Source organism: Pseudomonas sp. Colony2 (assembly GCF_019382755.1).
GTDB lineage: Bacteria > Pseudomonadota > Gammaproteobacteria > Pseudomonadales > Pseudomonadaceae > Aquipseudomonas.
On record NZ_CP080030.1, the window covers coordinates 526,590 to 576,783 of the forward strand.

Genomic DNA, 50,194 nt, shown 5'->3' on the forward strand with positions numbered 1-50,194 from the left:
CAGATCGGGCAGGTCACGCCGGTGCCGCCGATTCCGCAGTAACCCTGCGGATTCTTCGCCAGGTACTGCTGGTGGTACGCCTCGGCGAAATACACCGTCGGCGCTTCTTCGATTTCGGTGGTGATGGTGCCCAGGCCCGCCTTGGTCAATTCCGCCTGATAAGCCTCTGCGCTGGCCTTCGCCGCCTCCAGGTGCTCCGGCTTGACCGCGTAGATCACCGAACGATACTGGCTGCCGATGTCATTGCCCTGGCGCATGCCCTGGGTCGGGTTGTGCAGTTCCCAGAACATTTTCAGCAGCTCTTCGTAGCTGATCTTGTCCTGGTCAAACACCACCAACACCACTTCGCTGTGGCCGGTCAGGCCTGAGCAGACTTCTTCATACGTCGGGTTCGGCGTGTAGCCGCCGGCATAGCCCACCACCGTGCTGACCACACCGTCGCGCTGCCAGAAACGACGCTCTGCACCCCAGAAGCAACCCAGGCCGAAGATCGCAAACTCTACGTTGTCGACAAAGGGGCCCAGCAGCGGGTTGCCGTTGACGAAGTGCGTCTCGGGCAGCGACATCGGGGTTTCACGGCCAGGCAAAGCTTGTTCTTGAGTGGGAAGCACGTTTTTATTCACCAGGATTTCCGAGCGCAAGACCATGATCAGTCCTCTCAGTCAGATTGAGTTACAAGTAAGAGTTCAGACTGCCAGTGTGCCCGAGTGTTACCGCGCTGTCAGGCGATTGGCCCGCGAGGATAGCGTTTAAGCATCGTCATCAGCTCGGCCCCCGGGATTGGCCGGTCGAACAGGTAGCCCTGGCCGACGTCGCAACGGTGGCGGCGCAGGAACGCCAGCTGCTCGGCGGTCTCGATGCCCTCGGCCACCACCTTGAGCTTGAGGTTGTGGGCCATGGCGATCACCGCCGAGGTGATTTCCATGTCGTCCTGGTTGTCCGGGATTTCATGGATGAAGCTGCGATCAATCTTGATGATGTCGATCGGGAATTTTTTCAGGTAGCTCAGCGACGAGTAACCGGTACCGAAGTCATCCATCGCCAGGGTCAAGCCGAAACTCTTCAGTTGGTCCAGTTGCAGGCGCGTGTCTTCGGTGGCCTCCAGCAGCAGGCCTTCGGTCAACTCCAGTTCCAGCAGGTTGGCCGGCAACTGTTCTTCCTTGAGGATCGTGGCAATCGAGGCCACCAGGTCCGGGTCGGAAAACTGCTTGGGCGACAGGTTGATCGCCACTTGCAGGTTGCCCATGCCGGCGGCTGTCAGCTGTCGGCTCATGCGGCAGGCCTGGCGGGCGATCCATTTGCCGATGGGGATGATCAGCCCGGTCTCTTCAGCCACGCTGATGAATTGATCGGGGCGGATCATGCCCTTTTCCGGATGGTTCCAGCGTAACAACGCTTCCATCCCCAGCAGACGACCGCTGCGCAGGCACAGCTTGGGCTGGTAGAACACGTCCAGTTCGTTCTGGGTCAGGGCGCGGCGCAGGTTGTTTTCCACGAACAGTTTGTAGCTGGCTTCGGCATTCAGCGCTTCGGTAAATACTTGCACCTGGTGTTTGCCGTTGGCCTTGGCCTTGTGCAGCGCCAGGCCGGCGTTGCGCATCAGGGTCTGCGGGTCGCGGCCATGCAGCGGCGCGCAGGCGAGGCCCACGGAGCCGGTGACGCTGATCAGCTGGTTGTCGACGAACATCGGCTTGTCGAGGGTCGCCAGCAACTGGCTGGCGACCTGCTGGCCGGTTTCAAGGTCGGTATCGTCCAGCAGCACGGCAAATTCGTTACTGGCAAACCGCGCCAGGCTGCCACTGGCGGTCAGGCTGTTGCGCAGGCGCCGGGCCAGGCTGATCAGCAGCTTGTCGCCGGTCTGGTGGCCGAGGCTGTCGTTGATCCGCTTGAAGTTGTCGATGTCCACCAGCAGCAGGCTGATGGGGCTGTCGCTGTCCCGGGCAAAGCGTTCGTCCAGGTTGCGGATGAACGCCGGGCGGTTGCCCAGGTTGGTCAGGTTGTCGGTGTAGGCCAGCCGCTCGATGCGCTGCTGGGCCAGCTTGGTCTGGGTGATGTCTTCGTAGATGCCGATGTAATGGGTCAGCTCACGGTTGTCGCCATAAACCTTGGAGATCGACAACTGGCCCCAGTAGGGTTCGAGGTTCTTGCGCCGGCTCTTGAACTCGCCTTGCCAACTGTTGCTCTTGGCCAGGCTTGAAGGCGCGTCGAACAGCAGCTCGCTGAGGTTCTCCAGTGCCGGCAGTTCCGACAGCTGGTGGCCGTGGACTTCTTCGGTGCTGTACTGGGTGATCGCGGTAAAGCTGGGGTTGACGTATTCCACCACGCCGTCGCAATTGACCAGCAGGAACGCATTGGCGCTTTGCTCCACGGCTCGCTGGAACAAGTGCAGGGCACTGGTGGCGGTGCGGCGGTTGTGGTTGTTGATCACCTGGGCGAACTGGTCGGCCAGCTCGCCGGCAAAGGCGATCTCGTCGGACTGCCAGACGCGGGTGCTGCCACTTTGCTCCAGGCACAACACGCCGACCACGTTGCCATCGACGCGGATGCTGGCGTCGAGCATGGCGTGGATATCCCGCGGGCGCAGGCTCTCGGCCATCTCACGCGTGCGTGGGTCGCGCATGGCGTTGGTGGCGTCGATCGCACGGCTGGTTTGCAGGGCTTCCAGGTAATCCGGGAAGCCACTGGCATCGATAGACTCTGGCAGGTGGTGCTGCTGATCGGCGCGGTGATAAGCGGAAATCGGCACCAGATGCTGGTTTTCGAGGTTCCAGATGCTCGCGCAGTCGATCTGGTAGATATCGCAGGCACTGCGGGTGATCAGCTCGGCGGCTTCCTGCAGCGAGTTGTTGGTGCTGTAGCGCTGGCGGGCCAGCAGCAGGATCAATTCCTGCTGGGCGCGTACCCGCTCAAGGTGTTGCAGTTGTTCCTGCTGGGCGCGCTGGTTGAGTTCCAGGGCAATCTGCAAGCGGCTGTTCTGGCTCTCCAGGTCTGCCGCAGGGGCCGGTGGGAGATCACTGAACAGGCCGTCGACCACCATCAGGTAGCCGCGCAGCAGGTGACGATTGTGTTGTTTGTAGGCTTCACCCAGTTCCAGCAGGCTCAACGGGCCGTCGTTGGTGTGCAGGGTGTAGCGCACCAGGTAATGCGGGCTGATGGTCAGCTGTTCCTGGATCGCATCATGCAGCTGATAGCGCGCCTGGGGCTCCATCAGGCTGGCGTAGGGCGAGCCGATCAGGGCGCACAGTTCCATCGCGGGCAGGCCGAACTGGCGTTCGCAATTGGGGTCGAGGTACAGCAGGGCCCAGCTAGCCTCATTAAGCCGCTCGAAACGCAGCATACCGAGGCGCGAAGGCACCGGTAATTGCGTCACTACCTCGGCCGCCGTACGGGCGACATCGGGTTGGCTTTTCATGGGGAAACTCGCTTGGAAAAATGCGCATCGCGCCGGGCTCACGCCCTCTTTACTGTTGCCTGCGGCAAGGTTGCATCATGCAGCACAGGCTGACAAGAGAGGATGAAGGCTAAGTGCTATAAGTGGGTTATCGGCCAGCGAGCGGTTTTCTGCAACCGGGGTGATGGGCGGTGTACAACCTCGATTTCCGTGTCCAGGTTTTCCCTGGAAAGCAGGCAAAAAAAGCCCCGCCAATTGGCGGGGTTGAGGTACGAGCGTGGCGCTCGGAAATCGTTGAAGCCAGGTCTTCTGCATGGGCAGAAGACCTGTTGTTGCTTAAAGCAGGATGGTGCGGATGTCGTTCAGCAACTGGCTCAGGCGCTGGGTGAAGCGTGCGGCAGCCGCGCCGTTGATCACACGGTGATCGTAGGACAGCGACAGTGGCAGCATCAGCTTCGGCTGGAACGCTTTACCGTCCCACACAGGCTGGATAGTGGCCTTGGAAACACCCAGGATCGCCACTTCCGGCGCGTTGACGATTGGCGTGAAGCCAGTGCCGCCAATGTGCCCGAGGCTGGAGATGGTGAAGCACGCGCCCTGCATGTCGTCCGGGGTGAGCTTCTTGTCGCGGGCCTTGGCAGCCAGTGCAGCAGCCTCAGCGGCAAGCTGCAGCAGGCTCTTCTGGTCGACGTTCTTGATGACCGGTACCAGCAGGCCATCCGGAGTGTCGACGGCAAAGCCGATGTGCACGTACTTCTTGCGAATTATCGCCTTGCCGCTTGGCGCCAGCGAACTGTTGAAGTCCGGCAGCTCCTTGAGCAAATGTGCGCAAGCCTTGAGCAGCAGGGGCAGCACGGTCAGCTTCACGCCGGCCTTCTCGGCCACGGCTTTCTGCGCAACGCGGAATGCTTCCAGGTCGGTGATGTCGGCCTGGTCGAACTGGGTCACGTGCGGGATGTTCAGCCAGCTGGCGTGCAGGCCGGCCGCGCCGATTTGCATCAGGCGGGTCATCGGCACTTCTTCGATTTCGCCGAAGCGGCTGAAGTCGACGGTGCGGATAGGCGGAATGCCCGAGCCACCGGTGGCAGCGCCGGCAGCCGGAGCTTCCTTGGCCTTCTGCATCATGGATTTGACGTAAACCTGCACGTCTTCCTTGAGCACGCGACCGTGAGGACCGCTGGCGGTTACCGCGCTCAACTCGACGCCGAATTCACGGGCCAGTTGGCGCACGGCAGGGCCGGCATGAACCTTGGCACCGTTTGGCGCAGGTGCAGCCGCCGGAGCCGGTGCGGCCTCGGCTTTTGCAGCAGGCGCAGGTGCAGGCGCGGCGGCAGCCGGTGCGGCTTCAGCCTTGGCGGCCGGAGCAGCGGCGGCTGGAGCGGCAGCAGCAGGAGCCGAAGCGCCCGCTACTTTCAGCTTGAGGATGAAGTCACCAGTGCCGACTTCGTCTTCCAGCTTCACGGCAATGCTTTCCACCACGCCGGCTGCCGGCGAAGGGATTTCCATGGAGGCCTTGTCGGACTCCAGGGTGATCAGCGATTGATCAGCTTCGACGGTGTCGCCGACTTTAACCAGCAGCTCGATGATCTTGGCCTTGCCCGACGAACCGATGTCCGGAACATGAATGTCCTGAACTGTTTCGGCGGCAGGTGCAGCCGCCGGAGCCGCAGGGGCCTCGGCAGCAGCGGCAGGCTTCTCGGCGGCAGGAGCCGGGGCAGCAGCAGGAGCGGCCGCCGCAGGGGCCGCATCAGCGGCACCTTCGATTTCCAGCTCAAGCAGTTCGTCGCCTTCTTTCAGGCGGTCGCCCAGCTTCACTTTCAGGCTTTTGACCACGCCGGCCTTGGGAGCAGGGATTTCCATGCTCGCCTTGTCCGATTCCAGGGTCAGGATGCTCTGGTCGGCTTCGACGGTGTCGCCGACCTTCACAAACAGTTCAATTACTTCACCTTCACCGCTGCCGATGTCAGGTACGCGAATGAGTTCGCTCACAGAAAGTCTCCTCAGCAGTCCAGTGGGTTGCGTTTTTCCGGGTTGATCCCGAACTTGACGATAGCGTCTGCTACCACCTTGGGTTCGATTTCACCACGGTCAGCCAAGGCTTCCAGGGCTGCCAACACCACGAAGTGACGGTCGACTTCGAAGAAGTGACGCAGCTTCTTGCGGCTGTCACTACGGCCGAAACCGTCGGTGCCCAGGACTTTGAATTCCTTGGACGGTACCCACTGACGAATTTGTTCAGCAAACAGCTTCATGTAGTCGGTAGAGGCGATAACCGGACCCTTACGGCCAGCCAGGCACTCTTCGACGTAGGTGCGCGCAGGCTTCTGGCCTGGGTGCAGGCGGTTGCTGCGCTCTACGGCCAGGCCGTCGCGACGCAGTTCGTTGAAGCTGGTAACGCTCCATACGTCAGCACCGACGTTGAACTCTTCACGCAGGATTTTTGCAGCTTCACGCACTTCGCGCAGGATGGTGCCGGAGCCCATCAGTTGCACGTGGTGAGCGGCTTCCTTGGTGTCTTCTTCGAGCAGGTACATGCCCTTGATGATGCCTTCCTCGACACCGGCCGGCATGGCTGGCTGCTGGTAGGACTCGTTCATCACGGTGATGTAGTAGAAAACGTCCTGCTGCTCTTCGGTCATCTTCTTCATGCCGTCCTGGATGATCACCGCCAGCTCATAGCCGTAGGTTGGATCAAAGGTGCGGCAGTTCGGGATGGTGCCCGCCAGGATGTGGCTGTGACCGTCTTCGTGTTGCAGGCCTTCGCCGTTCAGCGTGGTCCGCCCGGCAGTACCGCCGATCAGGAAGCCACGGGTACGGCTGTCGCCTGCTGCCCAAGCCAGGTCGCCAATACGCTGGAAACCGAACATCGAGTAGAAGATGTAGAACGGCAGCATCGGCTGGTTGTGGCTGGAGTACGAAGTACCGGCAGCGATGAAGGAGCTCATGGCGCCCGCTTCGTTGATGCCTTCTTCGAGGATCTGGCCCTTCTTGTCTTCCTTGTAGAACATCACCTGGTCTTTATCGACTGGCTCGTAGAGCTGGCCGACGGAGGAGTAGATGCCCAACTGACGGAACATGCCTTCCATACCGAAGGTACGGGCTTCGTCCGGGATGATCGGCACGATACGCGAGCCGATTTCCTTGTCCTTGACCAGCTGCGCGAGGATCCGCACGAAGGCCATGGTGGTGGAGATTTCACGGTCGCCCGAGCCGTCCAGGATCGCCTTGAGGGTATCCAGTGGCGGAGTCGGGATGTTGAAGCTCTTGGCGCGGCGCTGTGGCACGAAACCGCCCAGTGCAGTGCGACGCTCGCTGAGGTAGCGGGCTTCGGCGCTGTTTGGCTCCGGCTTGAAGAACGGCAGGTTCTCCAGCTCTTCGTCCTTGACCGGGATGTCGAAGCGGTCGCGGAACAACTTCAGGCTGTCGACATCGACTTTCTTGGTGTTGTGCGCAGTGTTCTTCGCTTCGCCGGCACCGGTGCCATAACCCTTGATGGTCTTGGCCAGGATGACGGTCGGTTGTTCTTTGTGGTTGACCGCTTCGTGGTACGCCGCGTAGACCTTGTACGGGTCGTGGCCGCCACGGTTGAGTTTCCAGATCTCGTCGTCGGACAGGTCTGCAACCATTGCCTTGAGTTCAGGCGTGTTGAAGAAGTGTTCACGTACGAACGCGCCGTCTTTGGCTTTGTAGTTCTGGTACTCGCCGTCGATGACTTCGTCCATGCGGCGTTGCAGGATGCCGTCGACGTCCTTGGCCAGCAGTGGGTCCCAGAAACGGCCCCAGATGACTTTGGTCACGTTCCACTGAGCACCACGGAACACGCCTTCGAGTTCCTGGATGATCTTGCCGTTGCCGCGAACCGGGCCGTCGAGGCGCTGCAGGTTGCAGTTGATGACGAAGATCAGGTTGTCCAGCTTCTCGCGGCCAGCCAGGGAAATGGCGCCCAAGGATTCCGGCTCGTCACACTCGCCGTCGCCCAGGAAGCACCAGACTTTCTGCTTGCCTTCAGGGATGAAGCCACGGGCTTCCAGGTACTTCATGAAGCGTGCCTGGTAGATCGCCTGGATCGGGCCCAGGCCCATGGATACCGTCGGGAACTGCCAGAAATCAGGCATCAGCCAAGGGTGCGGATAGGACGAGAGGCCCTGGCCGTCGACTTCCTGGCGGAAGTTGTTCATTTGTTCTTCGGTGATGCGGCCTTCCATGAACGCACGGGCGTAGACGCCTGGCGAGGTGTGGCCCTGGAAGTAGATCAGGTCGCCGCCATGTTCTTCGGTCGGGGCCTGGAAGAAGTAGTTGAAGCCGATGTCATACAGGGTTGCGCTGGAAGCGAAGCTGGAGATGTGACCGCCCAGGTCAGAATCTTTCAAGTTCGTGCGCATTACCATCGCCATGGCGTTCCAGCGTACCAGCGAGCGAATGCGGCGTTCCATGAACAGGTCGCCAGGCATGCGTGCTTCGTGGGTTACCGGGATGGTGTTGCGATACGGCGTGGTGATGGCGTAGGGCAGTTGCGAGCCGCTGCGGGTCGCGAGTTCGCCCATACGGGTCATCAGGTAGTGAGCACGGTCTTCGCCTTCTTTGTCGAGAACCGATTCCAGGGCGTCCAGCCATTCCTGGGTTTCGACGGGATCGAGGTCTTGCATGGCTTGCTCCAGGGCGGAAAGGCTACCAGAATCGGTTGCCTGAAGTTTGCGACTGGCCTTGTGGGCAGACGACATAAATTCTTGGATGGCCGAAGGTTGCTTCGGCGTCCTGTAGTTTTACTACAAATCGTCGGCCATTTCAGCCTTTCGAATGTATATACGAGTAGTAAAACTACACAAGACTGAGCGGATTGCTCGGTCTAGCTGGCGAGCATAATCGTTATTGTTGATCTTTTGCGAACAAGAAAGGGTAGAGATTTGATGTTGACTGCCAAAAAAGAAAAATTTTCAGCTATTTCTAACCTTTGTTCGACAGTCCTTCACCGAGCGTGGTTCTTGCGTTCACAGCTACAAGCCCTTTACGCGCCGATCAAGGATAGACCATGAGCCTTCCAATGCAGGCCGAACTCCCGGCCATCCTGCTTCCATTTGCCAAGCGGGCCGAGCAGTCATTTCGTGACGCCGTGGCCGGATTGGACGGCGATAATGGCCTTTCTGAGTGGACGCCGCAACGTTGGGCTGACTTCGCCCGTGTGTGCGCCGCCAGTGATTTCGTCATTGAACAGAGTGTTCGTGACCCTTTGATGTTGCTCGAGCTGGTGGCCTGGGGCGAACTGGACCGCAGCTTTGCCCCCGGCGAGCTGTGCGGACAGATTGCGGCGGCCGTGCAACAAGCCGAGACAGAAGACGAACTGGGCCGGGTTCTGCGCCGCCAGCGCACCCGCCAGCAGGTGCGGATCATCTGGCGCGACCTGACCCGACAGGCGGACCTGGTGCAAACCTGCCGCGACCTGTCGGACATGGCCGACGCCAGCATCGACCAGGCCTATCAGTGGTTGTACCAGCGCCACTGCGTATTGTTCGGCACCCCCACGGGCCGTCGCAGCGGCGAACCACAGCACATGGTCATCCTCGGCATGGGCAAGCTCGGCGCAGTGGAGCTGAACCTGTCGTCCGACATCGACCTGATCTTCGCCTACCCCGAAGGCGGCGACACGGTTGGCGTGAAGCGCTCGCTGGACAACCAGGAGTTCTTCATCCGCCTTGGTCAAAAACTGATCAAGGCCCTGGACCCGATGACCGTCGACGGCTTTGTGTTCCGGGTCGACATGCGCCTGCGACCTTACGGCTCAGCCGGGGCGCTGGTGCTCAGTTTCAACGCGCTGGAGCAGTACTACCAGGACCAGGGCCGCGACTGGGAACGCTACGCCATGATCAAGGCGCGGGTGGTGGCCGGTGACCAGGTTGCCGGTGCGCAACTGCTCGACATGCTGCGACCGTTTGTCTACCGGCGTTACCTGGACTTTTCCGCCATCGAAGCGCTGCGCACCATGAAGCAGTTGATCCAGCAGGAAGTGCGGCGCAAGGGCATGGCCGAGAACATCAAGCTGGGCTCGGGCGGCATCCGTGAAGTCGAATTTATCGCCCAGGCGTTCCAGCTGATCCACGGTGGCCGTGACCTGAGCCTGCAGCAGCGCCCACTGTTAAAAGTGCTGGGTACCCTGGAAGGCCAGGGTTACCTGCCGCCGGCGGTGGTCGCCGAGCTGCGCGATGGCTATGAATTCCTGCGCTACACCGAGCACGCGATTCAGGCGATCGCCGATCGCCAGACGCAGATGCTCCCGGATGGCACCGAAGACCAGGCGCGGATTGCCTTCATGCTGGGCTTTCCGGACTGGACCGCGTTTCATGAGCGCCTGATGTACTGGCGTGGCCGGGTGGACTGGCATTTCCGCCAGGTGATTGCCGATCCGGATGAAGAAGAGGGCGAAGAGAGCGAGTTGGTGGTGGGCGGTGAGTGGTTGCCGTTGTGGGAAGAGTCCCAGGACGAGGAAGCCGCCTGCCGTCAGTTGCAGGAAGGCGGTTTTACCGACGCGCCCAAAGCCTTGAAAACCCTGGCCGGCCTGCGCAGCAGTCCGCAATTGCGTGCCATGCAGCGCCTGGGTCGCGAGCGTCTGGATGCATTTATCCCGCGCTTGCTGGCCCAGGCCGTCGAACATGCCAACCCGGACCTGGTGCTGGAGCGCGTCCTGCCCTTGGTCGAAGCCGTCGCCCGGCGTTCCGCTTATCTGGTGTTGCTGACGGAAAACCCCGACGCCCTGCGTCGCCTTCTGACCCTGTGCGCCGCCAGCCCGTGGATTGCCGAGCAGATCACTCGCTTCCCGCTGCTGCTGGACGAACTGCTCAACGAAGGCCGCCTGTTCAAGCCGCCGCTGGCGCCGGAACTGGCCGCCGAATTGCGCGAGCGCCTGACGCGCATCCCCGAAGATGACCTTGAGCAGCAGATGGAGGCCCTGCGCCACTTCAAGCTGGCCCACCGCCTGCGCGTGGCCGCCTCGGAAATCGCCGGCAGCCTGCCGTTGATGAAAGTCAGCGACTACCTGACCTGGCTCGCCGAAGCCATCCTCGAACAAGTGCTGGCCCTGGCCTGGCGCCAGACGGTTGCCCGCTACGGCTCGCCGCAACGGGTGGACGGCACCTTGTGCGATCCTGGCTTCATCATTGTCGGTTATGGGAAAGTCGGCGGCATCGAATTGGGGCATGGTTCGGACCTGGACCTGGTGTTTATCCATGACGGAGACCCCCAGGCCGAAACCGACGGTGCCAAGCCGATCGATGGCGCGCAGTTCTTTACCCGGCTGGGGCAGCGAATCATTCATCTGCTGACCACCCAGACCAACTCGGGCCAGTTGTATGAAGTGGACATGCGCCTGCGGCCTTCGGGCGCATCCGGTTTGCTGGTGAGTTCCCTGGGCGCATTTGCGCGTTATCAGGAAAACGAAGCCTGGACCTGGGAGCACCAGGCGCTGGTGCGTGCGCGAGTGCTGGTAGGCAGTCAGGATGTGGGCCGTGCTTTCGAGCAGGTACGGGCGCAAGTGCTGGGCCGCGCGCAGGACCTGGACAAGCTGCGCCAGGAGGTCAGCGAGATGCGCGCCAAGATGCGCGACAACCTCGGCACCAAGTCCACGGCGGCGGGAACGGCGGCGAATGCCTTCGAACCCACGGCGTCGTTCGACCTCAAGCAGGACGCCGGAGGTATCGTCGATATTGAATTTATGGTGCAATACGCGGCTCTGGCGTGGTCTGCGCAACATCCATCGTTGCTGCGCTACACCGACAATATCCGCATTCTGGAAGGCCTGGAGCAGGTCGGGCTGATGCCCGCCGCCGATGCCCATTTGCTGCGCGAGGTGTATAAAGCCTACCGTTCCGCCGCTCACCGCCAGGCCCTGCAGAACGAGGCCGGTACGGTGGCCGGGGACCAGTTCGCTGACGAACGGCGCCAGGTGCAGCGAATCTGGCATGAACTGGGGTTAAGCTGAAACACTATATAAGGCGGGGAGGCATGAGCCTCCCCGTATCGTTTGTGGAAACTACATGAATATTCTGATCGTTGGGCCCAGTTGGGTCGGTGACATGGTGATGGCGCAGACACTGTTCCAGTGCCTCAAGCAACGTCATCCCGACTGCCAAATCGACGTGCTCGCCCCCGAGTGGAGCCGGCCGATCCTTGAGCGCATGCCCGAGGTGCGTCAGGCCTTGAGCTTCCCGCTCGGCCACGGCGCGCTGGAGCTGGCGACCCGTCGACGTATCGGCAAGTCCCTGGCCGGCCAGTACGATCAGGCGATCCTGTTGCCCAACTCGATGAAGTCGGCACTGGTGCCGTTCTTCGCCGGTATTCCCAAGCGCACCGGCTGGCGTGGCGAGTTTCGCTATGGCCTGCTCAACGATTTGCGCAAGCTCGACAAGGCCCGTTACCCGCTGATGATTGAGCGCTTCATGGCCCTGGCCTACGCGCCGGGAGCCGAGTTGCCGACGCCTTATCCGCGCCCGAGCCTGCAAATCGACCCGGTCACCCGCGACGCCGCCCTAGCCAAGTTCGGCCTGGAGCTGGACCGTCCGGTGCTGGCGCTGTGCCCTGGCGCCGAGTTTGGCGAGTCCAAGCGCTGGCCTTCGGAGCATTACGCCAAGGTTGCGGAGATGAAGATTCGCGAGGGCTGGCAAGTCTGGTTGTTCGGCTCGAAAAACGATCATTCGGTGGGCGAGGATATTCGCCAGCGCTTGATCCCGGGGCTGCGCGAAGAGGCGGTCAACCTGAGCGGCGACACGTCCCTGGCCGAGGCCATCGACCTGCTGTCCTGTGCCGACTCGGTGGTGTCCAACGACTCCGGCCTGATGCACGTGGCCGCGGCGCTGAACCGCCCGCTGGTGGCAGTGTATGGCTCGACGTCTCCCGGGTTTACCCCACCGCTGGCCGACAAGGTCGAAGTGGTGCGCCTGGGCCTGGATTGCAGCCCGTGTTTTGATCGCACCTGCCGCTTCGGCCACTACAACTGCCTGCGCCAGTTGCTGCCGCAACCTGTCAGCGACGCGTTGCGGCGGTTGCAGGGCACTGTGGTCGAGGTTCGTTAAGTTGCGGGTTCTGGTAATCAAGACCTCATCCCTGGGCGATGTGATTCATGCCTTGCCGGCGTTGACCGACGCGGCGCGGGCGATCCCGGGCATCCGGTTTGACTGGGTGGTGGAAGAAGGCTTCGCCGAGATTCCCACCTGGCACCCGGCGGTGGACAAGGTGATCCCGGTGGCGATCCGCCGCTGGCGCAAGAACCTCTGGCAGACCTTCAAGAGTGGCGAATGGCGGCGCTTCAAGAAGAGCGTGCAGTCGACCAAATATGACCTGGTGATCGACGCCCAGGGCCTGCTGAAAAGTGCCTGGCTGACCCGCTACGTACGTGCCCCGGTGGCCGGTTTCGACAAACAGTCGGCTCGCGAGCCATTGGCGGCGCACTTCTATTCCCGACGCCTGGCCGTGGCCCGTGGGCAGCACGCGGTGGAGCGCTTGCGCCAGCTGTTTGCCGTCGCCCTCGGTTATGACCTGCCAAAAGGCCTGGGCGACTACGGCCTCAGTGTCGACAAGCTGCTGGGCCTGCCGCCGAAAAAACCGTTTGTACTGCTGCTGCACGGCACCACCTGGGACACCAAGCACTGGCCGGAAGCCTACTGGCGCGACCTGGCCGAACGCATGGACCGCTTTGGCGTGGACGTGAAGTTGCCGTGGGGCAATGCCGCCGAAAAAGCCCGGGCTGAACGCCTGGCCCAGGGCCTGAAAAACGCCGAAGTGCTGCCCAGGCTGAACCTCGCGGGCGTGGCCCGGGTGCTGGCGGGTGCGAAGGCGTGTGTCGCGGTCGACACCGGCCTTGGCCACTTGGCCGCAGCGCTGGATGTGCCAACGATTTCCCTGTTCGGCCCTACCAATCCTGGCCTGACCGGGGCTTATGGCAAGGCGCAGATTCACCTGGCCAGCGACTTCCCGTGTGCGCCATGCCTGCAAAAGAAATGCACTTATCAACCGACTGCCGAAGACCAGCGTCGGTTCGATCTCAAGCGCGAGTGGCCCCTGTGCTTCACTCGCCTGAACCCTGAGCGTGTCGCAACGCGATTAAGCACGTTGTTATTGGCTGAGGAACACTGATGCAACTGGCTTTTGTCCTCTACAAATACTTCCCCTTTGGCGGCCTGCAGCGCGACTTCATGCGTATTGCCCTGGAGTGCCAGCAGCGCGGGCATCAGATTCGCGTCTATACGCTGATCTGGGAGGGTGACGTGCCGCCGGGCTTTGAAGTACTGGTGGCGCCGGTCAAGGCGCTGGTCAACCATCGGCGCAATGAAAAGCTCTACGCCTGGATCCAGGCCGACCTAGCCAAGCGCCCGGTCGACCGCGTGGTGGGCTTCAACAAGATGCCGGGGCTGGACCTGTACTTCGCCGCCGACGGCGTGTTCGAAGACAAGGCGCAGAACCTGCGCAACCCGATGTATCGCTGGTTCGGGCGGTACAAGCACTTTGCCGAATACGAGCGTGCAGTGTTCGACAAAGACGCCAAGACGCAGATCATGGTGCTGTCCGAACACCAGCAGCAGCTGTTCACCCAGTATTACGGGACCCAGGCCGAGCGTTTTCATTTGTTGCCGCCGGGCATCGCCCGCGACCGCCGCGCGCCGCCCAATGCTGCCGAGATCCGCGCCGAGTTTCGTCGCGAATTCGGCCTGGCCGACGATGATTTGCTGCTGGTGCAGATTGGCTCGGGCTTCAAGACCAAGGGCGTCGATCGCAGCCTCAAGGCCGTGGCCGCGCTGCCGTCGAGCCTGAAGAAACGCACCCGGCTATTTGTAATCGGCCAGGACGACCCCAAAGTATTCCAATTGCAGAGTGCTGCGCTGGGCCTGGGCGACCAGGTGCAGTTCTTCAAGGGCCGCAGCGACATCCCGCGCTTTCTGCTGGGCGCCGACCTGTTGATCCACCCCGCGTACAACGAGGCGGCCGGCATGGTGCTGATCGAAGCGGTGGTCGCCGGCCTCCCGGTGCTGGTGAGCAAGGTCTGCGGCTACGCGTTTTATATCGACAAGGCCCAGAGTGGCCGGGTGTTGGACGAACCGTTCGAGCAGGCCCAGCTCAACCAGTACCTGGTGGATATGCTCGACGATCCACAAGCGCGCGCGGCCTGGAGCCGCAATGGTCTGGCCTTCGCTGAGACGGCCGACCTCTATAGCATGCCGCAGTACGCTGCGGACCTGATTCTGGCGGAGCCAAACCGATGAAGTTGATTCTTGCCGAACCGTTCAAGACCCTGTGGGCCGGACGCGATGCGTTCGCCGAAGTCGAGAAGCTGGACGGCCAGGTGTTTCGTGAGCTGGCCGCGCGCCGTACCCTGCGTACGGAAGTGGAAGGCCGCCATTATTTTGTAAAGATCCACCGGGGAATTGGCTGGGGTGAAATCCTCAAGAACCTGATCACGGCCAAGTTGCCTGTCTTGGGCGCGGGCCAGGAGTGGGACGCGATCCAGCGTCTGCGGGAGCTCGGCGTGCCCACCATGACGGGCGTGGCCTTTGGTGAAAAGGGCAGCAACCCGGCCGACCAGCACTCGTTCATCGTCACTGAAGAGCTGGCGCCTATCGTCAGCCTTGAAGACCTGACCATGGACTGGGTCAAACAGCCGCCCGTGCCGGCGATTCGGCATGCCTTGACCGTTGAGCTGGCGCGCACCCTGGGCACGATGCACCGGGGTGGCGTGAACCACCGTGATTGCTACCTGTGCCACTTCCTGTTGCACACCGACCAACCGGTTACCGTGCACAACATCAAGCTCTCGGTGATCGACCTGCACCGTGCCCAGGTGCGTTCGAAGATTCCCCGGCGCTGGCGTGACAAGGATCTGGCGGGGCTTTACTACTCCGCCCTGGAGATCGGTTTGACCCGGCGCGACAAACTGCGGTTTCTCAAGGCGTACTTCCAGCAACCTTTGCGCCAGATCCTGGGCGAGCAAAGCGCGCTGCTGTCGGCGTTGGAACGCATGGCCGCCAAGCTTTACGCACGCAAGCAACGATACGGGGATGCGCTCTGATGGCGGGTTGGAACCTGGAACCCGCTTACGCCGCCCTGGCGGATGACTTTGGTAGCCTGGAAGCCGTGTTCGCCCTGCAAGGCGAGCGGCTGACCCGCGATCCGTTGTCCGAAGTGATTCGCGTGGAGCGCGGCGGGGTCAACTATTACGTCAAGCGCTACGTCGGTGCAGGCAAGGGGTTGCGCCGCTATCTGGGCAAGCCACGAGTCAAGTCCGAATGGCAGAACCTCAAGCGCTTCGCCAAGTGGGGCATACCCACCGCCGATGTGATCGCCTGGGGTCTGGAGCGTAAAGGCCTGGCGTATCACCGCGGGGCGATGATCACGCGCGAGCTGCCGAAGACTGAAGACTTGTCGGCATTGGCCGAGCGCAATGACCCGCAACTGTCAGACCCGGTGTGGGTCAACAAGATCAGTCGCCAGCTCGCTGAATACACGCGGACCATGCACGACCACCGGTTTACCCACAACGATTTGAAGTGGCGCAACTTGTTGGTGGACGACCAGCAAACCCTGTACCTGATTGATTGCCCCAACGGCGATTTCTGGCGCGGGTTCTGGCTCAAATACCGCATCACCAAGGACCTGGCCTGCCTGGACAAGGTTGCCAAGTATCACTTGTCGGCCACCCAGCGCCTGCGCTTCTACATGCAATACCGTCAGCGCAAACACTTGAGCGCGGCGGACAAACAGCGAATTCGCCACGTGGTGAAGTTTTTCGAGGGGCGAGAATGAGTGATTTCCTGGCGGCCGAAGATCGAGCATTGCTTGAGCGCAACGGCCTCGGCACTTTCGACGCGCTGTGGGCCAAGCAACTGGATGCGGTGGACGAGCCCAATACCAGCCGCGGCGGCTGGAGCAGCGTGTTTCGCCTCGAACTCGAAGGCCAGGGCTACTACCTCAAGCGCCAGAGCAACTACCTGACGCGCACCTTGCACCGCCCGTTTGGCGAGCCGAGTTTTGCCCGCGAGTTTCGTAACATCAGCCGCTATCGGCAGTTGGGTATTCCGGCATTGCAGGCGGCGTTTTTCGGTGAGCGCAAAGTGGCTGGAGAGCATCGGGCGATGTTGCTGACCCGGGCGCTGGATGGTTGGAATGACCTGGATTCATTGCTGGAGCAATGGTCTGAGTTGAGCGACGTGCAGCAGCGGGCAATCCTGCTGGCCTGCGGTCAGCTTGCTCGTCAGTTGCACAGCGTGGGCCAGGTGCATGGCTGTTTTTATCCCAAGCATATTTTCCTGCAAGCCACCGGCGACGGGTATGCGGCACAGTTGATCGACCTGGAGAAAACCCGCCCGCTGCTGTTCGGCTGGCGTGACCGGGTCAAGGACCTGGAGCCGCTGCTGCGCCGTGCGCCGCAATGGTCTGACGATCAGGTTCGCCAGCTGTTGGCGGCCTACCTGGACCAGCCGCAGGACAGCGCATTGGTTGCCACCTGGCACCAGCGCCTGGCGGCCCGGCGCAGTCACAAGGAGAACCGCTGATGCGTTTGTCCGAACTGAAAAATGCCGGCCGCACGCCAAGCCTGCCCCTGAGCATCGAACTGGCAGACGCTGCCGGGCCTGGGCAGTTGCAACTGCTGAGCCTGCTGCGGGTATTGCCGGGCCAGCGTTATGTCGGCGCAGCTGTGTGGCGCGGGCGCCCGGTGCTGGCCAAATTGTTGGTGGGCAGCAAGGCGGCGCGGCATTTTCAGCGTGAACTCAAGGGCGTGCGGTTGTTGGCCGAACAAGGCCTGACCACACCGCTGTTGCTGGCCGATGGTCTGCAAGAGGGTGAGGGTGGTTGGCTGCTGTTCGAGTTTCTTGAAGGCGCCGACAGCCTGGCTGATGCTTGGCAGGCTGTTGAACACCTGCCGCCGCTGGCTGACCATCAGCAAGCGGTGCTCGCCGAAGCGCTGGGTGCGATTGCGCAGATGCACGCCAAGGGCCTGTGGCAGGAAGACCTGCACCTGGACAACCTGCTGCGTCAGGACGGCAAACTGTATTTGATCGACGGCGCCGGGATCTGTGTCGAAGAAGCGGGCAAACCGCTGTCGCGCAACCGGGTGCTGGAAAACCTTGGGGTGTTTTTCGCGCAGTTGCCGAAAAACCTCGAGCCGTTTACCGAAGAGTTGCTGGTGTATTACCTGCTGAGCAATGGCGAACACGCGTTGCCGCTCGAAGCGTTGCAGAAGCAGGTACGCAAGGTCAGCGTCTGGCGCTTGAAGGACTTCCTGAGCAAGGTTGGCCGGGAGTGCACGCTGTTCAGCGTCGTGCGCGGGCCGTTCGCCCTGCGCGCGACTCGTCGTGAGGAAGAAGCGGCGATGCTGCCGGTGCTGGCGCAGGCCGATGCGCTGCTCGACCAGGGCCACCTGTATAAAACCGGCGGGGCGGCCAGTGTCGCCAAGGTCGAGGTGGCTGGTCGACCACTCGTGATCAAGCGCTACAACATCAAGGGTTTTGCCCATTGGCTCAAGCGCTTCTGGCGCCCGAGCCGGGCCTGGCATTCGTGGCGCGAAGGCAATCGCCTGGCGTTCCTCGGCATCGCCACGCCCAAGCCGCTGGCGTTGCTGGAAAAGCGCTTCCTGTGGCTGCGCAGCCGCGCGTATCTGGTGACCGAGTACCTGCCGGGGCCGGACATTATCGAGCGGTTCGCGCCGTATGTTGAGAGTGGCGAGGCACCCGAGGCCGAATTGCAGGCCCTGGATAATTTGTTCGCAGAGTTGATCCGCGAGCGCATCAGCCATGGGGATTTCAAGGGGCATAACCTGTTCTGGCACACGGATCGCTGGGCGCTGATCGACCTGGATTCGATGTGTCAGCACACGTCCTTGAGCAGCTTCGCTCCGGCATATGCCAGGGATCGGGCAAGGTTTATGCGTAACTGGCCTGAGAGCAGTGCGTTGTATCGGGTGATTGATCAGCGGTTGCCAAAGGCAGTGGGCTAGGGGTTTAGGGCCGCTGCGCGGCCCAACGGGAGCAAGCTCCCTCGCCACAAGTTCGATGGTCAGTTTCTAAAATGTGTACTCGGCGCCTGCGCCTGCATACCACGAGCGTCCCGGCGCTGCTTCGTAATAGCGGCCGTTGCCGTCTCCGACGATGACCGACCCTACGTACTGGCGATCCAGCAAGTTATCCAGGCGCAGGGTCTGGTGGAACGTCCAGTGCTCCACCTTCTGCTCAAAGCGTGCACGCCAGTTGAACACGCTGTAGCCCGGTGCCGCGTGTTGCTGGTTGGTGTCTTCGACGTAGACCTTGCTGCGGTACATGCCTTCCACGGCGGTGCTGACCCAGTCCCGGGGTTTCCAGTTGAGCTCGGCGAATAGTGTGGTTTGCGGCACACCGGGGAGGTAGTTGCCTTTGTCCACCGGTTTGCCGCCACCGATGAAGTCGCTGTCGTAGGTGGCTTGCAGGCGGGTGTAGGCGATGTTGGTGCTCCACTGCTCGCTGAGCTGGCTTTCGATGCCCAATTCGAAGCCGCGGCGCAGGGTGCGGCCGGCGTTCTGGTAGCTGGTGCGGCCGCCGATCGATTGGTCCACCACCAGCTCGTCCTCGGTGGTGATCTGGAAGACAGCGGCGTTGACCCGGGTGTCGTTCAACTGTGCCTTCAAGCCCACTTCATACTGCGTGCTTTCCGACGGCTTCAGGCCGAAGTTGAACCCTTCGATGTTGCCCGGCGCGTACGCCAGTTCCGCCTGGGTTGGCGTCTCGAACCCCTTGCCGGCACTGACGTAGCCGTGCAGGTCGGGCGTGAAGGCGTACATCACGCTCACGGACGGTGTGTTCTTCTGATAGGTCTTGTTGCCGCTGGAGTCGCCGTTGCTCAGGAACTGGTCGTCGACATCCAGTTCCATGGTGCTGTGGCGTACCCCGGCTTGCAGGGTCCAGCGATTGATGGCCCAGTTGGCCTGGATGTAGGGGTCGAGGCTGCGGGCGGTGTCGATTTCATCCCGGCGCAACTGGCCTTTTACGCCAAGGGTGTTGCCGCTGTAATTCTGGTAGCCGTGGCGGCTGTCTTCGCTCTGGTCGAAATCCAGGCCGGTGATGATCATCAGCTCGCCCGGCACGCTGTCGACCGGTTGCATCCAGCGCACGGAGCCGCCGTAGAACTTGCGGTCGAACTGCACCACGCCGCCGCCGCGTTCGTTGGCGGGCGTTCCCTTGGGAATCGACAGGTACTGAATCACGCTCCGTCGCCCGGTATAGGCATTCACCTGCAGTGTGGCGTCACCGAAATACCGCTCGTAATTCATCCCCAGTTGCTGGTGGTCGATGCTTTTGCGGGTGTTGTACAGCTCGGCGGCGCTGCTGACCGAGCGCGGGTCGGCCTTGTACGCATCCCACGCCTGCCCCAGCGGATCCTGCGTGCCGTTCTGTTCCAGGCTGCTGTAGATCAGCGCCAGTTTGCTGTCTTCATCGGGCTCGAAATTGAGCTTGGCAAAGGTCTGGTCGCGGCGGGCGCTGCTGTGGTCGCGATAACCGTCGGTGTCCATGCGCGAGGCGTCCAGCACGAAGCCTGCGCCGTCTGCCGCGCCTTCGGCGGTGAGGTGGTTCTTGCTCAGGCCGTCACTGCCCACCAGCGTCTCGGCACCGATGCGCGGCGGGCCTTCGCCGTTGCGGGAGAACATCTGGATCACGCCGCCGGCATTGCTGCCATACAGCGTGGCGGCCGGGCCGCGCAGGACTTCGATGCGCTCGGCGGTGTCGAGGTTGAACGTCGCCGCCTGGCCCTGACCGTCCGGGGTGCTGGCGGGTATGCCGTCGGCGATCAGCTTGATACCGCGCACACCAAATGCCGAGCGGGCACCGAAGCCACGGGAGGAAATCTGCAAGTCCTGGGCGTAGTTCTGGCGATTTTGAACCACCAGGCCGGGCACGCGGGACAGTGCCTCTGAAGCATTGATGCCCAGTTGGCCATCGCTGATTTGCTCACGGCTGATGCTGTCCACCGAATACGGCAGGTCAAACGACGGGCTGGCACTGCGCGAACCGGTGACCACGCTGGGGTCCAGGACCAGTGGCGCTTCATCGGCCTGGGCGCTGCTGTACAGGCCAAGCAGTCCGGGAAGCAGCATCGCAAATCGAGTGGGTACAACAACTTTCATGAGTAAACCAGCATCCATGGCGCACAAAAGTGCGCGAGTTTAACGATTCAGCCAGCTTTTGCCATTTCGGAATCTTCTTACATGGCGCGGCGGTGCGTGGGGTCTGGGTCGCCAACAGGGCCGATGTTAGCGTTGCTGGCCATTCAGAGGGCTTGCCATGACGCTAAAAATGATTGCTGCGCTAAGCATTGGAATCCTTGTGTTGAGCGGCTGCGGAACGGCCAATACGCTGTTGCGTGAAGACGCGGCGGCGGCACGTGAACTCAGGAAGCAAAAAACCTACTGCCAGTCGATTCCCCGTGTCTACAGCGGGGTTGCCTTTGATTTCTGCCTGCTGCACGCCGCGCCGGACCTCACTGGCGTGCTGATGCCATTCGTTCTATTGGATATAACGGTCTCGGGCATTGTTGATACAGTGGTCCTGCCCTATACGGTCTACAAGCAAGGTACCGATGGCAACATCAGTATCTATTGGCGCCCGGGTTCATAAACGGATCCGGCAAGGTTGTATGGGGCAGGGATGAATGCCCACACTTATGCCAAATGGAGTTGTCCGTGAGTCTTGCAACCAGAGTCCTTCTCGCCGCTGTACTGGTATCCACCACCGGTTGCGGCACCATCAACACGGTGTTTCGCCCGGACGCCGTTGCCAGCCAGAACCTCAAGGAATCGCGCAGTTATTGTGAAAACGTGCCGCGTATCTACAGTGGGGTGATCTACGGTTTCTGCACCTTGAACGGCGCCCCCGACACCACCAAAGAGCACACGCGCGATGCCTCCGGCTCCCTGCCGATCTTCGCCGCCGAGCTCGTGGCCTCCGGCTTGCTCGACACCCTCGTGCTGCCCTACACGGTCTACCGCCAGAACAGGGACGGCAGCATCGAGATTTTCCGCTAGGCCTGCAGTGACAACCGGTCGCCACAATCCCTAGATCATCCCGCGCCGTGTTTACGCTATAATCCCGCCCTTTAGCTGTTTCTCGCCCAGGCGGGGAGCACACTTTTTTCAGGCGTGACGCGCCTGCATGCAGACTAAAAGAGGCTAGACCCCTGTGGCATTGACGATTCTTGGCCTGTCCGGCGCCCTTAGCCATGATCCTTCCGCAGCCTTGTACATCGACGGCAAGCTGATCGCGGCCGCCGAAGAAGAGCGCTTCGTGCGCGACAAACATGCAAAGAACCGCATGCCCTACGAATCGGCGAAGTTCTGCCTGGAACAAGCCGGTATCAAGCCTTCCGACGTTGATGTGGTGGCGATTCCGTTCGCCCCCATCAGCCTGTTCGGCGAGGCCCGCTGGCACTACGCCAAGCGTTACTGGTACGCCCCGGACCGCGCCCTCGACGCGATCCTGATGGGCAACCGTCGCTACAAGCGCTATCGCAACAAGATCGTCTGGTGCCTGGAGCAACTGGGCTTCGATCCGAAGAAAATCAAGATCGAACCGGTTGAACACCACCTGGCCCACGCCTCCAGTGCCTACCATTGCTCGGGCTTTCAGGAGAAGACCGCGATCCTCGGGATCGACGGCAAGGGCGAGTACGCCACCACCTTCTTCGGCTACGGCGAAAACGGCAAGATCCACAAGATCAAGGAATTCTACGATCCGGACTCCCTCGGCGGCCTGTATGGCGCGATCACCGAGTTCCTCGGTTTCGAGATGCTCGACGGTGAGTTCAAGGTCATGGGCATGGCGCCGTATGGCGATGCCAGCAAGTACGATTTCTCGCGCCTGGCCTCCTTTGAAAACGGCGAGCTGGTGATCAACACCGACTACGCCAACGTCATCGGCCTGCGCCGCTACAAAGAGAAGGGCAAGGGTTTCTACTTCTCGCCAAAACTGATCGAGTGGCTGGGTCCGAAGCGCGAAGGCGATATCGCCGACGAGCCGTACATCCACTACGCGGCCAGCATGCAGGCGCTGTTCGAGAAGCTGGCGTTGCAGATGATCGACCATTACCTGGGCGACATCCTCAAAGACACCGGCAAGCTGGCCTTCGCCGGCGGCTGTGCGCTGAACGTCAAGCTGAACCAGAAGATCATTGCCCGCGACGACGTCAAGGAGCTGTTCGTGCAGCCGGCGTCCGGCGATGCCGGTACCGCGGTCGGTGCGGCGGCCTACGTGTCCCACGCCCGTGGTGTGCCGGTGGAGAAGATGGAACACGTCTATCTCGGCCCGTCCTACAGCAACGAAGACGTGATCGCAGCGTGCGCCAAGCACGAGAGCAAGCCGGTCTGGCGCAAGATTGAAAACATGCCCAAGCGCATCGCCAGGATCATGGTCGACGGCAACCCGGTGGCCTGGTTCCAGGGCCGCATGGAGTTTGGCCCGCGTGCCCTGGGCGGTCGTTCGATCATCGGTTGCCCAAGCGCCACCGGCGTGGCTGACCGGATCAACCACCAGATCAAGTTCCGCGAGCGCTGGAGGCCTTTCTGCCCGTCGATGCTCGACACCGTTGCGCCACAGATGATCAAGGTCGATCACCCGGCGCCGTTCATGACCTTCACTTTTGAAGTGTCGGAAGAGTGGAAAACCCGCGTGCCGGAAGTGGTCCATGAAGATGGTACCTCCCGTGCCCAGGTGCTCAAGCGCGAATACAACCCGCGCTACTACGACATGATGAAAGAACTGGAAGTACTGACCGGCAATGGTGTGTCGCTGAACACCTCGCTCAACCGTCGTGGCGAAGCGATGATCTGCTCGCCGACCGACGCGCTGAACATGTTCTTCGGTTCCGACCTGCAGTACCTGATCATGGAAGACATCCTCGTGGTCAAGGACGGCGTGGACCCTTATGACGCCGTGGTCTAAATGCTGAACCGCTTCCAGGGCTGGCGTGAACGTGGCTGGACGCCTGTCGAGGCCGAGGTTTACGCCCAGGCCTGGCAGCGTTTTGGCGGCAGCGTGGCGACTCATCCGCAGATCGTCGAGCGGCTGGCGCACCTGGCGCAGATTCCGGTGCGCTACCTGGGCTGGGAGCAGGACGGTGAGCTGAAGGGCGCAATTGCTACCTGGGGGCGCGACCTGGCCCTGTCCAAGGACGTGCTCAAGCGCAAAGGCAAAAAAGGCCTGTTTGATCTGGGTAACGCCGAGATCATCCTGCCGCTTGCCGCCGATGCGCAGGTGCCGTTGCGCCATCGCGCGCGCTATCTCTCTGCACTGAATGAGGGGCGCGTAAGCACCCTCAAGCCCCAGGCCGAGCAGTTGGCCATGGCGCGCACACCGGAAGAGCTGTCGAAGAAGTTTCGCTACAACCAGCGCCGCGAACTGCGTTTGCTGGAAGAGGCGGGCGGCGTGGTAAGGGCGGTCGGCGAGTTTTCCAGCAGCGAACTGGCGGCGATTTATTGCGACCTGTTCCAGCGGCGTTGGGGTTTCCCTGCGGCGGGAGCCGAGCGCTTGGCCGAGGTGCTGGAGTTGCTCAAGGAATTCCTGTTCGGCTCGGTGCTGTTTCTCAATGATGCTGCGATTGCCGTGCAACTGGTGTATCAGGTGCAGGCGCCGCAGTGGGTCAGCGCCGAATACGTCAACGGCGGTGTCGACCCTGAAACCAAGGCGTTCAGCCCCGGCAGCGTGCTGAGTTTCCTCAATACCCAAAGTGCCTGGGAGCAAGCGCGAGCGAGCGACAAGCCGCTGCGTTTCTCCTTCGGGCGTTCCGACCGTGAATACAAGGAGCGCTGGTGCAACCCGGTGCCGGTGTTCAGCGTATGAGTCGCAAACAGCAATTGCTCAAGCAGCACCGGCGCAACAAGCGTATTGCGCTGGTGGTGGGCCTGTTGCTGTTGGTGGCTGTCGGTGTGCTGGTGGCCTGGTGGTTGCCGCTGGTGCTGGCCGTGGTGCTGTGGGCCGCGCATGAGGCCTGGTTTGCCGATCATCTGTTCTACTCGCCTAAAGACGACTATGAGTACGCGTTTCCTGAAGGGAGCGAGTGCACGGGCCTGCGTCTTGAAGCCGGGCGCCTGCTGTTGGACACGCCTCTGGTGGGCGATGAAACCCTGATCGTCGGGATTGAACTCAAAAGCTCTTGGCTCGGGCGTTTTCTCGACCCGGCGGTGGACGTGTCGGGCCTGGATGCACCCGACCGGCAAGTCTTCGAGCGTGGTCTTTCAGGCCGGCGTTACCTCAACCTGACGGGCATGGGCGAAGCACTCGCCGGCGGTAAGCTGCGCTTGCGCGGGCGCTTCTGCCGGATCAAGGGGCAGCCGAAGCTCTGGTTGTTCCGCCAGCCGGACTACCGTCGCCAACGGGTGATGGTCATCGCGCCCCATGCCGACGATGCCGAATTGGCCGCTTTCAGCCTGTACAGCCAAGCCGACGAGAGCTGGATCGTCACCCTGACGGCGGGCGAAATCGAAGCCGATCACTATCAGCAGATGGGCATGCCCAAGGCCGATGCCGCACGACTCAAAGGCCGCCTGCGTGCCTGGGACAGCGTCACCGTGCCGCGTTGGGCGGGCGTTCCCGAAGCGCAGTGCGTGCAGTTGGGGTACTTCTGCATGCAGCTTGCAGCGATGCAGGCCGCACCGGATCAGCCCCAGGCTTCCCGGGAAGCTCAGTTGGACGATACGCGGCTGTTTCGCCAGTTCAATGCCCTGGCCTTGCCCGGGGATGTGGACGGCGCCCCGACCTGGAATAACCTGATTGCCGACCTGCGGGCATTGCTGCTCAAGGCGCGCCCGCAGGTGATCGTGTTGCCGACGCCGTTGCTGGATCCGCACCCGGATCACATCTGCGCCCACGCCGCGATTCTCGAAGCCTTGCAAGGCCTGGAGTGGCAACCGGGCACGTTGCTCGGCTACGCCAACCACCTGCATGATAACGATCGTTGGCCCATGGGTGATTCGGGCGCTGGCGTGGCCTTGCCGCCGCGTTTTGATGCCTCCCGTGAACTTGTGCCTTGCAGTATGCCGCTGACGCTCAGCCAGCAGCAGGACAAGGCCATGGCCCTGGGCATGATGCACGACTTGCAGCCGCGGGCGCCGTTCAAGCGCCGCGTGCGCAGGTGGTTGCAGCAATTATTGGCGGGCCGTAGTCCATCGCCTTACGGAGAGAATGAGTTCTTCCGCAAGGCGGTGCGCCGTCATGAGTTGCTCTGGGTGTTGAAGCAGGATTGAGACCTTATTGAAGGCAGGCTTGCAGCGCCTGCCGCCCCTTTTCGCCGGGCTGCGCGCCCGCAGCCAGATTGCAGCATGGAGAGTTATGAAACCTCGTTTCAAGGTTTTGCAGTTACAGCCGGACTACAACGTCAAGACCCACGACTTCGCCGACCTCGGCGAGCAGATCGTCAAGGCCTTGCCGGCTGAACGTTTCGAGGTCACATCCGGGTTCCTCAGCGGCCGCCCGCTGCCCGGCCAGCCCCTGAGCGTGGCTGAGCACTCCCATTATTTCGAGTTGCCGGAAAAGTCCCTCAAGGGCATTCGTTTCGGCGCGATGTGGCAGATCTACAAATATTGCCGCGAGCAGAAATTCGACGTGGTCATCTGTAACCGCTTCAAGTCGGTGAACATGATGCTGTCGCTCAACCGCTGGTTGAAGATCCCCCTGTGCATCGGCATCTCCCACGGTTTTGGCGAGTACGCCCGGGGCTACCGCCGGCGCCAGACGCAGAAGTGGGTCAGCCCGGCGTGGCGATTCGTCGGGGTGTCGGCAGCGGTCAGGGATTACCTGGTGGACCTCAACTGCGGGTTCACCCGCGAAAACACCACCTTTGTCACCAATGCCATCGACATCCCCCAGGCCGAAGCCTTGCAGTTGCCACGGGATGAAGCGCGCAAGGCCCTGGGCCTGCCGCTGGATGCACGGATGATTGGCGCCCTGGGCCGCCTGGTGCCGATCAAGGGCCACACCCATTTGTTGCAAGCGTTCGCCACCCTCAAGGACAAATACCCTGAGGCCCAGGTGGGGATCATCGGCTCCGGCCGCGCCGAAGCAGACCTGCGCGCCGATATCGAGCGCCTGGGCCTGACCGGCCGTGCGCACCTGCTGGGCTTTCGCGAAGATGGCATGAAGTATGTGCGCGGTTTCGACATCTGGACCATGCCGTCGTTGTTCGAAGGCCTGGGCCTGGCGCTGCTGGAAGGCATGAGCGGCCATCTGCCGGTCATCGCCTCCAATGGCCCGGCGATGCTGCCGTTGGTGCAAGGTGCCGGCGGCCTCTCCCATGATCCGGGCAATGTCGAGCAGTTGGCGGCAGCACTGGACACTTACCTGGCGCTGAGCGACGAAGAGCTGCGTGCCAAGGGTGAGCAAGTGTTCCGCTACCTGGAAGAAAACCACACCTTGGACGAGTTCCGGCACAAGTATTTGAACCTGATCGAAACCGGTCTGCGTGAAGTAGGTAAAGCATGAGTCTGCAGCAACCCCTGGTCACTGTGATCATCGCCTCCTACAACCACGGGCCGTACATCGAGCAGAGCATTCTCAGTGTGCTCGGCCAGACCTACCCCAACATCGAGTTGCTGGTGGTAGACGATGGCTCCAGGGATGACAGCGTGGAGCGCATCCAGCGCTTGCAGGCCGAACACGGGTTTGATTTCCAGGTGCAGCAGAACCAGGGCCTGACCAATACCCTGAACGGTGCCATCGCTCGCGCCAAAGGCAGCCTGATCGCGCCATTCGGCTCCGATGACATCATGCTGCCCGAGCGCATCGCCACCCAGGTTGCCTACATGGAAGGCAAGCCGAAGGTGGGTATTTGCGCCGGCAATATCGAGTTGATTGATGGGGACGGCAAGCCATACCCGGAGAAGAAGCAGCGCCGCGACTTGCCGTTTCGCAGCCTGGATTTCGATGACCTGTTCCTCGATCGCAAGCCCTTTCCGCCGGCACCGACGCTGATGATCCGTCGGCAGGCGCTGGAAGAGGTCGGAGGGTTCGATCCGCTGATTCCGCTGGAAGACTTGCTGATCGAATTGAAGATCACCCACGCCGGGTACACCATCGACGTGTTGAGCGTGGTGATGGCGCGCTATCGCCAGCACGCGACCAACACCTACAAGAATCACCGCTACATGATCCAGAACATCCTCAAGACCTACGGGTTGTTCAGCGATCATCCAGCCTACGATCAGGTTCGCTACAACTTCCTGAACTCGATGTTCCTCAAGACCGCCGACCGTGACCGCCCACTGGCGCGGGAGATCCTCAAGCAGATTCCGTTGAAGTTCTGGGGTCGCAAGACCTTGCGTGGGTTGGTGCGGCTGTACCTGGCGCCGCAGCGCAGCTCATAGGGCTTCGGCCGGGCCATTGCGTTCACCGCAATGGCCCGGGGCCTGCAACCCCGGCGCTTCAAACCATCACTTGGTCGGGTTCGCTACCTGCGCAACCGGACGATTGAGCCTGGACACCTGGTCACGGATCTTCGCCGTGGCGCTTGGCGATGCTGCCGAAGCGTAGCCAGCGGCGAGTTGTTCAAAGTGGGTTTCGAACAACCAGTTGCGGTCCTGGGGATAACGCTGCATGTGCCGCAGGTTGCGCTGGCGCAGGGCGTTACGCAGCGGCGATGGGTAGATGCGCATGTCTGCCACGTCAATCAGGCCGAACTCGCCATCATCCATCAAAAGTACGTTGCCCAGGTGCAGGGAGCGGAAGTACACGCCGCGCTCGTGGAGCTGGGCCATGAACCGGCCGAAACGTTCGATCAGCGATTCCCGCAGGCTGCTGTCCAGGCTTTGCAGGGCCTGGCGCAGGGTCAGGCCGGGGAGCGGCTGATAACGTACGGCGCTGCTCGCATCCTTTAATTGATAGAGATTGAGGATGACCGGTGATGGAATCCCCAATGCACGCAGTTGCTCGCTGTTGCTGGCAAAGCGCTCTGAATAGGGATTGAAGCTGCCTGAGGTGTACCAGCGACGAGGGCGGAACAGCTTGAGGAAGCTGCCATCCTCCAGGCGCAGGACCTTGGGCCCGAGGCCATCGGCTTCGATCACGTGGGCGTTGGCGCACAGCTGTTCGAAGTCTTGCGATTTCAGGCGTTGAACCGGCATGCGCAGCAGGCTGCGGCGACGCTGGGCGATGCTCAGGCCGGCGATCAGTGCCAGCGGGATCCACAGCAGGAACCAGTGTTCTTTTGGCCGCGAGAGAATGCCGCCGCCTTCGGTCAGGCCGGCACCGATGCCATAGGCCAGCAAGGAGGAGGCCAGGATGAACAATGGCTGTGCACGTTCCTTGAGGCTTTTGTACAGGCCCCAGCCGAGCATGAAGGCCCACGGGATGAAGCCGATGATGCCGACGTAATACAGCACGCCGAGGGCAAAGCTGTGGGGTTCGCGCAGTTGATAGCCGTCGGCAATCGTCAGGTACAACTCTGAGTCGTAGCTGTGGCCGATCCAGGGGTGTTCGGCGATACGCGCGAGCGACATGCTCCAGAGTTCGAACCGGAACGAGCTGCCACGATTGGTGATCATTTCGGGATAGAACAGCAACAGCGCCGCAGCGCCCAGCGCCATACAGGCGATCAGCAGAGCCGAGCGCCGATTGCGACTGATGAAACTCATCCAGAGCACGGCGAGGACCAGTGCAACCATCGGTGTTCTCGAGCCGGTGGCCAGCACCGCCGCGGCCATGATTGCCAGTGCCGGAACGCTGAACCAGAGTACGTGCGCACGCTTGGTGGTCATGCATATGTACAGCCAGTAAATGCAGAAGAATCCGAATACGTGAGAGCTCAGCAGCGGATTATCAAGTGCCCCACGCCCGCCGATCATTCGCGTGCCATCCGAGATATGGGGAGCAAAAGCCACCAGGCTGCAGGCGCTCGATACAAGCGCAATCAGCGCGGCGCAGAAGAAGATCGGCTTGAACAGTTCGTTGCGGTAATGCAGCAACAGTCCGAAACCGGCAAACAACGTGAAGGTATTCGGTGGCCGCTTGAACAGGTCGGAGTCTGTCGTAGCCTCAGGGCTCCAGAGCAGGCTGGTGAGCGCCCAGCCCGAGAAAACCAGGAAGGCAATCGCCAGGGGCTCGCGCAATACCTGCTTGAATTCCGTCGGGCGCAGGCACAGCAGCAACAGTGTCGGCGCGGCGAATAGAAGGTAGTAAAACCTGTGCAGCACATTTCGATTGGTAACGAAGAACAGCGCACTCAGGAGCAGCAACAAGCCGATGGGCAGAATCCACAGACAGAGGAAGTCGAAAACGCGGTTTGAGCCATAGGTAAGGCGCTTGGATTGCATACAGAAAAGCCGTTCCAGTATAAAGAAAGCCAACCATACTAAAGTAGTGGCTATACAATGTCGCCCGTTGGATCCAACGGGGCCGCGGTTGTGCCGCGTGCAAGTACAACAGAGAAGCTGTGCTAAAGTCAGCCTCCTTTTTCAAAACCGCCGCGTGATATGACCGACTCCAGTCCGAGCGCAAGCCCTTCGAGCTTGAAAATATACTTCCGCCTGCTCAGCTACGTTAAGCCCTATGCCGGCTTGTTCGCGCTGAGTATCGTCGGCTTTCTGATTTTCGCTTCGACCCAGCCGATGCTGGGCTACATCCTCAAGTACTTTGTCGATGGCCTGTCCAACCCTGAAGCGGTGTTGTTCCCCACGGTGCCTTTCCTGCGTGACCTGCAACTGCTGCAGGCCGTGCCGTTGCTGATCATCCTGATCGCCGCGTGGCAGGGCCTCGGTTCGTTCCTGGGCAACTACCTGCTGGCCAAGGTTTCCCTGGGCCTGGTCCACGACCTGCGGGTGCAGTTGTTCAACAACCTGCTGACCCTGCCGAACCGCTATTTCGACAATCACAACTCCGGGCACCTGATCTCCCGCATCACCTTCAACGTGACCATGGTCACCGGTGCTGCGACCGATGCCATCAAGGTGGTGATTCGCGAAGGCATGACGGTGATCTTCCTGTTCGCCTCGCTGCTGTTCATGAACTGGCGGCTGACCCTGGTGATGATCGCCATCCTGCCGTTGATTGCCGTGATGGTCAGCACCGCAAGCAAGAAATTCCGCAAGCAGAGTAAGAAGATCCAGGTTGCGATGGGTGATGTGACCCACGTTGCCTCGGAAACCATCCAGGGCTACCGCGTGGTGCGCAGCTTCGGCGGTGAGGTGTATGAGCAGAAGCGCTTCCTCAAGGCGAGCCTTAGCAACACCAACAAGCAACTGCGCATGACCCGCACCGGCGCGATCTATACGCCGGCGCTGCAACTGGTGATCTACAGCGCCATGGCAGTGTTGATGTTCCTGGTCCTGTACCTTCGCGGTGATGCGTCGGCGGGTGACATGGTGGCCTACATCACGTTGGCCGGCCTGTTGCCCAAGCCGATCCGCCAGCTGTCCGAAGTCAGCTCGACCATCCAGAAAGGCGTGGCCGGTGCCGAAAGTATTTTCGAGCAGTTGGACGAAGACGTGGAAATCGATCGCGGCACCATCGAGCGCGACAAGGTCAGCGGCCGCCTGGAAGTGCGCAACCTGAACTTCACCTACCCGGGCACCGAGCGCCACGTGCTCAAGGACATCACCTTTACCGCAGAGCCCGGGCAGATGGTTGCCCTGGTGGGGCGTTCGGGTAGCGGCAAGTCGACACTGGCCAGCCTGATCCCGCGTTTCTACCACCATGAGAGCGGTGAGATCCTGCTCGACGGCGTGGAAATCGAAGACTATCGCCTGCTCAACCTGCGTCGGCACATCGCCCAGGTGACCCAGCATGTGACCCTGTTCAGCGACACGGTGACCAACAACATCGCCTACGGTGACCTGGCCGGCGCACCGCGGGCCGATGTCGAGGCGGCAGCGGCCGATGCCTATGCCAAGGACTTCATCGACCAGTTGCCCAAGGGCTTCGACACCCAGGTCGGCGAAAACGGCGTGCTGCTGTCCGGCGGCCAGCGCCAGCGCCTGGCAATCGCCCGGGCCTTGCTCAAGAACGCGCCATTGCTGATCCTCGACGAGGCCACCTCGGCGCTGGACACCGAATCGGAGCGCCATATCCAGGCCGCCCTGGACAAGGTCATGCAAGGCCGCACGACCCTGGTGATCGCTCACCGCCTGTCGACCATCGAGAAAGCCGACCTGATCCTGGTGATGGACGATGGCCGGATAGTCGAGCGCGGTACCCACGGCGAATTGCTGGCGCAAAACGGTTACTACGCCCGACTGCATGCCATGGGCCTGGACGCGCCGATCCCGGCCGACATCACCTGATCTGCAGGAGCCGGCTTGTCGGCGATGGCCACCGCGGTTGCACTGAAAAACCGCGGAGGCCGCATCGCCGGCAAGCCGGCTCCTACATTGCACAAGCCTTTGACAACCCTGTGGTAATATCGCGCCCCTGTTCATTTTGTATGTGGGTTGCTCCATGAAGTTGTCCATGCCGCGATTCGATCAAGCCCCTGTCTTGGTGGTCGGCGATGTCATGCTCGACCGTTACTGGCATGGCGGTACCTCACGGATTTCCCCTGAGGCACCGGTACCGGTAGTCAAGGTCGAGCAAATCGAAGACCGTCCAGGTGGCGCTGCCAACGTTGCCCTCAATATTGCCGCCCTCGGCGCCCCGGCATCCCTCGTGGGTGTGACCGGCGACGACGAGGCTGCCGACAGCCTGGCCAACAGCCTGAAGGGTGCGGGTGTGCGTGCGCTGTTCCAGCGCATTCCCCACCAGCCGACCATCGTCAAGCTGCGGGTCATGAGTCGGCACCAGCAATTGCTGCGTATCGATTTTGAAGAACCCTTCGCCACCGATGCCCTGGTGCTCAGCGCCCAGGTCGACGAGATGCTCGAAGGCATCAAGGTGCTGGTGCTGTCCGACTACGGGAAAGGCGCCTTGAAAAACCATCAGGTACTGATCCAGGCCGCCAAGGCCCGGGGCATTCCGGTGCTGGCAGATCCCAAGGGCAAGGACTTCTCGATTTATCGGGGCGCCAGCCTGATCACGCCGAACCTCAGCGAATTTGAAACCATCGTCGGCGGTTGCGTCGATGAGCACGAGCTGGTGACCAAGGGCGCCCAACTCATGGCCGACCTCGACCTGGGTGCCTTGCTGGTGACCCGTGGCGAACACGGCATGACCTTGCTGCGTCCCGATCACCCGGCCATGCACCTGCCGGCGCGGGCCCGTGAAGTGTTCGACGTGACCGGTGCCGGTGATACCGTGATTTCCACCCTGGCCGCGGCAATTGCGGCGGGCGAGGAACTTCCCCATGCGGTGGCCCTGGCCAACCTGGCAGCAGGTATCGTGGTCGGCAAGCTCGGTACGGCGGCCATCAGTGCCCCTGAGCTGCGCCGCGCCATCCAGCGATCTGAAGGCTCGGAGCGCGGCGTGTTGAGCCTTGAGCAACTGTTGCTGGCGATTGACGATGCCCGTGCCCATAACGAGAGCATTGTCTTCACCAACGGTTGCTTCGACATCCTCCACGCCGGTCACGTGACCTACCTGGAGCAGGCGCGGGCCCAGGGCGATCGCTTGATCGTGGCAGTCAACGATGATGCGTCGGTCAGCCGCCTCAAGGGGCCAGGCCGGCCGATCAACAGTGTCGACCGTCGCATGGCGGTGCTGGCAGGTTTGGGTGCGGTGGACTGGGTGATCAGCTTTGCCGAGGCGACCCCGGAAAACCTGCTGGCCCAGGTCAAGCCGGACGTGCTGGTCAAGGGCGGTGATTATTCCGTCGACCAGGTGGTGGGTGCCGATATCGTCAGTGCCTACGGTGGCAAGGTCAAAGTGCTGGGGTTGGTGGAAAACAGCTCGACCACGGCGATTGTCGAGAAGATCCGCAATAACTGATGGTGGTAGCGGGCTTGTGTGGGAGCGGGCTTGCTCGCGAAAGCGGTGGGTCAGCTGGCAGATGCAGTGACTGATACACCGCCTTCGCGAGCAAGCCCGCTCCCACATTTGACTGCCGCGACCTGACGTCCGGTTACCGGTTGGCTTTTTTCTTCGGCACGATCTTGCGCAAGATCTGCCGCGCCTTACCCGTCAAGCGCTTCAATTTCGATTCTTTCTCCGGCGCACTCAGCCCTTGCTGGCGCAGCCAGTCCTTCCAGCGGATCCGCTCATCCCGCACGATCCAGCCTTCCTGCTGGGCAAAGCTTTCAGCCAGATACAACCCTCGCGTACTCGCCGGATACAGCTGATCCTTCTTCAAGGTATACAGCTCCGCACACGGCTGCCCGTCCTTCAGCGGCATCAGGTACAGGTCCGGGCGCTGGCGGTCCAGGCGGGCCACCAATTGGTCGCCCTCCAGGCGCTCGTCCACATGAAACAGGCTCAGGGACTTCGCCTCCTTGGGCACTTCCAGGCGCAAGTCATAAATCAACTGCAACGAAGCCGTGGGCAGGTGCACGTAGGCGCGTGGTCGTTCAATCAATTGCATGGTGGCGCAGCGCACAGGGCGCGCGGCCCCGGACAGCGGTGAGAGGCGGAACGGCAACGCTTCGCGGTAGTGCAGGGCCGACGAGTAGGGCGCCGGCAGCCAGGTGTCATTGAAACGACCGCCCAGCCAGCCTTCCGGGGTTTCCAGCAGGCATTCCTCGGCGATTTCCTGGATGGCGGTGTGCAGTGGCAGGTTCAGTTCGTGGGCCGGCACATAGCCGGAGATCAGCTTGAGCACGACGTCGCCACGGTCTTGTCGGCGCTGGCGCACCAGCACCCAGTAATCGCGGTTCTGCCAGTGCAGCGTCAGGCGCACCGAGACCCCAAGGTTGGCCAGCTCCAGCACGAAACGCTCGGTGTCTTTCACCTCCACCGGCTTGCGCCGTTGCAGGGTCTGGGCGAAGTTGAGCGGCATGCCGACGCTCTGGTAGCTCAAGCCTTCGGGGGTTGCTTCGACGTGCAGCGGCAGTGTCTTGAAGTTGCTAGGGTTCTTTCTTATGAGCGTTCGCGGCATGTCGGCTCCTTCTTGCGTCGGGGTCGGCCGCGTCGGCGGCATCAGAGTTGGCGAATGACCTTGGCAGCGGTCGCCACGTTGTGGGCGAGGTGCAGCGGATTAATGGTCCCGACAATAGCACTGGCAACGCCAGTTTGCGCAAACAACAACATGAAACTGGCGTGAATTGGATCCACTCCGGATTCCAGGCAGACATGGCCACTGGCTAGTGCCTTTTTCACCAGGATGCCCTTGCCGTGTGCGGCGGCATAATCAATGACGGCTTTCTCGGCCTGTTCGTTCAAATTGTAGGTGACCATGGCGCAATCACCTTGTTCCAGAGCCTTTACACCGCCCTCGACGGTTTTGCCGGAGAAGCCGAAACCACGGATCTTGCCCTCGCGCTTGAGGTCTTCCAGGGTCTGGTAAACCTCGCAATCATTGAGAATATGCAGGTCGTTGCCGTCGGAGTGCACCAGCACCAGGTCGATAAAATCCGTTTCCAGTCGTTTCAGGCTGCGCTCCACCGAAAGCCGGGTGTGGGCTGCGCTGAAGTCGTGATGGGATACGCCTTCGGCAAATTCTTCGCCCACCTTGCTGACAATTACCCATTCCTGGCGCTGGCCGCGCAACAGCGGGCCCAGGCGTTCTTCGCTGCGGCCATAGGCGGGCGCAGTGTCGATCAGGTTGATGCCCAATTGCCGGGCCTGGCGTAACAGCATCCGCGCCGCATCGTCATCGGGAATCTGGAAGCCACTGGGGTATTTCACGCCTTGGTCGCGGCCCAGCTTGACGGTGCCCAGGCCCAGCGGCGAGACCAGCAGGCCGGTGCTGCCCAGCGGGCGGTGGAGGTCGTGCAGAGTCGGCAGGGTCATGGCAGCAGTTGCTCCCAGGCGGGTTGGGCGATGGCGGGTTTCGGCAGCTCGGGCAGTTTTTCGGTAGTTCCGGGCTTGATGCCGTCACGTTTCAGTGCGTTGATCACTCGATCGGCGAAATCCGGTGCCAATGCCAGCTTGGTCGGCCAGCCCACCAACAGGCGATCCTGTTCGGCGAGGAACGCGTTGTCCGGGCGGGTCAGGCCTGACTGCAATGGTTCGGCGCGGTCGACGCGCAAGGTGGCCCATTGGGTCTGGCTCATGTCGATCCAGGGCAGCAACTGCCCCAGCTCTTTTTGGGCGGTGGCGATCTGTTGCTCCGGGGTGCGGGCCACACCTTCGGCTTCGGCGATATCGCCGCCCAGGTACCACACCCAATTGCCGTCGGCGGCGGGATGCGTGGTCACGGTGATGCGCGGCTTGGTGCCGCCCCCCAGGCAGTGGGCGTACAGCGGCTTCAGGCCGGGGCCCTTGGCGATGATCATGTGCAGCGGTCGGCGTTGCATGGCGGGCTGGCTCAGGCCCAGGGCGCCGAGCAGGTCAGCGGTGCCGCCGCCGGCGCTGACGACGATACGCTGGGCGCGGATCTCACGGCCATCGACCTTCAGGCCGACCAGTGTGCCTTGTTCCAGCAAGGGTTCGATCTGTTTACCCGCGAGCAAACCGTCGCCGGCCAATTGCGCCAGGCGTTCGATAAGGCTTGGGACGTCGATCACCAGTTCGGCCAGGCGATAGACCTTGCCCTTGAAGCGGCGATCTTGCAGGGCCGGTGGCAGGTCATCGCCCTTCACTTGATCCACGCGGCCACGCACGGCCTTGCTCGCGAAGAAACTGGTGAGGTTGCCGGCGATGGTGCCCGGCGACCACAAATAGTGGGCTTCGGACAGCAGGCGCACACCGGAGAGATCCAGTTCACCGTTGCCCGCCAGGGCTTCGCGCCAGCGGCGGGGCATGTCGGCGATGGCTTCGGAGGCACCGGTCAGGGCGCCGTGCAGTGCATATTTGGCGCCGCCGTGGATGATCCCCTGGGACTTCACGCTTTGCCCGCCACCGAGGGTGGCGCTTTCCACCAATACCGTGGAAAAGCCCTGGCGGCGCAGGCGCGCATTGAGCCAGAGGCCGGCAACCCCGGCGCCGACAATCAGAACGTCGGTGGAAATAACGGATGGCATGCAGCGACCTCAGTGTTCAAGACAGGCTGCGCAGTATACAGGCTCATGAAGTGAATCTTCGCCCCAACGCTCCCTGATGACAGACGCACCGCGGGAGCTGTCGAGTGGAACGAGGCTGCGAGTTTCGGCCTCAATTGAATCTCACGTGAACGCTCAGTGCCCGGCCGTTTTCGAGAACAACTGAATCACCACCACGCCCAGCACAATCAGGCCCATGCCCAGCATCGCCGGGATATCCAGTTTCTGCCCGTAGATAAACAGCGCGGCGATGCTGACCATCACGATGCCCATCCCGGCCCACACTGCATACGCGACACCCACCGGCACGGTGCGCACCACCAGCGTGAGCATCCAGAAGGCCACGCCGTAGCCGACGATCACCAGCAACAACGGGATTGGCGTGCTGAAACCCTTGATCGCTTTCATGGAAACGGTGGCGATCACTTCCGAGCAGATGGCAATGGCCAGGTAATAGTAGGCGGCGTTCATGGGGTAAATCCTCGGTACAGGGTCGCTTGATAAGGTTGGCATTTTAGAGACTTGTCAGATGCGGTAAAGTCATTACCTATCCGAATTGAAGATGGGTTGAGCCATGAGCGTGCAGTGGAGTCTTGAGCAAATGCGCCTGTTTGTCAGCGTCGCCGAGCAGCGTTCATTTTCGGCGGTGGCGCGGGACCAGCGTCGGGCGCAATCGGCGGTCAGCAATGGGATTGCCCTGTTGGAGGCGGACCTGGGCGTATCCCTGTTTGACCGCAGCAGCGGCCGCCAGCCCCGTTTGACCGAGGCGGGCACGGCACTGCTCGAGGAGGCGCGGGAAGTCTTGCGCCAGTGCGAGCGCCTGAATGGCCGTGCCTTGTCATTGATGCGCGGTGAAGAGGCGCGCCTGCGCCTGGCCCAGGATGAAGCCATGCTCTATCAGCCGGTGCTCGATAGCCTCGAAGCGCTGGCGGGAAAATTTCCCAGCCTGGAAGTGCAGTTGTCCAGCGCCGCCCAAGGCGATGTCGCGCGCAAGCTGGTGGAGCGCAAGGCGGATCTGGGCCTGCTGTTCTATCACGATCAGATCCCCGAAGCGTTGGAGCGCCGCGTGCTGGGCAGTGTGGAGATGGTGACCGTGTGCGGTATCGGGCATCCCATGGCCAAGGAACAGTTCGTGGATTGCCAGCGCCTGGCACAGTTTCGCCAATTGCTGATGGCGACCCAGACCAGTGTGTATCCCGGCAGCGAGGCCGCCAGCCCGCAAGTGTGGCGGGCTGACAGTTTCTACGTGCTGGCCGAATGGCTTGCGCGCGGCCTGGGTTGGGCCTGGTTGCCGCGGCATGTGGTGCAGTATCCGGCCTATCAGAACCAGATGGTCGAACTGAACAGCGAATGGACCCCGCCGGCGCTGGTGGTGGAGCTGGTCTGGCGCCGCGACGAGCCCCTCGGCCCGGCCGCGCGTTTCCTCGCCGAACGTTTTGCCGAGTGCTTGCAGGCGATCGACTGAAAAAGCCGATAAACTCCGCCGCCATGAATAGAACTCTCTACAGCTGTCTGTTTTACCTGGCGCTGCCGTTGGTGGCTTTACGTCTGTGGCTGCGAGCCCGCAAAGCGCCTGCTTACGCGAAGCGCGTGGGAGAACGCTTCTCCTGGGGCTTGCCGGTGATGCAACCCGGCGGGATCTGGGTGCATGCGGTGTCGGTGGGCGAAAGCATCGCCGCTGCGCCGATGATTCGCGGGCTGCTGGAACGTTATCCACAGCTGCCGATCACCGTCACCTGCATGACGCCCACCGGCTCCGAGCGCATCCAGGCGTTGTTCGCCAACGAGCCGCGCATCCAGCACTGCTACCTGCCGTACGATTTGCCTTGTGCGGCCAAGCGGTTTCTCGATCGCGTGCAGCCGAAACTGGCGGTGATCATGGAGACCGAACTGTGGCCCAACCATATTCACCAGTGCGCCAAACGCGGGATTCCCGTGGCATTGGCCAACGCGCGGCTGTCGGCTCGCTCGGCCAAGGGCTACGGGCGTTTCGCCAGGCTGACCGCGCCGATGCTGGCGGAAATGAGTCTGTTCGCGGTCCAGACCGAAACCGAGGCCGAGCGTTTTCGCAGCCTGGGTGCACGGCCCGAGACTGTCGAAGTCACCGGCTCGATCAAGTTCGACCTGACCATCGACCCGCAACTGCTGGCGCGCGCCGCCGCGTTGCGTGAACAGTGGCACGCCAGTGAACGCCCGGTGTGGATCGCCGCCAGCACCCACGAAGGCGAAGACGAAGTGGTGCTCGCTGCCCATCGCCAGTTGCTTGCCAGTTATCCCAATGCGTTGCTGATCCTGGTGCCGCGCCATCAGGAGCGCTTCAACCCGATGTTCGAGCTGTGCCAGCAACAGGGTTTCGCCACGGTGCGTCGCTCCAGCGGCGAGGCGGTGACGGCGCAAACCTCGGTGTTGCTGGGCGACACCATGGGCGAGTTGCTGTTTCTGTATGCCCTGGCCGACAGCGCTTTTGTCGGCGGTAGCCTGGTTGCCACGGGCGGGCATAACCCGTTGGAGCCGGCGGCCTTGGCCAAGCCGGTGATCTGCGGGCCCCACGTGTTCAACTTCCTGGAAATCAGCGCAATGATGCGCGACGCCGGCGCGTTGCAGGAAGTGGACGATGCCGAGGGTTTGGCGGTGGCGGTGCAGCGTTTGTTCGAGCTGCCGCAGGACGCGCAAAAGATGGGGCAGGCGGGGCTGGCGGTGATGCGCGCCAATCAGGGGGCATTGAAGCGTTTGCTGGACGGATTGGGCAGACTGCTTAACGTCTAACAACACAAATCAAATGTGGGAGCGGGCTTGCTCGCGAATGCGCAGTGTCAGTCAGCGAATAAGTCGACTGATACACCGCTTTCGCGAGCAAGCCCGCTCCCACATTGGGTTAACGGGCAGTCTTAGTAACCCGGGTTAGCCTTCAGCTGCGCCGCGGCGGCCTTGGCCAGGTCCGGCGGCAGGAAGTCCTTGTCCGGGTTGTAGTCGGCCTTCAGGTAACGCGCCAGATCCTGCAAGTCCCCCGGGTTCAACGTGCCCGCCGCCTGCTTCAAGCGCAGGTTGTCGAGGATGTAGTCGTAGCGGCTGTTGTTGTAGTTGCGCACCGAGGTGTACAGCTGGCGCTGGGCGTCCAGCACATCGACGATATTGCGCGTGCCCACCTGGTAACCGATTTCCGTGGCTTCCACCGCGCTCTGGTTGGAGATGATCGACTGACGGCGCGCCTGTACCTGCTCCACATCGGTGTTCACCGCGCGGTGCAGGTTGCGGGTGTTTTCCACCACCTGGCGACGCAGGCCTTCGCGTTGCTGCTCGGTCTGGCCCAGGCGGGAATAGGATTCGCGCACTTGCGAGCTGGTCAGGCCGCCGCTGTACAGCGGGATGCTCAACTGCAAGCCTACGGTGCGTTGCGACACGTCACCGTGATACGGCTGGCCAAAGGCGCTCGGGTTGCTGAAGCCCAGGGCGTCGTTGTCACCTTTTTCATATTGCGCCACGGCATCCAGTGTGGGCGCGTGGCCGGCCTTGCGTTGCTTGAGGGTTTCTTCGGCGGCGGTGACGGCATAGTTGCTGGCCAGCAGGTTCAGGTTCTGGCGGCCGGCGGTTTCGACCCAGGCCTTGGCGTCGTTCGGCGCCGGCGGCAGCACCGGCAGCGTGTGGACGATGCCCTGGATCGAGTTGTACTGGCGGTTGGTCAGGGTGATCAGCGCTTCGAAGGCGTCGTCCACCTGGCGCTGGGCCAGGATCCGGTTGGCCCGTGCGGTGTCGTAGCTGGCCTGGGATTGCAGCACGTCGGTCTTGTCCGACAGGCCGACGTCAAAGCGTTCGTTGGACTGGTCCAACTGGCGCTTGAACGCGGCTTCTTCGGCCTTGGTGGACGCCAGGTTGTCCTGGGCCCGCAGCACGGCGAAGTAGTTTTCGGCGCTTTGCAGGATCAGGTTCTGTTCGGTGGCCGAGAGTTGCAGCGCGGCCTGCTCGTTGACGGCTTCAGCGGCTTGCAGCTGGAACCAGCGATCAGCGCGGAACAGCGGCTGGCTCAAGGTCGCGCGCCAGGAATGGGCGTCGCGGTTGACCGTGGCGGCGGGCTGGTCCAGCTGGGTGCGCACATTGTTGATGTCGGCACCGGCCGACAGGTTCGGCAGCAACCCGGCGCGGGCCTGGGGCACCACTTCTTTCTGCGCGCCGTATTGGGCGCGGGCGGCGGCCAGGTCGGCGTTGTTGTCCACCGCTTCCTGGTAGACGCTGACCAGGTCGGTTTTGGTCGTCAGGGGCGCTTCAGCTGCCCAGACCAGTCCGTTGGTCGCACAAGACACGGCGAGAGCCAGTGAAAGTTTGCGCAGCATGAGGCGATCCCTAGATTAAATATTACGGCGATAATTTGGTGCCCAAGGCTAAGGCGGCCCATTCCTGGCGTCAAGACCTCAGGCAGTCACCGAGTGTAGTGGCGCTATCACGGCACAACAATCCTGTAATTACGCCATTCATCACGATGAATGCACCGCCGTTGGCAATTTGCCTGCTCCATGGTCTAGACTGGCCGCGTTCTTGTCGGGGTGCCTTGTTGGAAGGCTGAGATCGGTAAATACCGGATCCCGTTGAACCTGATCAGGTTAGCGCCTGCGTAGGGAACAAGATTTCTCGTCACCCGGCGAGTCCTCTTGTGCTTCGTCCGGGATGTTGTTCGACAATCGAACAGCCCGTGCGCCAAGCACAGCACTGTCACAGTGCGTCCATCCGTCACAGGTTCACTCCGACAAAAATCCACCGCCTGGATAGTTGGAGAGCCCGTGATGAGCATCGAATTAAAAAGCCAAAAATCAAAAAACACCGTGCACTTGAGTGAATCGGCCAAGGTCGACTCCGGTTCCGTGCAGCCGTTTACCCGCTCGCAAAAAATCTACGTTCAGGGCACCCGTCCGGATATCCGCGTGCCGATGCGCGAAGTCAGTCTCGACGTGACCCCCACCGACTTCGGCGGCGAAATCAATGCGCCCGTAGTGGTCTACGACACCTCAGGCCCCTACACCGACCCGAACGTGATCATCGACGTGCGCAAAGGCCTGGGCGATGTGCGCTCGCCGTGGATCGAATCCCGCGGCGACACTGAGCGCCTGTCGGGCTTGAGCTCGCACTTCGGCCAACAGCGCCTGAGCGATGCCGAGCTGACCGCGCTGCGTTTTGCCCACGTGAAAAACCCGCGCCGTGCCAAGGCCGGGGCCAACGTCACCCAGATGCACTACGCCCGCAAAGGCATCATCACCGCCGAGATGGAATACGTCGCCATCCGCGAAAACATGAAGCTGGAAGAGGCCCGCGCCGCCGGCCTGCTGGACCAGCAACACGCCGGCCACAGCTTCGGCGCCAGCGTGCCGAAAATCATCACCCCGGAATTTGTCCGCGAAGAAATCGCCCGTGGCCGCGCGATCATCCCGGCCAACATCAACCACACCGAACTGGAACCGATGATCATCGGCCGTAACTTCCTGGTGAAGATCAACGGCAACATCGGCAACAGCGCCCTGGGTTCGTCCATCGAAGAAGAAGTGGCGAAACTGACCTGGGGCATTCGCTGGGGTTCGGACACGGTGATGGACCTGTCCACCGGCAAGCACATCCATGAAACCCGCGAGTGGATCATCCGCAACTCGCCGGTGCCGATCGGTACCGTGCCGATCTACCAGGCCCTGGAAAAAGTCGGCGGCGCCGCTGAAGACCTGACCTGGGAGCTGTTCCGCGACACCCTGATCGAACAGGCCGAGCAGGGCGTCGACTACTTCACCATCCACGCCGGCGTATTGCTGCGCTATGTACCGCTGACCGCCAAGCGCGTCACCGGCATCGTGTCCCGTGGTGGTTCGATCATGGCCAAGTGGTGCCTGGCGCACCACAAAGAGAACTTCACCTACACCCATTTCGACGAAATCTGCGAAATCATGAAGGCCTACGACGTCAGCTTCTCCCTGGGAGACGGCCTGCGCCCGGGCTCGATTGCCGACGCCAACGACGCCGCGCAATTCGGCGAGCTGGAAACCCTCGGCGAGTTGACCAAGATTGCCTGGAAGCACGACGTGCAAACCATGATCGAAGGCCCGGGCCACGTGCCGATGCAGTTGATCAAGGAGAACATGGACAAGCAGCTGGAGTGCTGCGACGAAGCGCCGTTCTACACCCTCGGTCCGCTGACCACCGACATCGCCCCGGGTTATGACCACATCACCTCGGGCATCGGGGCGGCGATGATCGGCTGGTTCGGTTGCGCGATGCTCTGCTACGTCACGCCGAAGGAGCATTTGGGCCTGCCGAACAAGGACGATGTGAAGACCGGGATCATCACCTACAAGATCGCGGCCCATGCGGCGGACTTGGCCAAGGGGCATCCGGGGGCGCAGATTCGTGACAACGCGTTGAGCAAGGCGCGCTTTGAATTCCGTTGGGAGGACCAGTTCAACCTGGGCCTGGACCCGGACACGGCGCGTTCTTACCACGATGAAACCTTGCCGAAGGACTCGGCCAAGGTCGCGCATTTCTGCTCGATGTGCGGGCCGAAATTCTGCTCGATGAAGATCACCCAGGAAGTGCGTGAGTACGCGGCCAACCAGCGCATTGAAGCGGTGGATGTGGACGTGGCCAAGGGACTGGCGGAGCAGGCGGAGCGGTTCAAGCAGGAAGGTAGCCAGCTGTACAAAAAGGTCTGAACCNNNTGATCGTTCCCACGCTCCGCGTGGGAATGCATCCCGTGACGCTCCGCGTCACAAAAGCGGACGCAGAGCGTCCAAAGCGGCATTCCCACGCAGAGCGTGGGAACGATCATGTCCCTCTGAGATAACACCCTTGAGCATTCAACCCAGCACCTATTCCCCAGACATCGCAGTCCCCTTGGACAAACGCGTCTTCGGCGCCCGCGATCTCTTTTCCCTGTGGTTCTCCCTGGGCATCGGCCTGATGGTCCTGCAAACCGGTGCACTGTTGGCGCCGGGCCTGGGCCTCTCCGGTTCCTTACTGGCAATTTTCCTCGGCACTTTGGTCGGCGTGCTGTTGCTGGCCGCCGTCGGCGTGATCGGCAGCGATACCGGCCTGTCATCCATGGCCGCCCTGAAACTCAGCCTCGGCACCAAGGGCGCAAGCCTGCCGGCGCTGCTGAACCTGCTGCAGCTGATCGGCTGGGGCTCATTCGAAATCATCGTGATGCGCGACGCCGCCAGCCTGTTGGGCGCCCGCGCGTTCAGCGAAGGCAGCCTGCTGACCAGCCCATTGTTCTGGACCCTGGTATTCGGTGCCCTCGCGACCTTGCTTGCCGTCAGCGGTCCGCTGACCTTCGTGCGGCAGATCCTGCGCAAGTGGGGCATCTGGCTGCTGCTGGCCGCCTGCCTGTGGCTGACCTGGAACCTGTTTGCCAAGGCCGACCTGGCCACTCTCTGGGCCCAGGCTGGTGACGGTTCGATGCCGTTTGCCGTTGGCTTCGATATCGCGATTGCCATGCCGCTGTCCTGGCTGCCACTGATTGCCGACTACTCACGTTTCGGCAAACGCGCGAAAAACGTGTTCGGCGGCACGGCACTGGGTTTCTTCATCGGTAACTTCTGGCTGATGAGCCTTGGCGTGGCCTACACCCTGGCGTTTGCGCCGAGCGGTGAAGTGAATGCGTTGCTGCTGGCATTGGCCGGAGCCGGCCTGGGGATTCCTCTGCTGCTGATCCTGTTGGATGAATCAGAAAACGCGTTCGCCGATATTCACTCGGCGGCGGTGTCCAGCGGGATTCTGTTGCGCTTGAAAGTCGAGCACCTGGCATTGGCCATTGGCGTTATCTGCACGCTGATCGCCTGCTTTGCACCGTTGGCGCAGTACCAGAACTTCCTGCTGCTGATCGGCTCGGTGTTCGCGCCGCTGTTCGGCGTGGTGCTGGTGGATCACTTCATCCTGCGCCGTCGTGGCCATGGTGTTGCCGCCAACCTGCGCTGGCCGGCACTGCTGGCGTGGCTTGGAGGGATCAGCACCTATCACCTGTTGGCGAATCTGTACCCTGATGTCGGCGCGACCCTGCCGGCGCTGGTGCTGGCAGGGCTGTTGCACTTCATCCTGGGCCGGGCCTTCAGTGGCGTGCGGGCACCAGCTCAGGCTTGATCACGCCGGTGAGGCGCGCATAGGGGATGGTCATTTCGATCAGCCCCAATGCGTACGGCGCGATGGTGGTCACGTTGTACTTGAGCACCACGCCATTGCTGGTCAGCGCCACATTCGGGGTTTTCTGGAACGGCCAGTTCTTCACGAACTCCGGGTCACGGTCCATCTGCGAGTTGATCAGCCAGTTGTTGTGGGCGACTTTCGCGGTCTTCCAGAATGCATCTTCCTGGCCCGGCAACAGCATGTCGGTCAGGCTCAGCTCTTTGTGCAGCAGGCGTGAATAGTTGATGAAGCCGCGGCCCGGCTCGCCGTGGGCGGTGCCGGTGTCCAGGTAGCTGGACACTTCGATGATCACCAGTCCGTCATGCTGCTCACGTACCTTGGCCTGCAAGTACATGCTGTTGCGGTCCGGGGACTCACGCAAGAACTTGTCGCGGTAGGCGTTCAGGGTGGCGGGCATGGCCTGGCCAGGTGAAGTGCGGGCCATCTGCAGCAGGCGCTGTTCGATGATCTGGTCCAACTGCGGCTCGGACGGGAAGTGCACGGTATCGATATTTACCAGCGGGCAATCCGGACTGCTGCAGCCGGGTTTGATCTGCTCGGAGGCGTCGGCGGTGGTGTCCAGCGGCTTCAGATAGGCCGGTTGGAACAGGCTCTGGCAAGCACCCAGGGTCAAGGCGATACAGGCCACGGAGGCGATTTTTAAAAGCGACATGTGTGTCCTTCATAAATCGAGGAAAGGTGAAAATGTGGAGCTTCGACTCCCGACAAGGCAGTCAGTTCGCCACTAAGCTGATTAGAGTGAGTTTGACGCCCGCCGTCTATCCCGGCAACCGGAAAGGGGCTGCATCAAGGGGCACGAGCGCGTTAGGATGGCGCGATGTCGAGGCCGCCTCGACACCGCAAGGCAATAAACGAGGGTTGATATGACGGACACAGCGAAATCGACGCCGAGCAAGGTCGAGATTGTTCAGCGCGACAATGCCTACAAGGGCTTCTACAAACTGGATCGGCTGAAACTGCGGCACGAGAAGTTTGATGGCGGCATGAGCCGTGAACTCAATCGCGAAGTCTTTGTGCGTCATGACGCCGTGTGTGTACTGCCCTACGACCCGCAGCGCGATGAAGTGGTGCTGATCGAGCAGTTTCGCGTCGGCGCCATGGGGCGTACCGACAACCCGTGGCTGATCGAAATGGTCGCTGGCCTGATCGACAAGGATGAGCAACCGGAGGAGGTTGCACACCGCGAAGCCGAGGAGGAAGCTGGCCTTACATTCTCCGCACTCTGGCCGATCACCAAGTACTTTCCGTCGCCGGGTGGCAGCACCGAATTTGTCCACTTGTTCCTGGGCCGTTGCGAAAGCGCCGGGGCCGGTGGCGTCCATGGACTGGAAGAGGAAGCCGAAGATATCCGCGTCACCGTCTGGGCCTTTGAAGACGCCCTGCAGGCGGTACGTGACGGTAAAATTTCCAACGCAGCGAGCATTATTGCCCTGCAATGGCTTGCGCTTAATCGCGCGGAAGTGAGGGGGTTATGGCAGTAAAGGCACGGGAGCGATATCGGGTTGACCTGATCGGGCTGCAAGCAGCCTGCGAGGCCAACTATGCACGGCTGATGCGGCTGCTGCCAGACATGCGCCACACCCCCGAGGCGCGGCGCATTGCCGTGACCCACGGCGACCAGATGCTCGGCGTGCTGACCCTGGAAGTGATCGTGAACTGCCCGTACACCACCACTTTGCGGGTGCGTCAGGAGCACAGCCTGCCGTGGCTGCCGGTGCCGCAGCTGGAAGTGCAGGTGTACCACGACGCACGCATGGCCGAAGTGATCAGCGCCGAACATGCACGACGCTTTCGCAGCATCTATCCTTACCCCAACGTGTTCATGCACCAACCCGATGAGAAAGCACAGCTCAATGTGTTCCTCGGTGAATGGTTGAGTCACTGCCTGGCCCTGGGCCACGAGTTCGAAGTCGTTCGATAGATGTGAACTGCGTCCGCTTCACGGGTTTCCTCTTTGTGTCCTGCCCCAGCATAATCGCCTCAAATGTCCATTCCTGTGATCACGCCCTGGGAGAACGCCTTGCCGAGCGTATCCGCCATGAACCCTGACGCTTCGGCGTTGCTGGTGCAGTTGTCCGACAGTCACCTGTTTGCCGAGGCGGACGGCGGCCTGCTGGGCATGAATACCCGCGAGAGCCTGCAACGGGTGATCGACACGGTGTTGGTGCAGCAGCCGCAGATTGATCTGGTGCTGGCCACCGGGGATTTGTCCCAGGACGGTACGCTGGAGTCGTATCAGGCGTTTCGTGACATGACGCGGCAGATTCAGGCGCCGGCGCGCTGGATCCCGGGGAATCACGATGAGCCGCAGGTGATGCTGCAAGCGGCGATCAACAGTGCGTTGCTGGAACCGGTGGTGGATGTGGGTAACTGGCGGATTACCCTGCTGGACTCGGCGGTGCCGGGCTCGGTGCCGGGGTATTTGCAGGACCAGCAACTGCAACTGTTGGCGCAATCGTTGAGTGAGGCGCCGACTCGGCATCATCTGGTGTGTTTTCACCATCATCCGGTGTCGATTGGGTGCGCTTGGATGGAGCCCATCGGTTTGCGCAATCCTGAGGCGTTGTTTGCGGTGCTGGATCGGTTTCCGCAGGTGCGGGCGGTGCTTTGGGGGCATGTGCATCAGGAAATTGACCGGGAGCGCAATGGGGTGCGTTTGTTGGCTTCGCCTTCTACCTGTATTCAGTTCGCTCCCGGGAGTGAGGATTTCAGCGTGAGTGAGCAGGCACCCGGGTATCGCTGGCTGCGGTTGCATGCCGACGGGCGGTTGGAAACCGGTGTGGAGCGGGTGCAGGGCTTCGCGTTTCAGGTGGATTACGGTAGCAACGGCTACTGAGATTTCCCTGTAAACTGCGCCTCTTTGGCAGACCCACAGAGGACCCGGAATGTCCGCATCGATCTTGTATATCCACGGTTTCAACAGCGCACCAGCCTCCAACAAGGCCAGCCAGTTGATCACCGTGATGGACAGCCTCGGTCTGGCCGACCAACTGCGCGTGCCGGCCCTGCATCACCACCCCCGCCAGGCGATCCCCCAGTTGGAGGCGGCTATCCGTGACCTCGGAATGCCACTGCTGGTAGGCAGCTCACTCGGCGGCTACTATGCAACCCATCTTGCCGAACGCCATGGCCTCAACGCCTTGCTGGTCAACCCGGCAGTCAGCCCTCATCGGATGTTCGACGGTTACCTGGGCACCCAGAAGAACCTCTACACCGATGAGACCTGGGAGCTGACCCACGACCACGTCGCGGCCCTGGCCGAGCTGGAAGTGCCGGCGCCCCAGGACGCCCAGCGTTATCAGGTGTGGTTGCAGACCGGCGATGAAACACTGGATTATCGCCTCGCCCAGCAGTATTACCGGGCCTGTGCCTTGCGCCTCCAGGCCGGTGGCGATCACGGTTACCAGGGCTTCGCCCAACAGTTACCGGCGCTGTTGAGTTTTGCCGGCATAGGCTCCGATCAGTACCAATCCTTCGATTTCACCGCATTGTGAAACCGCAGGTTACTTTTTAATCGAACGACTCACGACGAGACCCCATGGCCACTCCCAGCGCTAGCTCTTATAACGCCGACGCCATCGAAGTCCTCTCGGGCCTCGACCCGGTGCGCAAACGCCCCGGCATGTACACCGACACCAGTCGGCCGAACCACCTTGCCCAGGAAGTCATCGACAACAGCGTCGACGAAGCCTTGGCCGGGCACGCCAAGTCGGTACAAGTCATCCTTCACGCCGACCATTCCCTGGAAGTGTCCGACGACGGTCGTGGCATGCCGGTGGACATTCACCCGGAAGAGGGTGTGTCGGGCGTCGAGCTGATCCTCACCAAGCTGCACGCCGGCGGCAAGTTCTCCAACAAGAACTACCAGTTCTCCGGTGGCTTGCACGGTGTGGGTATTTCCGTGGTCAACGCCCTGTCGAACCACGTACGGGTCAAGGTCAAGCGCGACGGCAACGAGTATCAGATGACTTTCGCCGATGGCTACAAGGCCACCGACCTGGAAGTGATCGGCACCGTCGGCAAGCGCAATACCGGCACCAGCGTGTACTTCGCGCCGGACCCGAAATACTTCGATTCACCCAAATTCTCCATCAGCCGCCTCAAGCATGTGCTCAAGGCCAAGGCTGTGCTGTGCCCGGGCCTGCTGGTCAGCTTTGAAGACAAAGGCACCGGCGAAAAGGTCGAGTGGCATTACGAAGACGGCCTGCGTTCCTACCTGGAAGACTCTGTCAGCGAATTCGAGCGCCTGCCGAACGAGCCGTTCTGCGGCAGCCTGGCGGGTAATAAAGAAGCCGTGGACTGGGCCTTGTTGTGGCTGCCGGAAGGTGGCGACAGCGTCCAGGAAAGCTACGTCAACCTGATCCCGACAGCCCAGGGCGGTACCCACGTCAACGGTTTGCGCCAGGGCTTGCTGGATGCCATGCGCGAATTCTGCGAATACCGCAGCCTGCTGCCGCGCGGCGTGAAGCTGGCGCCGGAAGACGTCTGGGAGCGGATCGCGTTCGTCCTGTCGATGAAAATGCAGGAGCCGCAATTCTCCGGCCAGACCAAGGAGCGCCTGTCGTCCCGTGAGGCAGCGGCGTTTGTCTCCGGGGTGGTCAAGGATGCCTTCAGCCTGTGGCTCAACGAACACCCTGAATTGGGCCTGGCCCTGGCGGAACTGGCGATCAACAACGCCGGCCGTCGCCTGAAGGCCAGCAAGAAAGTCGAACGCAAGCGCATTACCCAGGGCCCGGCACTGCCTGGCAAGCTGGCGGACTGCGCCGGGCAAGACCCGATGCGCTCCGAGCTGTTCCTGGTGGAAGGTGATTCTGCCGGCGGTTCCGCCAAGCAAGCGCGGGACAAGGAATTCCAGGCGATCCTGCCCCTGCGCGGCAAGATCCTAAACACCTGGGAAGTCGATGGCAGCGAAGTACTGGCCAGCCAGGAAGTGCACAACATTGCCGTGGCCATCGGTGTCGACCCGGGCGCGGCGGACATGAGTCAGCTGCGCTACGGCAAGATCTGCATCCTCGCCGACGCCGACTCCGACGGCTTGCACATTGCGACCTTGCTCTGTGCACTGTTCGTCCAGCACTTCCGCCCATTGGTGGATGCCGGTCACGTCTATGTCGCCATGCCGCCGCTGTACCGCATCGACCTGGGCAAAGAGATTTTCTACGCCCTGGACGAAGCCGAGCGCGATGGCATTCTCGACCGCCTGGTGGCCGAGAAGAAACGCGGCAAGCCGCAGGTCACCCGATTCAAGGGCCTGGGTGAGATGAACCCGCCGCAGCTGCGGGAAACCACCATGGACCCGAACACTCGGCGCCTGGTGCAGTTGACCCTGGAAGATTTCGCCGCCACCTCGGAAATGATGGACATGTTGCTGGCGAAGAAACGCGCGCCGGATCGCAAGAACTGGCTGGAGTCCAAGGGCAACCTGGCCGAGGTTCTGGGCTGATGCGCAGCAGTTTCGCCCTGGCGATTCTGTTGTTGAGCGGGTTGGCGACCACCTCGGTGGTCGCGGCGCCCGTGGCTGAGCTGAAGCTGTTGGCGGAACACCCGGTGGAAGGCATGCGCGGCGGTAACCTGTCGGGCCTGGCCTTATGCGGTAGCGAATTGTGGACAGTCTCCGATCGCGATGACGATCAGATCTACCGGCTCGATAT

General features: G+C 61.7%; 37 protein-coding genes, 2 pseudogenes and 1 riboswitch (1 of these 40 running past the window's edge). Of the genes and pseudogenes, 27 read left to right on the forward strand and 12 right to left on the reverse strand.

The features are described 5' to 3' along the window. From msrA to aceE, 4 genes and pseudogenes are all read right to left on the reverse strand, one after another. Positions 1-647: pseudogene (gene msrA / locus JV201_RS02185) on the reverse strand (peptide-methionine (S)-S-oxide reductase MsrA) (its annotated part extends 39 nt beyond the left edge of the window); the annotation flags it as partial. 74 nt (positions 648-721) lie between these two features. Beyond that, the gene (locus tag JV201_RS02190) at positions 722-3,412 is read right to left on the reverse strand and encodes a bifunctional diguanylate cyclase/phosphodiesterase (protein WP_003209437.1); all 2,691 of its coding nucleotides are present in this window, start codon (positions 3,410-3,412) and stop codon (positions 722-724) included. 315 nt (positions 3,413-3,727) lie between these two features. After that, on the reverse strand, positions 3,728-5,380 hold the full coding sequence (aceF, locus tag JV201_RS02195) for a dihydrolipoyllysine-residue acetyltransferase (protein ID WP_219406457.1): 1,653 nt from the start codon (positions 5,378-5,380) through the stop codon (positions 3,728-3,730). A gap of 11 nt (positions 5,381-5,391) precedes the next feature. Then, entirely contained in the window at positions 5,392-8,037 is a 2,646-nt protein-coding gene (gene aceE / locus JV201_RS02200) for a pyruvate dehydrogenase (acetyl-transferring), homodimeric type (protein WP_003209439.1), read from the reverse strand. A gap of 383 nt (positions 8,038-8,420) precedes the next feature. Between aceE and glnE the strand changes: the two genes are divergently transcribed. The 8 genes from glnE to JV201_RS02240 are packed head-to-tail and all read left to right on the forward strand — an operon-like array spanning position 8,421 to position 18,362. Beyond that, positions 8,421-11,360, forward strand: coding sequence for a bifunctional [glutamate--ammonia ligase]-adenylyl-L-tyrosine phosphorylase/[glutamate--ammonia-ligase] adenylyltransferase (glnE, locus tag JV201_RS02205; RefSeq protein WP_219406458.1), 2,940 nt, complete (start codon positions 8,421-8,423; stop codon positions 11,358-11,360). A 55-nt stretch (positions 11,361-11,415) separates the two neighbouring features. Continuing rightward, a complete protein-coding gene (gene waaF / locus JV201_RS02210) occupies positions 11,416-12,450 on the forward strand; it encodes a lipopolysaccharide heptosyltransferase II (protein ID WP_219406459.1) in 1,035 nt (344 codons plus the stop codon). Position 12,451: 1 nt separating this feature from the next. Further along, positions 12,452-13,510 (forward strand): lipopolysaccharide heptosyltransferase I, encoded by a 1,059-nt coding sequence (gene waaC, locus JV201_RS02215; protein WP_003209442.1) that lies wholly within the window; start codon positions 12,452-12,454, stop codon positions 13,508-13,510. After that, positions 13,510-14,634 (forward strand): glycosyltransferase family 4 protein, encoded by a 1,125-nt coding sequence (locus JV201_RS02220; RefSeq protein WP_003209448.1) that lies wholly within the window; start codon positions 13,510-13,512, stop codon positions 14,632-14,634. The genes waaC and JV201_RS02220 overlap by 1 nt, the downstream gene beginning before the upstream one ends. Then, positions 14,631-15,437 (forward strand): lipopolysaccharide core heptose(I) kinase RfaP, encoded by an 807-nt coding sequence (gene rfaP / locus JV201_RS02225; RefSeq protein ID WP_003209450.1) that lies wholly within the window; start codon positions 14,631-14,633, stop codon positions 15,435-15,437. The genes JV201_RS02220 and rfaP overlap by 4 nt, the downstream gene beginning before the upstream one ends. Then, positions 15,437-16,171: a lipopolysaccharide kinase InaA family protein gene (locus JV201_RS02230; protein WP_003209451.1), complete on the forward strand. Its 735-nt coding sequence runs from the start codon at positions 15,437-15,439 to the stop codon at positions 16,169-16,171. Before rfaP ends, JV201_RS02230 begins: the two co-directional genes overlap by 1 nt. Beyond that, positions 16,168-16,920: a lipopolysaccharide kinase InaA family protein gene (locus tag JV201_RS02235; RefSeq protein WP_008439156.1), complete on the forward strand. Its 753-nt coding sequence runs from the start codon at positions 16,168-16,170 to the stop codon at positions 16,918-16,920. The genes JV201_RS02230 and JV201_RS02235 overlap by 4 nt, the downstream gene beginning before the upstream one ends. Beyond that, the gene (locus JV201_RS02240; RefSeq protein ID WP_219406460.1) at positions 16,920-18,362 is read left to right on the forward strand and encodes a lipopolysaccharide kinase InaA family protein; all 1,443 of its coding nucleotides are present in this window, start codon (positions 16,920-16,922) and stop codon (positions 18,360-18,362) included. The genes JV201_RS02235 and JV201_RS02240 overlap by 1 nt, the downstream gene beginning before the upstream one ends. Positions 18,363-18,428: 66 nt before the next feature. Here JV201_RS02240 and JV201_RS02245 read toward each other — a convergent pair whose 3' ends face one another. Further along, entirely contained in the window at positions 18,429-20,519 is a 2,091-nt protein-coding gene (locus JV201_RS02245; RefSeq protein WP_174717770.1) for a TonB-dependent receptor, read from the reverse strand. A gap of 157 nt (positions 20,520-20,676) precedes the next feature. Between JV201_RS02245 and JV201_RS02250 the strand changes: the two genes are divergently transcribed. The 7 genes from JV201_RS02250 to JV201_RS02280 all read left to right on the forward strand — a co-directional run bounded on the left by JV201_RS02250 (position 20,677) and on the right by JV201_RS02280 (position 27,743). Next, complete coding sequence (locus JV201_RS02250) at positions 20,677-21,009, forward strand: YceK/YidQ family lipoprotein (RefSeq protein ID WP_032899859.1); 333 nt, start codon at positions 20,677-20,679, stop codon at positions 21,007-21,009. A 53-nt stretch (positions 21,010-21,062) separates the two neighbouring features. Beyond that, positions 21,063-21,416, forward strand: coding sequence for a YceK/YidQ family lipoprotein (locus JV201_RS02255; RefSeq protein WP_008439144.1), 354 nt, complete (start codon positions 21,063-21,065; stop codon positions 21,414-21,416). A gap of 154 nt (positions 21,417-21,570) precedes the next feature. Next, positions 21,571-23,328, forward strand: a complete 1,758-nt coding sequence (locus tag JV201_RS02260) for a carbamoyltransferase (protein ID WP_008439143.1) — start codon at positions 21,571-21,573, stop codon at positions 23,326-23,328. After that, a complete protein-coding gene (locus tag JV201_RS02265) occupies positions 23,329-24,225 on the forward strand; it encodes a GNAT family N-acetyltransferase (RefSeq protein ID WP_003209464.1) in 897 nt (298 codons plus the stop codon). After that, a complete protein-coding gene (locus tag JV201_RS02270; RefSeq protein ID WP_219406461.1) occupies positions 24,222-25,628 on the forward strand; it encodes a PIG-L deacetylase family protein in 1,407 nt (468 codons plus the stop codon). The genes JV201_RS02265 and JV201_RS02270 overlap by 4 nt, the downstream gene beginning before the upstream one ends. A gap of 85 nt (positions 25,629-25,713) precedes the next feature. After that, entirely contained in the window at positions 25,714-26,862 is a 1,149-nt protein-coding gene (locus JV201_RS02275; RefSeq protein WP_008439138.1) for a glycosyltransferase family 4 protein, read from the forward strand. Beyond that, positions 26,859-27,743 (forward strand): glycosyltransferase, encoded by an 885-nt coding sequence (locus JV201_RS02280; RefSeq protein ID WP_003209477.1) that lies wholly within the window; start codon positions 26,859-26,861, stop codon positions 27,741-27,743. The genes JV201_RS02275 and JV201_RS02280 overlap by 4 nt, the downstream gene beginning before the upstream one ends. Before the next feature lie 66 nt (positions 27,744-27,809). On the opposite strand, the gene JV201_RS02285 is transcribed toward JV201_RS02280, so the two are convergent. Further along, positions 27,810-29,687: a bifunctional O-antigen ligase/aminoglycoside phosphotransferase family protein gene (locus tag JV201_RS02285; RefSeq protein ID WP_003209479.1), complete on the reverse strand. Its 1,878-nt coding sequence runs from the start codon at positions 29,685-29,687 to the stop codon at positions 27,810-27,812. Between the two features lie 159 nt (positions 29,688-29,846). Between JV201_RS02285 and msbA the strand changes: the two genes are divergently transcribed. Further along, complete coding sequence (gene msbA / locus JV201_RS02290; protein ID WP_003209481.1) at positions 29,847-31,652, forward strand: lipid A export permease/ATP-binding protein MsbA; 1,806 nt, start codon at positions 29,847-29,849, stop codon at positions 31,650-31,652. 154 nt (positions 31,653-31,806) lie between these two features. Beyond that, positions 31,807-33,228, forward strand: coding sequence for a bifunctional D-glycero-beta-D-manno-heptose-7-phosphate kinase/D-glycero-beta-D-manno-heptose 1-phosphate adenylyltransferase HldE (gene hldE, locus JV201_RS02295; protein WP_003209486.1), 1,422 nt, complete (start codon positions 31,807-31,809; stop codon positions 33,226-33,228). 133 nt (positions 33,229-33,361) lie between these two features. On the opposite strand, the gene JV201_RS02300 is transcribed toward hldE, so the two are convergent. From JV201_RS02300 to JV201_RS02315, 4 genes are all read right to left on the reverse strand, one after another. Then, positions 33,362-34,330 (reverse strand): hypothetical protein, encoded by a 969-nt coding sequence (locus JV201_RS02300; protein ID WP_008439131.1) that lies wholly within the window; start codon positions 34,328-34,330, stop codon positions 33,362-33,364. Between the two features lie 41 nt (positions 34,331-34,371). Then, complete coding sequence (locus JV201_RS02305) at positions 34,372-35,184, reverse strand: aldo/keto reductase (RefSeq protein ID WP_003209490.1); 813 nt, start codon at positions 35,182-35,184, stop codon at positions 34,372-34,374. Beyond that, positions 35,181-36,356, reverse strand: a complete 1,176-nt coding sequence (locus JV201_RS02310; protein ID WP_219406462.1) for an FAD-binding oxidoreductase — start codon at positions 36,354-36,356, stop codon at positions 35,181-35,183. Before JV201_RS02310 ends, JV201_RS02305 begins: the two co-directional genes overlap by 4 nt. A gap of 153 nt (positions 36,357-36,509) precedes the next feature. Beyond that, a complete protein-coding gene (locus tag JV201_RS02315; RefSeq protein WP_003209492.1) occupies positions 36,510-36,845 on the reverse strand; it encodes a multidrug efflux SMR transporter in 336 nt (111 codons plus the stop codon). A 103-nt stretch (positions 36,846-36,948) separates the two neighbouring features. Between JV201_RS02315 and JV201_RS02320 the strand changes: the two genes are divergently transcribed. Together JV201_RS02320 and waaA are read left to right on the forward strand one after the other, a co-directional pair. Then, positions 36,949-37,839, forward strand: a complete 891-nt coding sequence (locus JV201_RS02320; RefSeq protein WP_008439125.1) for a LysR family transcriptional regulator — start codon at positions 36,949-36,951, stop codon at positions 37,837-37,839. A 23-nt stretch (positions 37,840-37,862) separates the two neighbouring features. Next, positions 37,863-39,140 (forward strand): lipid IV(A) 3-deoxy-D-manno-octulosonic acid transferase, encoded by a 1,278-nt coding sequence (waaA, locus tag JV201_RS02325; RefSeq protein WP_177039703.1) that lies wholly within the window; start codon positions 37,863-37,865, stop codon positions 39,138-39,140. 122 nt (positions 39,141-39,262) lie between these two features. Here the strand turns inward: waaA and JV201_RS02330 are convergent, their stop codons facing one another. Continuing rightward, complete coding sequence (locus JV201_RS02330; protein ID WP_102604279.1) at positions 39,263-40,702, reverse strand: TolC family outer membrane protein; 1,440 nt, start codon at positions 40,700-40,702, stop codon at positions 39,263-39,265. Positions 40,703-40,898: 196 nt separating this feature from the next. Further along, positions 40,899-41,004: riboswitch (TPP riboswitch) on the forward strand. A gap of 145 nt (positions 41,005-41,149) precedes the next feature. Here JV201_RS02330 and thiC point away from each other — a divergent pair. Beyond that, positions 41,150-43,054, forward strand: coding sequence for a phosphomethylpyrimidine synthase ThiC (gene thiC / locus JV201_RS02335; protein ID WP_008439122.1), 1,905 nt, complete (start codon positions 41,150-41,152; stop codon positions 43,052-43,054). A 136-nt stretch (positions 43,055-43,190) separates the two neighbouring features. Then, positions 43,191-44,480, forward strand: coding sequence for a putative hydroxymethylpyrimidine transporter CytX (gene cytX, locus JV201_RS02340; RefSeq protein WP_177008312.1), 1,290 nt, complete (start codon positions 43,191-43,193; stop codon positions 44,478-44,480). On the opposite strand, the gene JV201_RS02345 is transcribed toward cytX, so the two are convergent. Beyond that, positions 44,449-45,195, reverse strand: a complete 747-nt coding sequence (locus JV201_RS02345; RefSeq protein WP_087692488.1) for an RsiV family protein — start codon at positions 45,193-45,195, stop codon at positions 44,449-44,451. The two genes, cytX and JV201_RS02345, sit on opposite strands and share 32 nt — an antisense overlap. Before the next feature lie 211 nt (positions 45,196-45,406). Here JV201_RS02345 and JV201_RS02350 point away from each other — a divergent pair, with 211 nt between their 5' ends. The 6 genes and pseudogenes from JV201_RS02350 to JV201_RS29500 all read left to right on the forward strand — a co-directional run. Next, the gene (locus JV201_RS02350; protein ID WP_003209505.1) at positions 45,407-46,024 is read left to right on the forward strand and encodes an NUDIX domain-containing protein; all 618 of its coding nucleotides are present in this window, start codon (positions 45,407-45,409) and stop codon (positions 46,022-46,024) included. Continuing rightward, a complete protein-coding gene (locus JV201_RS02355) occupies positions 46,015-46,464 on the forward strand; it encodes a DUF1249 domain-containing protein (RefSeq protein ID WP_003209507.1) in 450 nt (149 codons plus the stop codon). Before JV201_RS02350 ends, JV201_RS02355 begins: the two co-directional genes overlap by 10 nt. Positions 46,465-46,563: 99 nt before the next feature. Then, positions 46,564-47,379: a 3',5'-cyclic-AMP phosphodiesterase gene (gene cpdA / locus JV201_RS02360; protein ID WP_008439120.1), complete on the forward strand. Its 816-nt coding sequence runs from the start codon at positions 46,564-46,566 to the stop codon at positions 47,377-47,379. Between the two features lie 49 nt (positions 47,380-47,428). Beyond that, complete coding sequence (locus tag JV201_RS02365) at positions 47,429-48,037, forward strand: YqiA/YcfP family alpha/beta fold hydrolase (protein ID WP_219406463.1); 609 nt, start codon at positions 47,429-47,431, stop codon at positions 48,035-48,037. 44 nt (positions 48,038-48,081) lie between these two features. Continuing rightward, the gene (parE, locus tag JV201_RS02370; protein WP_003209518.1) at positions 48,082-49,986 is read left to right on the forward strand and encodes a DNA topoisomerase IV subunit B; all 1,905 of its coding nucleotides are present in this window, start codon (positions 48,082-48,084) and stop codon (positions 49,984-49,986) included. Further along, positions 49,986-50,194, forward strand: a pseudogene (locus JV201_RS29500) (DNA topoisomerase IV); the annotation flags it as partial. The gene parE and the pseudogene JV201_RS29500, both read left to right, overlap by 1 nt.

Excerpts from the sequence above, each read along its gene's own strand:
- JV201_RS02190 (WP_003209437.1), bottom strand. The coding sequence starts at position 3,412 with ATGAAAAGCCAACCCGATGTCGCCCGTACGGCGGCCGAGGTAGTGACG.
- aceE (WP_003209439.1), bottom strand. The coding sequence starts at position 8,037 with ATGCAAGACCTCGATCCCGTCGAAACCCAGGAATGGCTGGACGCCCTG.
- glnE (WP_219406458.1), top strand. The coding sequence starts at position 8,421 with ATGAGCCTTCCAATGCAGGCCGAACTCCCGGCCATCCTGCTTCCATTT.
- waaF (WP_219406459.1), top strand. The coding sequence starts at position 11,416 with ATGAATATTCTGATCGTTGGGCCCAGTTGGGTCGGTGACATGGTGATG.
- JV201_RS02220 (WP_003209448.1), top strand. The coding sequence starts at position 13,510 with ATGCAACTGGCTTTTGTCCTCTACAAATACTTCCCCTTTGGCGGCCTG.
- rfaP (WP_003209450.1), top strand. The coding sequence starts at position 14,631 with ATGAAGTTGATTCTTGCCGAACCGTTCAAGACCCTGTGGGCCGGACGC.
- JV201_RS02230 (WP_003209451.1), top strand. The coding sequence starts at position 15,437 with ATGGCGGGTTGGAACCTGGAACCCGCTTACGCCGCCCTGGCGGATGAC.
- JV201_RS02235 (WP_008439156.1), top strand. The coding sequence starts at position 16,168 with ATGAGTGATTTCCTGGCGGCCGAAGATCGAGCATTGCTTGAGCGCAAC.
- JV201_RS02240 (WP_219406460.1), top strand. The coding sequence starts at position 16,920 with ATGCGTTTGTCCGAACTGAAAAATGCCGGCCGCACGCCAAGCCTGCCC.
- JV201_RS02245 (WP_174717770.1), bottom strand. The coding sequence starts at position 20,519 with ATGAAAGTTGTTGTACCCACTCGATTTGCGATGCTGCTTCCCGGACTG.
- JV201_RS02250 (WP_032899859.1), top strand. The coding sequence starts at position 20,677 with ATGACGCTAAAAATGATTGCTGCGCTAAGCATTGGAATCCTTGTGTTG.
- JV201_RS02255 (WP_008439144.1), top strand. The coding sequence starts at position 21,063 with ATGGAGTTGTCCGTGAGTCTTGCAACCAGAGTCCTTCTCGCCGCTGTA.
- JV201_RS02265 (WP_003209464.1), top strand. The coding sequence starts at position 23,329 with ATGCTGAACCGCTTCCAGGGCTGGCGTGAACGTGGCTGGACGCCTGTC.
- JV201_RS02270 (WP_219406461.1), top strand. The coding sequence starts at position 24,222 with ATGAGTCGCAAACAGCAATTGCTCAAGCAGCACCGGCGCAACAAGCGT.
- JV201_RS02275 (WP_008439138.1), top strand. The coding sequence starts at position 25,714 with ATGAAACCTCGTTTCAAGGTTTTGCAGTTACAGCCGGACTACAACGTC.
- JV201_RS02280 (WP_003209477.1), top strand. The coding sequence starts at position 26,859 with ATGAGTCTGCAGCAACCCCTGGTCACTGTGATCATCGCCTCCTACAAC.
- JV201_RS02285 (WP_003209479.1), bottom strand. The coding sequence starts at position 29,687 with ATGCAATCCAAGCGCCTTACCTATGGCTCAAACCGCGTTTTCGACTTC.
- msbA (WP_003209481.1), top strand. The coding sequence starts at position 29,847 with ATGACCGACTCCAGTCCGAGCGCAAGCCCTTCGAGCTTGAAAATATAC.
- hldE (WP_003209486.1), top strand. The coding sequence starts at position 31,807 with ATGAAGTTGTCCATGCCGCGATTCGATCAAGCCCCTGTCTTGGTGGTC.
- JV201_RS02300 (WP_008439131.1), bottom strand. The coding sequence starts at position 34,330 with ATGCCGCGAACGCTCATAAGAAAGAACCCTAGCAACTTCAAGACACTG.
- JV201_RS02305 (WP_003209490.1), bottom strand. The coding sequence starts at position 35,184 with ATGACCCTGCCGACTCTGCACGACCTCCACCGCCCGCTGGGCAGCACC.
- JV201_RS02310 (WP_219406462.1), bottom strand. The coding sequence starts at position 36,356 with ATGCCATCCGTTATTTCCACCGACGTTCTGATTGTCGGCGCCGGGGTT.
- JV201_RS02315 (WP_003209492.1), bottom strand. The coding sequence starts at position 36,845 with ATGAACGCCGCCTACTATTACCTGGCCATTGCCATCTGCTCGGAAGTG.
- JV201_RS02320 (WP_008439125.1), top strand. The coding sequence starts at position 36,949 with ATGAGCGTGCAGTGGAGTCTTGAGCAAATGCGCCTGTTTGTCAGCGTC.
- waaA (WP_177039703.1), top strand. The coding sequence starts at position 37,863 with ATGAATAGAACTCTCTACAGCTGTCTGTTTTACCTGGCGCTGCCGTTG.
- JV201_RS02330 (WP_102604279.1), bottom strand. The coding sequence starts at position 40,702 with ATGCTGCGCAAACTTTCACTGGCTCTCGCCGTGTCTTGTGCGACCAAC.
- thiC (WP_008439122.1), top strand. The coding sequence starts at position 41,150 with ATGAGCATCGAATTAAAAAGCCAAAAATCAAAAAACACCGTGCACTTG.
- JV201_RS02345 (WP_087692488.1), bottom strand. The coding sequence starts at position 45,195 with ATGTCGCTTTTAAAAATCGCCTCCGTGGCCTGTATCGCCTTGACCCTG.
- JV201_RS02350 (WP_003209505.1), top strand. The coding sequence starts at position 45,407 with ATGACGGACACAGCGAAATCGACGCCGAGCAAGGTCGAGATTGTTCAG.
- JV201_RS02355 (WP_003209507.1), top strand. The coding sequence starts at position 46,015 with ATGGCAGTAAAGGCACGGGAGCGATATCGGGTTGACCTGATCGGGCTG.
- JV201_RS02365 (WP_219406463.1), top strand. The coding sequence starts at position 47,429 with ATGTCCGCATCGATCTTGTATATCCACGGTTTCAACAGCGCACCAGCC.
- parE (WP_003209518.1), top strand. The coding sequence starts at position 48,082 with ATGGCCACTCCCAGCGCTAGCTCTTATAACGCCGACGCCATCGAAGTC.